49 protein-coding genes and 3 pseudogenes (2 of these 52 cut by a window edge) are annotated in these 57,671 nt (G+C 65.1%); 23 read left to right on the top strand and 29 right to left on the bottom strand.

The window, feature by feature from the left end; translation table 11 throughout:
* Positions 1-85, top strand: the end of a protein-coding gene (locus WS95_RS09170; RefSeq protein ID WP_059823392.1) for a hypothetical protein. Its footprint begins 728 nt before the window's first position; the window shows 85 of its 813 coding nt (coding positions 729-813); the start codon falls outside the window, past its left edge; its stop codon occupies positions 83-85.
* A gap of 17 nt (positions 86-102) precedes the next feature.
* Here WS95_RS09170 and WS95_RS09165 read toward each other — a convergent pair whose 3' ends face one another.
* The 6 genes from WS95_RS09165 to WS95_RS09140 all read right to left on the bottom strand — a co-directional run bounded on the left by WS95_RS09165 (position 103) and on the right by WS95_RS09140 (position 8,034).
* Positions 103-1,371, bottom strand: coding sequence for a lipoprotein-releasing ABC transporter permease subunit (locus tag WS95_RS09165; RefSeq protein ID WP_082746875.1), 1,269 nt, complete (start codon positions 1,369-1,371; stop codon positions 103-105).
* A gap of 385 nt (positions 1,372-1,756) precedes the next feature.
* Positions 1,757-3,163 carry a methyl-accepting chemotaxis protein gene (locus WS95_RS09160; protein ID WP_059823388.1) on the bottom strand — a complete coding sequence of 469 codons (1,407 nt, stop codon included), beginning with the start codon at positions 3,161-3,163 and terminating at the stop codon, positions 1,757-1,759.
* A gap of 238 nt (positions 3,164-3,401) precedes the next feature.
* On the bottom strand, positions 3,402-4,472 hold the full coding sequence (locus WS95_RS09155) for a porin (protein WP_059823386.1): 1,071 nt from the start codon (positions 4,470-4,472) through the stop codon (positions 3,402-3,404).
* Positions 4,473-4,603: 131 nt separating this feature from the next.
* Positions 4,604-4,918, bottom strand: a complete 315-nt coding sequence (locus WS95_RS09150) for a high-potential iron-sulfur protein (RefSeq protein WP_034204213.1) — start codon at positions 4,916-4,918, stop codon at positions 4,604-4,606.
* Positions 4,919-5,015: 97 nt separating this feature from the next.
* A complete protein-coding gene (locus tag WS95_RS09145) occupies positions 5,016-6,221 on the bottom strand; it encodes a c-type cytochrome (protein WP_059823384.1) in 1,206 nt (401 codons plus the stop codon).
* A gap of 91 nt (positions 6,222-6,312) precedes the next feature.
* A complete protein-coding gene (locus tag WS95_RS09140) occupies positions 6,313-8,034 on the bottom strand; it encodes a methanol/ethanol family PQQ-dependent dehydrogenase (protein WP_059823382.1) in 1,722 nt (573 codons plus the stop codon).
* 430 nt (positions 8,035-8,464) lie between these two features.
* Between WS95_RS09140 and WS95_RS09135 the strand changes: the two genes are divergently transcribed.
* Positions 8,465-10,795: a TonB-dependent receptor gene (locus WS95_RS09135; RefSeq protein ID WP_059823380.1), complete on the top strand. Its 2,331-nt coding sequence runs from the start codon at positions 8,465-8,467 to the stop codon at positions 10,793-10,795.
* Positions 10,796-10,849: 54 nt separating this feature from the next.
* Here WS95_RS09135 and WS95_RS09130 read toward each other — a convergent pair whose 3' ends face one another.
* Positions 10,850-11,875: an alpha/beta fold hydrolase gene (locus WS95_RS09130; RefSeq protein WP_059823378.1), complete on the bottom strand. Its 1,026-nt coding sequence runs from the start codon at positions 11,873-11,875 to the stop codon at positions 10,850-10,852.
* A gap of 310 nt (positions 11,876-12,185) precedes the next feature.
* On the opposite strand from WS95_RS09130, the gene WS95_RS09125 reads away from it, so the two are divergent.
* The 6 genes from WS95_RS09125 (at position 12,186) to pqqE (ending at position 17,732) form a co-directional block, all read left to right on the top strand.
* On the top strand, positions 12,186-14,216 hold the full coding sequence (locus WS95_RS09125) for a sigma-54-dependent Fis family transcriptional regulator (protein WP_059781177.1): 2,031 nt from the start codon (positions 12,186-12,188) through the stop codon (positions 14,214-14,216).
* 315 nt (positions 14,217-14,531) lie between these two features.
* The gene (pqqA, locus tag WS95_RS09120; RefSeq protein WP_006485436.1) at positions 14,532-14,606 is read left to right on the top strand and encodes a pyrroloquinoline quinone precursor peptide PqqA; all 75 of its coding nucleotides are present in this window, start codon (positions 14,532-14,534) and stop codon (positions 14,604-14,606) included.
* A 61-nt stretch (positions 14,607-14,667) separates the two neighbouring features.
* Positions 14,668-15,591, top strand: a complete 924-nt coding sequence (pqqB, locus tag WS95_RS09115; protein WP_034204219.1) for a pyrroloquinoline quinone biosynthesis protein PqqB — start codon at positions 14,668-14,670, stop codon at positions 15,589-15,591.
* A 2-nt stretch (positions 15,592-15,593) separates the two neighbouring features.
* On the top strand, positions 15,594-16,313 hold the full coding sequence (gene pqqC, locus WS95_RS09110) for a pyrroloquinoline-quinone synthase PqqC (protein WP_034204220.1): 720 nt from the start codon (positions 15,594-15,596) through the stop codon (positions 16,311-16,313).
* Positions 16,310-16,591: a pyrroloquinoline quinone biosynthesis peptide chaperone PqqD gene (gene pqqD / locus WS95_RS09105; RefSeq protein ID WP_006480620.1), complete on the top strand. Its 282-nt coding sequence runs from the start codon at positions 16,310-16,312 to the stop codon at positions 16,589-16,591. The genes pqqC and pqqD overlap by 4 nt, the downstream gene beginning before the upstream one ends.
* A 1-nt stretch (position 16,592) precedes the next feature.
* On the top strand, positions 16,593-17,732 hold the full coding sequence (gene pqqE / locus WS95_RS09100; RefSeq protein ID WP_059823376.1) for a pyrroloquinoline quinone biosynthesis protein PqqE: 1,140 nt from the start codon (positions 16,593-16,595) through the stop codon (positions 17,730-17,732).
* A gap of 338 nt (positions 17,733-18,070) precedes the next feature.
* Here pqqE and WS95_RS09095 read toward each other — a convergent pair whose 3' ends face one another.
* A complete protein-coding gene (locus WS95_RS09095) occupies positions 18,071-18,409 on the bottom strand; it encodes a helix-turn-helix domain-containing protein (protein WP_059823375.1) in 339 nt (112 codons plus the stop codon).
* 78 nt (positions 18,410-18,487) lie between these two features.
* On the opposite strand from WS95_RS09095, the gene WS95_RS09090 reads away from it, so the two are divergent.
* Together WS95_RS09090 and WS95_RS09085 are read left to right on the top strand one after the other, a co-directional pair.
* A complete protein-coding gene (locus WS95_RS09090; protein WP_059823373.1) occupies positions 18,488-19,387 on the top strand; it encodes a hypothetical protein in 900 nt (299 codons plus the stop codon).
* 207 nt (positions 19,388-19,594) lie between these two features.
* Positions 19,595-19,825 (top strand): hypothetical protein, encoded by a 231-nt coding sequence (locus WS95_RS09085; protein WP_034204224.1) that lies wholly within the window; start codon positions 19,595-19,597, stop codon positions 19,823-19,825.
* Positions 19,826-19,978: 153 nt separating this feature from the next.
* Here WS95_RS09085 and WS95_RS09080 read toward each other — a convergent pair whose 3' ends face one another.
* The 4 genes from WS95_RS09080 to WS95_RS09065 form a co-directional block, all read right to left on the bottom strand.
* A complete protein-coding gene (locus WS95_RS09080) occupies positions 19,979-20,845 on the bottom strand; it encodes an alpha/beta hydrolase (RefSeq protein WP_179950178.1) in 867 nt (288 codons plus the stop codon).
* 108 nt (positions 20,846-20,953) lie between these two features.
* Positions 20,954-21,694 (bottom strand): alpha/beta fold hydrolase, encoded by a 741-nt coding sequence (locus tag WS95_RS09075; RefSeq protein ID WP_059823372.1) that lies wholly within the window; start codon positions 21,692-21,694, stop codon positions 20,954-20,956.
* Complete coding sequence (locus WS95_RS09070) at positions 21,691-22,497, bottom strand: DinB family protein (protein ID WP_059823370.1); 807 nt, start codon at positions 22,495-22,497, stop codon at positions 21,691-21,693. The genes WS95_RS09075 and WS95_RS09070 overlap by 4 nt, the downstream gene beginning before the upstream one ends.
* A gap of 76 nt (positions 22,498-22,573) precedes the next feature.
* Positions 22,574-22,963 carry a YciI family protein gene (locus WS95_RS09065; RefSeq protein WP_034206113.1) on the bottom strand — a complete coding sequence of 130 codons (390 nt, stop codon included), beginning with the start codon at positions 22,961-22,963 and terminating at the stop codon, positions 22,574-22,576.
* Positions 22,964-23,191: 228 nt separating this feature from the next.
* Here WS95_RS09065 and WS95_RS09060 point away from each other — a divergent pair, with 228 nt between their 5' ends.
* A complete protein-coding gene (locus tag WS95_RS09060; protein ID WP_034204228.1) occupies positions 23,192-23,422 on the top strand; it encodes a hypothetical protein in 231 nt (76 codons plus the stop codon).
* Between the two features lie 162 nt (positions 23,423-23,584).
* Here WS95_RS09060 and WS95_RS09055 read toward each other — a convergent pair whose 3' ends face one another.
* The 3 genes from WS95_RS09055 to WS95_RS09045 all read right to left on the bottom strand — a co-directional run bounded on the left by WS95_RS09055 (position 23,585) and on the right by WS95_RS09045 (position 26,891).
* Positions 23,585-25,009 carry an MFS transporter gene (locus WS95_RS09055; protein ID WP_059823369.1) on the bottom strand — a complete coding sequence of 475 codons (1,425 nt, stop codon included), beginning with the start codon at positions 25,007-25,009 and terminating at the stop codon, positions 23,585-23,587.
* A gap of 161 nt (positions 25,010-25,170) precedes the next feature.
* Entirely contained in the window at positions 25,171-25,941 is a 771-nt protein-coding gene (locus WS95_RS09050) for an ABC transporter permease (RefSeq protein ID WP_059823367.1), read from the bottom strand.
* Positions 25,942-25,946: 5 nt separating this feature from the next.
* Entirely contained in the window at positions 25,947-26,891 is a 945-nt protein-coding gene (locus tag WS95_RS09045) for an ABC transporter ATP-binding protein (RefSeq protein ID WP_059823366.1), read from the bottom strand.
* A 421-nt stretch (positions 26,892-27,312) separates the two neighbouring features.
* Between WS95_RS09045 and WS95_RS09040 the strand changes: the two genes are divergently transcribed.
* The 6 genes from WS95_RS09040 (at position 27,313) to WS95_RS09015 (ending at position 34,032) form a co-directional block, all read left to right on the top strand.
* Positions 27,313-27,609, top strand: a complete 297-nt coding sequence (locus WS95_RS09040) for a cupin domain-containing protein (RefSeq protein ID WP_059823365.1) — start codon at positions 27,313-27,315, stop codon at positions 27,607-27,609.
* A 628-nt stretch (positions 27,610-28,237) separates the two neighbouring features.
* Complete coding sequence (locus WS95_RS09035; protein ID WP_059823363.1) at positions 28,238-29,851, top strand: DUF2957 domain-containing protein; 1,614 nt, start codon at positions 28,238-28,240, stop codon at positions 29,849-29,851.
* 71 nt (positions 29,852-29,922) lie between these two features.
* The gene (locus WS95_RS09030) at positions 29,923-31,176 is read left to right on the top strand and encodes a DUF2957 domain-containing protein (RefSeq protein ID WP_059823361.1); all 1,254 of its coding nucleotides are present in this window, start codon (positions 29,923-29,925) and stop codon (positions 31,174-31,176) included.
* Between the two features lie 73 nt (positions 31,177-31,249).
* The gene (locus tag WS95_RS09025; RefSeq protein ID WP_059781197.1) at positions 31,250-32,074 is read left to right on the top strand and encodes an OmpW/AlkL family protein; all 825 of its coding nucleotides are present in this window, start codon (positions 31,250-31,252) and stop codon (positions 32,072-32,074) included.
* Between the two features lie 121 nt (positions 32,075-32,195).
* Entirely contained in the window at positions 32,196-32,699 is a 504-nt protein-coding gene (locus tag WS95_RS09020; protein ID WP_059823359.1) for a hypothetical protein, read from the top strand.
* Between the two features lie 241 nt (positions 32,700-32,940).
* On the top strand, positions 32,941-34,032 hold the full coding sequence (locus WS95_RS09015) for a hypothetical protein (protein ID WP_059823357.1): 1,092 nt from the start codon (positions 32,941-32,943) through the stop codon (positions 34,030-34,032).
* 293 nt (positions 34,033-34,325) lie between these two features.
* Here the strand turns inward: WS95_RS09015 and WS95_RS32975 are convergent, their stop codons facing one another.
* From WS95_RS32975 to WS95_RS36015, 5 genes and pseudogenes are all read right to left on the bottom strand, one after another.
* Positions 34,326-34,628, bottom strand: coding sequence for an H-NS histone family protein (locus tag WS95_RS32975; protein ID WP_082720335.1), 303 nt, complete (start codon positions 34,626-34,628; stop codon positions 34,326-34,328).
* Between the two features lie 788 nt (positions 34,629-35,416).
* Positions 35,417-39,439, bottom strand: a pseudogene (locus WS95_RS32970) (YadA family autotransporter adhesin); the annotation flags it as partial.
* Between the two features lie 411 nt (positions 39,440-39,850).
* Positions 39,851-39,907, bottom strand: a pseudogene (locus WS95_RS36095) (ESPR-type extended signal peptide-containing protein); the annotation flags it as partial.
* A 196-nt stretch (positions 39,908-40,103) separates the two neighbouring features.
* Positions 40,104-40,397: an H-NS histone family protein gene (locus tag WS95_RS09000; RefSeq protein WP_059823354.1), complete on the bottom strand. Its 294-nt coding sequence runs from the start codon at positions 40,395-40,397 to the stop codon at positions 40,104-40,106.
* A gap of 224 nt (positions 40,398-40,621) precedes the next feature.
* A complete protein-coding gene (locus WS95_RS36015; protein ID WP_082725064.1) occupies positions 40,622-41,122 on the bottom strand; it encodes a multicopper oxidase domain-containing protein in 501 nt (166 codons plus the stop codon).
* A gap of 240 nt (positions 41,123-41,362) precedes the next feature.
* Between WS95_RS36015 and WS95_RS08995 the strand changes: the two genes are divergently transcribed.
* From WS95_RS08995 to WS95_RS08985, 3 genes are all read left to right on the top strand, one after another.
* Entirely contained in the window at positions 41,363-42,034 is a 672-nt protein-coding gene (locus tag WS95_RS08995; RefSeq protein WP_059780822.1) for a heavy metal response regulator transcription factor, read from the top strand.
* The gene (locus WS95_RS08990; RefSeq protein WP_059823352.1) at positions 42,031-43,422 is read left to right on the top strand and encodes a heavy metal sensor histidine kinase; all 1,392 of its coding nucleotides are present in this window, start codon (positions 42,031-42,033) and stop codon (positions 43,420-43,422) included. The genes WS95_RS08995 and WS95_RS08990 overlap by 4 nt, the downstream gene beginning before the upstream one ends.
* A gap of 123 nt (positions 43,423-43,545) precedes the next feature.
* Entirely contained in the window at positions 43,546-44,319 is a 774-nt protein-coding gene (locus tag WS95_RS08985) for an SDR family oxidoreductase (protein WP_059823563.1), read from the top strand.
* Between the two features lie 303 nt (positions 44,320-44,622).
* On the opposite strand, the gene WS95_RS08980 is transcribed toward WS95_RS08985, so the two are convergent.
* The 6 genes from WS95_RS08980 to WS95_RS08955 form a co-directional block, all read right to left on the bottom strand.
* Positions 44,623-44,889, bottom strand: a complete 267-nt coding sequence (locus tag WS95_RS08980) for a hypothetical protein (protein WP_155294360.1) — start codon at positions 44,887-44,889, stop codon at positions 44,623-44,625.
* A 106-nt stretch (positions 44,890-44,995) separates the two neighbouring features.
* Entirely contained in the window at positions 44,996-45,547 is a 552-nt protein-coding gene (locus tag WS95_RS08975) for a fimbrial protein (protein ID WP_059823351.1), read from the bottom strand.
* Positions 45,548-45,603: 56 nt separating this feature from the next.
* Positions 45,604-46,653 carry a fimbrial protein gene (locus WS95_RS32960; RefSeq protein WP_082746873.1) on the bottom strand — a complete coding sequence of 350 codons (1,050 nt, stop codon included), beginning with the start codon at positions 46,651-46,653 and terminating at the stop codon, positions 45,604-45,606.
* Positions 46,654-46,738: 85 nt separating this feature from the next.
* Complete coding sequence (locus WS95_RS08965) at positions 46,739-49,300, bottom strand: fimbria/pilus outer membrane usher protein (RefSeq protein WP_159086664.1); 2,562 nt, start codon at positions 49,298-49,300, stop codon at positions 46,739-46,741.
* A 162-nt stretch (positions 49,301-49,462) separates the two neighbouring features.
* On the bottom strand, positions 49,463-50,209 hold the full coding sequence (locus tag WS95_RS08960) for a fimbria/pilus periplasmic chaperone (protein ID WP_063890154.1): 747 nt from the start codon (positions 50,207-50,209) through the stop codon (positions 49,463-49,465).
* 79 nt (positions 50,210-50,288) lie between these two features.
* Positions 50,289-50,864, bottom strand: coding sequence for a fimbrial protein (locus WS95_RS08955; protein WP_034204244.1), 576 nt, complete (start codon positions 50,862-50,864; stop codon positions 50,289-50,291).
* A 539-nt stretch (positions 50,865-51,403) separates the two neighbouring features.
* Here WS95_RS08955 and WS95_RS35655 point away from each other — a divergent pair.
* A pseudogene (locus tag WS95_RS35655) lies at positions 51,404-51,583 on the top strand (transposase); the annotation flags it as partial.
* Positions 51,584-51,772: 189 nt separating this feature from the next.
* Here the strand turns inward: WS95_RS35655 and betA are convergent.
* Genes betA through betI form a run of 3 tightly spaced genes read right to left on the bottom strand, consistent with a single transcriptional unit; the run spans position 51,773 to position 55,574 of the window.
* A complete protein-coding gene (betA, locus tag WS95_RS08950; protein WP_059780828.1) occupies positions 51,773-53,473 on the bottom strand; it encodes a choline dehydrogenase in 1,701 nt (566 codons plus the stop codon).
* Between the two features lie 14 nt (positions 53,474-53,487).
* A complete protein-coding gene (gene betB / locus WS95_RS08945; RefSeq protein ID WP_034204246.1) occupies positions 53,488-54,957 on the bottom strand; it encodes a betaine-aldehyde dehydrogenase in 1,470 nt (489 codons plus the stop codon).
* Positions 54,958-54,989: 32 nt separating this feature from the next.
* A complete protein-coding gene (gene betI / locus WS95_RS08940) occupies positions 54,990-55,574 on the bottom strand; it encodes a transcriptional regulator BetI (RefSeq protein ID WP_021160333.1) in 585 nt (194 codons plus the stop codon).
* A gap of 721 nt (positions 55,575-56,295) precedes the next feature.
* On the opposite strand from betI, the gene WS95_RS08935 reads away from it, so the two are divergent.
* Positions 56,296-57,198 carry an alpha/beta fold hydrolase gene (locus WS95_RS08935; protein WP_059823347.1) on the top strand — a complete coding sequence of 301 codons (903 nt, stop codon included), beginning with the start codon at positions 56,296-56,298 and terminating at the stop codon, positions 57,196-57,198.
* 67 nt (positions 57,199-57,265) lie between these two features.
* Positions 57,266-57,671: the 5' portion of a methyltransferase family protein gene (locus WS95_RS08930; protein ID WP_034204248.1), read on the top strand. The gene runs 164 nt beyond the window's last position; 406 of the gene's 570 nt are visible here — the first part of the coding sequence; its start codon is at positions 57,266-57,268; its stop codon lies off the right edge, out of view.

The raw sequence follows: 57,671 nt of genomic DNA, 5'->3' as shown, positions 1-57,671 counted from the left end.
GGAGCTCGTCAACGTCGGCTTCGACGTGCTCGCCGACTACGCACCGGACGGCGGCAACAGCGTCGGCTTCCACGAGATCGCGTAATGCCGCGCCGCTCGCGCCTACTCGTCGCGCAGCGCCTCGGCCGGCCGCACCCGCGCGGCGCGCCAGCTCGGGTACAGGGTCGCGACGCACGACATCAGGAACGCGGCCGACGCGATCTCGATCACGTCGATCGCCGACAGCTTCGACGGCAGCGCGCTGAGGAAATACACGGACGGCGTCAGGAAGCGGATGCCGAGCCATTGCTCGATCGCCGGCAGCACCACCGGGATGCTCACCGCGATCGCACAGCCGAGCGCGACGCCCGCCAGCGTGCCGGCGAGGCCGATCGTCATCCCCTGGATCGCGAAGATCTTCATGATCGAGCGGGGCGGCGCGCCGAGCGTGCGCAGGATCGCGATGTCGCCCTGCTTCTGCGTGACCGTCATCACGAGCGACGACACGAGGTTGAACGCGGCGACCGCGACGATCAGCATCAGGATCAGCGACAGCATCCGTTTCTGCAGCCGCTCGGCTTCGAACCACGTGCGGTTCTGCCGTGTCCAGTCGCGGATGTACAGGTTGCCCGACAGCGTGCGCGACAGCGCGAGCGCGATCTCCGGCGCGCGCTGCAGATCGTCGACGCGCAGCCGGATGCCGGTCGGCGCGCTCACGTTGGCCAGTTGCTGCGCGTCGCGGATGTGGATGTACGCGAGCGCGCTGTCGTACTGGTAGTGGCCCGATTCGAACGTGCCGACCACGTTGAACTGGCAGAACCGCGGCAGCGCGTCGCCCGGGCGCGCGGTGTTGCCCGGTGCGAAGAACGTGACGCGGTCGCCGATCTTCGCGTGCAGCGCGTCGGCGAGCGCGGCGCCGAGCACGATGCCCATCTCGCCCGGCACGAGCGCGTCGAGGCGCCCCGTCTTCAGCTTGCGCGCGATCTCGGACACGCGCGGCTCGAGCACGGGATCGATGCCGCGCAGCGCGACGCCCGTCACGTTGCCCGCGTTCGTCAGCAGCGCCTGCGCGTCGACATAGGGCGCGACGGCACGCACCGCGCCGTTCTGCAACGATTCGTGCGCGGTCAGCCGCCAGTCGGGCATCGAGCCGGACGGCGAGAAGATTTCCACGTGCGCGAGCACCGCCAGCATCCGGTCGCGCACCTCGGTGCGAAAGCCGTTCATCACCGACAGCACGACGATCAGCGCGGCCACGCCAAGCGCGATGCCGGCCATCGCGGCGCCGGCGATGAACGACACGAAGCCGTCGCCGGCCGAGCGCCGGCCGCCGCGCGCGTAGCGCAGCCCGATCTGCCATTCGAACGGGAGTTTCAAACGGTTTCCTTTCATTTCGATTCGATCCTGCCGAGCCGCGCATTCTAGCGAACGCGGCGCGAGCGCGTGCAGAGGGCGGATGGCGGTCGGAAACCCGTGAATATCCGTCCGACCGGGCGGGCGTCGGCGTGGCGCGCCGGCTCGCCGATATTTCCATCGTTTCGGTTCTGGTCGGTAATGGCGCCCAGCATCCGGTCGGCCGTCGAACGTGCCCGTGTACTGGAAGATCGGCACGTCGTGGTCGTTCCGCGATGCATGGACGGCCGACGTGCTCGGCCCGTACGTACTGGCAGCCGCGCACGGCCGTCAGTTATACGGTGCGGGGCGTCGACGATCACGGGCGTAGCGACCAGCGGCCGCTGGGGTGGGGCTGAAGCAGTAGGCGCGGCCCGGCGCCGATTCAGACGCTGTAGCCGATCCGCAGCACACCCCATGGCCGGCCGCCGACGACGATCGGCGCGGACACGTCCTTCATCAGCACGAACTGGCCGTTGCCCATGTCGCGCCGATAGGTCTGCAACAGGAACGGCTTGTTATGCGATACCGACATGCGCGCCGTGCGGTCCGTGTAGATCCGGCGGTTCCGGCAATTCGCCGCGTTCCAGGCGGCGTCCGCGCGCTGGGGCAGCGAAAACTTCCGGTTGTGGGTCGGCAGGTAGCACTGGCGGTCGAAGCTCGCGCAATAGACGACGCGGTCGTCCATGTCGAGCACCGGCTCCTGGATGGCGGGCAGCACGCGATCGGTGAACGCCGTGAAGCGCGTCATGAACTGCTGCGGGTCGGTGCCGGGAATCGGTTCGTAGTGCGTATCGAAGAGCGCGTCGAGCGCGATATCGCCGCGGGCGACCGCGTCCTCGAACAACTTGCCGATCGCGGCGGCCGTGCGCCGCGCGGTGTCGATCAGGCGCGTGTCGGGCGATTCGATGCCGGTCGCGGCCGTGAGCTCGATCAGCGTCTCGGAAACGGAGAGCAGATTGCCGAGCCGGTCCTTGGCCTGCGAGAAGTTGTCGGCCGAGGTCTCGACGCCGGACGCCATCTCGCCCACTTGCTCGTCGAGACGGTGGCACTGCGTCTCGATCTCGTCCGTCAGCGACGCGATCTGTTCGGCTTCGCCGGCGAGCTCGGTGATCGCGTGGCCGGTCGCGTGCACGACCTCGCCGATCGTACGCGTGCCCTCGCGCACGCGATGCGCGCGGGCGGCGTTGTCGGTGCCTTCCGCGATCAGGTGTTCGGTCTGTTCGGCGAGCAGCGCGAGGGTCGTCTCGATCTGGGCCGTCGCCTGCCCGGTCTTCGCGGACAGGTTCTTGACCTCGGCCGCGACGACCGCGAAGCTGCGTCCCGATTCGCCGGCGCGCGCGGCCTCGATCGCGGCGTTCAGCGCGAGCAGGTGAGTCTGGCGCGCGATGACGGAGATTTCCTCGGACACGGCCCGCACGTGATCGAGCGCGTCGCGCAGCGCGCCCATCTGGTCGCCGATCGTGGTGACGCCCTCGACGAGCCCGTGAATGTCGGCGAGCGATGCCTCGATCGTTTGCTGCGACTGCCGGACCGCATTCGACGCATTGGCGCTGACGTCGCGCACCTGCTGCGCGGCCTCGGCGATCCGGTGGTTGCCGCGCAGCGTGAGCGCGGCCGATTCGCGCAGCGTATGGCACACCTGCGCCTGCCGGGCGACGCGGGCCGCGACTTCCTCGACGTGGCCCGACACGTCGCAGATCTCGATGCCGAGCCTGCCGGCCTGTTCGGCGATGTCGCCGACGAGCGCGCGCGACGAACGGCGGCCGCGGCCGATTCCGAAGAGGTTCACGTTGGTGGGTCTCCTTGAGGGCATGCGCGCCGTGTTCCCGGCGGAGGTTGCGCGTGCGTTCCTGACTTGACGGCCGCACGGCCGCGGACTTGAGGTCGGGTAAACATCGAGATCGGCATGCCGGATGGGCGGACCGTTGCCGGGTGGGATGCGTTCGCGTCACGTTTCCGTGGCGCCGCCGCCGCGACGCGGAGCCGGGCGGGCGGCGCGCGGCGACCGCCCGTGCGCAGGCGCTGCGTCAGAACACGTGGTGGATGCCGGCGTTGACGCCGACCGTCGTGCCCGGCAACCCGTACAACGCGCCGCCCGTGATGCCGAGGCCCGTATTCATCGCACCGTGGTTGTTGACCACGCCAACCTGCGCGTACAGGCCCGTTCGTTTCGACAGGCTGTAGTCGGCGCCGATCGCGGCAAGCAGCGAATGATTGTGCGAATCGTTGCGGTCGGTCGTGTACCACGCGCCGGTGTTCAGGTCGAGGGCCGGCGTGACGCGATAGTCGAGGCCGGCGCTGTACACGTCGTTGCTGAACGAGCCGGCGACCTTGTAGCGCGTGAACGACGCCTTGCCGGTCACCGGCCCGAACGTATAGGCGGTGCCGATCGTGCGGCCGACGAACGCGACCGTGCTCGGCACCGGCGTCGGCGACGTGCCGCCGTTGCCGTCGTAGAGCGCCGCGTTGAGCATGAAGCCGCCGTTCGTATAGGTGAGGCTGCCGGAGTACTGGCGTCCTGCCAGGAAGTCGCCGGCCTTTCCGCCGAAACCGAACATCGCGCTGGCCGTCAGCCCGGCGATCGTGGGGCTCGTGTACGAAATCGCGTTCGGGTTGAAGAGGCCCGTGACGAGCACGTTGTCGACATACGGCACGAGCGCGGCGCCGAAGTGCGAGACGTTGCGCGGATCCGATCCGAGTATCGCGAGCACGAACGGCGAGAACTGCAGGCCGACCTTCGTTTCGCCGAAGCCGCCGTCGATTCCGACCCACGCCTGGCGGCCGAAGAAGTTGCCGTTCGAATGGCCGAACGCGCCGTCCGTGACGTTGAAGCCGCTTTCCAGCTTGAATCTCGCGTGCAGCCCGCCGCCGAGATCCTCGATGCCCGTGATGCCGAAGTTGGTCGGCGTCATGCCCGTATCGGTCAGCGCGAACTGGCGGCCGGCGTTGCCGCCGGTTGCCGAATCGAGCGATCGGTTCGTATAGAGCAACGCGGCGTCGAGGTCGCCGTACAGCGTGACGCTGCTCTGCGCGAAACCGTTCGGGCTTGCCGCCGCGCCGAGCAGCGCCGCGCAAATCGTCCATGTCCTGCTCTTCATCGTCTGTCTCCGTTTTTTTGAGTGTTGTAATACGTATGACTAATTAAAATGTCGATGGCGAAAGCGATGCGGGCCGCCTGCATGCCGCGCCGTCGGGGAACGCGCCTTCGCGCTCGCGAGCGGGTCCGGCGTCAAGCGAGCTTGGCGTAGACGTTGCACCAGCCTTCCGCGGCAACCGTCTTGCCCGCGAACATCGGGCACGTACCGAAGGATTCGCCCGCGGCGGCCTTGTAGAAGCGGCAGTTCGAACAGGTCTGTCCGGCCTGATACTTCGGGAACTTGCCGGTATCGACGGCCGTGGCCTTTGCGCGGTAGCCGAGCGTCTTCGCTGCGGCGTCGTTCTCGTCGACGGGCGGGGCGGCCGCGAATGCGCGCGTGCCGGCCGCGAGCGCGGCGCACAGGCCGGCGGCCTGCACGATGAAGGTTCTGCGATGGCGGGAGATCATGATGTTATCCTGAATGAAATGACGAGAAAAAGTCCGACCCGCGCGCCGGGCATGCTGCCGGGCGCGAAGGTCGACCGAAACGAAAGCGGGCGGGAAGTTACTTGCGCGGGCCGGCGACGAGCGGCGCCTTCGACGCGTTGGCGATATCGGCGGTCAGCTTGGTCTTCGACGCGTCGTAGCCGTTCGAGTACAGCAGGAACGCCATCAGGTCCTCGTATTCCTGGGCGGTCATCTTGCCGGGGCGATCGGCCGGCATGTTGCTCGACATGTACAGGAAGATGCCGCCGACCGTGATGTGCGACTTGCCCTCGGGCGCGAACGATTCCCCGCTCAGCGCGGGGGCGGTATTGCCCTCGAGCTGGTCGCCGTGGCATTTCGCGCATGCATCGGTATAGAGCTTCTTGCCGTGTTGCACCTGCGCCTGGTCGAACGGCGGGACGCCGCTGCCTTCGCTCGTCGAAACCTTGATGAAGCCGCTTTTTGCCGGCCGCCGAGCGGCCGCGATCGCGCCATCGAGAAACCGGCCGGGCACGGGCGTGGCGGCCGCTTGCGCGATGTCGTCGGGAAGCGTCCAGCCGCGCGTGAGCGACGCGAGACGGCCGTTGCCGCTCATCCGCGACAGCGTGGCGTCGACGCGCCGTTGCAGCGCGTCCTTGCCCGGCCCGAATGCGAACGACAGTTGCCAGTCCGAGTACGGCGACGACGTCGCCGCCACCTTGAACCGTTGCCGCGGGTGCGCATGCTCGTAGGCGACGACGCTCGGATACCAGACGATCGCGCGCTGCGCGCGGCCCGCGGCGAGCGCGCCGATCGTCCTTTCACTCGTGTTTTCGAGGTCGAAGCGGGCGTTCGCCTGCTGCGCGGCGATCAGTTGCGACGGGCTGCCGTACGTGGCTGCGATCGTTTCCTTCGCGCCGGTCGGCGCTTGCGCGTCGCGCAGCGACACGCTGACGTAGCCGGAGCGCAGATAGCCGCGCGAGAACGTCATTTTGGATTCCGATGCATCGGCGATCGCCGAACGCGGGAAGCCCGCGATCACGTCGCAGTCGCGTTCGAGCGATTTGGTCAGCTCGCTCGCGGAGATGCCGTCGTCGTCGCCGTTGTCGTCGACGCCGCGGCTGTTGAAGGTCGCGGCGATGCCCGCGGTGCGGAACACTTCGCGCGCAACCGAGCGGTCGAGCGCCGTGGTGGGGCTGCCGGGCAACGTGCAGACGCGCACGTCGGCCGACGCGGCTGCCGGTGTCAGCGCCACGCCCACGGCGAGCAGACTGGCGACGGTAACGGAAGTGAGGCGAGTATTCATGGTCGTGTATCCGGTTCAAGCGTGTGGGGCGTCGCGCCCGCATCGGGCGCATGCGGGCGCGACTCGAGGGCGATTCGGGCGTGGCGCCGGTTCAGTCGAGCGCGAACACGTAGAGCGTGCCGCCGCGCGGAACGTCCTTCGCGATGTCGGCCATCGGGCCGCCCCAGATCGGGTTCGCGCCGCCGTAGCCGGCGAGCACGGCGACATACTCCTTGCCGTCGACCTCGTACACCGACGGCTGCGAAATGATGCCGCTCGCCAGTTGCGGGCTTTCCCACAGCACCTTGCCGGTCGCCGTATCGAACGCGTACAGGTGGCCGTCGAGCGAGCCGCTGAACGCGAGGCCGCTCGCCGTGGTCGCGACGCCGCCGTTCCACGGCTTCTTCGACCAGTGGCTCCACAGCTTCTTGCCGGTGTTCACGTCGATGGCCGTCAGTTCTCCGTAGCCTTCGCTGCCCGGCTCGGGCTTGATCTCGAAGCCTTCGCCGAGATACGGCAGGCCTTCCATGTAGCTGACCGACTTGCCGGTCAGGCTCATGCACGCGTGCAGCGCGGGCACGACCGCGATGTTGCGCTGCTGGTCGTACGAGATCGACCACCAGTTCTTGCCGCCGAGGAAGCTCGGGCACGTTTCGATCGTCGTGCCGGCCTTCGGAAACTTCGACGCGTCCTGGATCGGCTTGCCGTCGGCCGTGTAGCCGGTGACCGACAACGCCTTCACGAACGGCGTCGCGTAGATCAGCTTGCCGGTCGTGCGGTCGATCGCGTGGAAGAAGCCGTTGCGGTCGGCATGGATGATCGCGTCGTAGTCCTTGCCCTTGTACTTGATGTCCGCGAGGACGGCCGCGTTCACGCCGTCGTAGTCCCACGTGTCGTTGTTCGTGTACTGGTAGTGCCACTTCAGGTTGCCGCTCTTCGCATCGAGCGCGAGCAGCGAGTCGGAATACAGGTTGTCGCCGGGACGCAGCGCCGCGAGCCATGGGCCGGGGTTGCCGACACCCCAGTACAGCGTGCGCGACGCGGCGTCGTACGTGCCGGTGAGCCATGCTGCGCCGCCGCCATGGCTCTGCATGCCGTCGGGCCAGGTTTCCGCGCCCTTTTCGCCGGCGGCGGGGATCGTGTAGCGTTTCCAGATCTGCGAGCCGTCCTCCGGATTCAGCGCGGCGATGTAGCCGCGAATGCCGTATTCGCCGCCGGACGTGCCGACGACGATCGCGCCGTCGATCGCGAGCGGCGCCAGCGAGAACGCGTAGCCGAGGCCCGGCTCGAACATCTGCTTCTTCCACACGAGATTGCCGTTCTGCGCGTCGAGCGCCGCGATTTCGCCGTTCAGCATCGCGATGTAGACGTTCTTGCCGTACAGCGCGACGCCGCGGTTGACGACGTCGCAGCACGCGGTCTTGAACGATGCGGCGCCGAGCTTCGGCTCGTATTTCCACAGCTGCTTGCCGGTCTTCGCATCGAACGCGTAGACGTTGTCCTTCGGCGTCGTCACGAACAGGTAGTTGCCGTTGACGATCGGCGTGGCCTCGAAGCCCTGCTTCAGGTCGGCGGGGAATTTGTACGCCCACACCTGCTTGAGATCCTTCGCGTTCGACGTGTCGATCTGCTTGAGCGGCGAATGCGAGCGGCCGTCGTAGGTGCGGTAGTAGGTCAGCCAGCCCGGGTCGCCGTGTGCATCGGTCAGGCGCTGGTAGGTCACGGCCGGGTAGTCCGCGGCCGCTTCGACGAGGCCGGGGTTCAGCGCGACGGCGGCTGCCACCGCGATGCCGATCGTCGCCAGCCGGCGCGCTGAAGCCGAGAGTTTCTTCATGGTTGTCTCCTGGGTCATTGTGGTCGCACCGCCGCGAACGATTCGTCGCGCCGGCACGGTTGGGGTTCCGGGCCGAGTGCACTGCCCGTCACGCAAGTCGCATGCCATCGCGGCCGGAAGCCGGCGCGGCGCGGCACACCGGCGCATCGCAGGTGGGGCGTCGAGCGACGCATCGCGCCATCGGCCCGGCGAAGGTGTTGCATTCAGGTACACCGTCGTGCGCGAAGTGTTGCCAAACATGACAGGTGACGCAGTTCGCGGAACAGCGGGCCGTCAGTCGCGCGCATGCCGGTCCGACGCGATGTGCGGGGCAGTGCGCGCCGCTCTTGCTCGGGGCGCTGGCACGGTTCTCGCACGCCGGCTTCGCGACACCCGTCGCCGCGCGGTGCATCGCACGGGCCGGCGTAATGCAAGTGCGGAGACAACGGAAATGATCAGGAGACCAAAGGCAGCCGGGCGCGACGGCGCGACGCGGCGTGGCCGGCGTGTGCGATGCGTCGGCACGACCGTCGGCGCGCTGGCGCTGTTCGGCCTGCCGCCCGGCAGCGTGCGCGCGCAGCAGCAGGCGGATGGCGCCGCGGTCGCGCTGTCCGCCTCGACCGTCGTGCTGCCCGCGGTGGTCGTCGTCGGCACGACGCCGCTGCTCGGGATCGGCATGCCGCTGTCGAAGGTGCCGGCGAACGTGCAGACGGTGCGGGCGGCCGAGCTCGACGTGCAGCACCGCGCGACGCTCGCCGATTTCTTCGCCGCGAACCTGCAGAGCGTGACGATCTCGGACGCGCAGGGCAACCCGTACCAGACGGACGTCAACTATCGCGGCTTTACTGCGTCGCCGCTGCTCGGCACGCCGCAGGGCTTGTCGGTGTTCGTCGACGGCGTGCGCGTGAACGAGCCGTTCGGCGACGTCGTGAACTGGGACATCCTGCCCATGCAGGCGATCGACCGCGTGCAGCTGATTCCGGGCTCCAACCCGGTGTACGGCCGCAATACGCTCGGGGGTGCGCTCGCGATCGCGACGAAGAACGGCCGCTCGAACCTGGGCGGCGAAGCGGAGGTGTCGGGCGGCGCGTGGGGCCGCAAGACCGCGGGCATCGAGCAGGGCGGGACGATCGGCCCGAACCTCGACTACTACGCGAGCGCGAACATCGCGAACGAAGGCGGCTGGGCCGACCACAACGCGAGCCGCGTGAGGCAGGCGTTCGGCAAGCTGCGCTACACCGATGCGGGCACGACGCTGTCGATCGCCGCAGGCGGCGCGGACAACACGCTGTCCGGCACCCAGACGATCCCGCGCTCGTTCCTCGGCAACCCGAAGCAGGCGTATACGTATCCGGACCGCAACCGCAACGGCGCCGGCTACCTGACGCTGTCGGGCGACCGCTTTTTCGGCGAGCACGTCGAGTTGAGCGGCAATGCGTACTACCGGCACCTGCGCAACGCCAATACGAGCAGCAACAACAATACGGACTACGGATCGGTAGACGAGGACGGGACGGTCGACACGGTGCAGGGCCGCAACGCACAATCGACGATCGTCACCGACAGCTACGGCGGCAGCGTGCAGCTCACGCTGCTCGGCAAGCTCGGCGGGATGGAGAATCAACTGGTCGCGGGCGTGTCGGCCGATATCGCGAACTCGAGCTACGTCGCGTCGTCGCAGGACGCGTCTTTCACCGACGCGCGCGCGGCGATCGGCATCGGCGATTTCGTCCGGCAGACCCGCGCGAAGACGCGCAACGCGAATGTCGGCGCGTACCTGAGCGATGCGTTGTCGCTGACGCCGCACTGGACGCTGACGCTGTCGGGCCGCTACGACTGGTCGAACGCACGGATCGGCGACGAGAGCGGCGTGCAGCCGCTGCTCGACGGCAACCATGTGTTCTCCCGCTTCAACCCGGCCGTTGGGGTCGACTGGAACCCGGACGCGGGTTTCACCGCGTATGCGGCCTACAACGAAGGCATGCGTTCGCCGACCGCGATCGAGCTTGCATGCGCGGATCCGGCCGCACCGTGTTCGCTGCCGAACGATTTCATCGCCGACCCGGCGCTCAAGCCCGTGATCTCGAAGACGTTCGAAGCCGGCGTGCGCGGCCGCATCGGCGCGGCGACGACCTGGAGCGCCGCCGCCTACCGCACGACGCTGACCGACGACATTCAATTCATCAGCAGCCCGGTCAGCGCGCAGGGCTATTTCCGCAACGTCGGCGACACGCGGCGGCAGGGTGTCGAGCTCACCGGCCGCACGCGGTTCGGTCCGCTCGGTGTCGGGCTGTCGTACAGCCATGTCGACGCGACCTACCGGTCGTCGTGGACCGAACACAGCCCCGCGAACTCGGCGGCCGACGCGAACGGCAACGTGACGGTCAAGCCGGGCGACCGCGTGCCCGGCATTCCGGCGCATACGGTGAAGCTGCGGCTCGACTACGCGGCGACGCGCGCGTGGGACGTCGGCGCGAACGTCACGTGGCGCAGCGACGTGTACGCGCGCGGCGACGAGAACAACGCCGACGCGAACGGCCGGATCGCGGGCTACGTGCTGGTCGATCTCGACATGCGTTACCGGGCCACGAAGCGGTTCGAGGTGTTCGCGAGCGTGACGAACCTGTTCGACAAGCGCTACGCAAGCTTCGGCGCGCTCGGCCAGAATTTCTTCAACGGGCCGAACCACACGTTCGACGGCGCCCATCCGGTGAACGAGCAGTTCGTCGGGCCGGGCGCGCCGCGCGGCGCGTGGGTCGGCGTGCGCTATGCATGGGATTGAGCGGTGCGCGGCCGCGTGCGTGATCGCGTCACGACGCGAATGGGCGCGGAGTCGTCACGCGAACGGCGCCGTCGCGAACATCGCATGCACGGCGCGTGCGACGCTGCGCGCCAACGCAGGCTCGCTTGCCAGATGCCCGGCATTCACGCATTCGATCTCCGCGTCGGGAGCGGCTCGCGCGAGCCGCACGACGTTGTCGACCGGGCAAACGTGATCGCGCATCCCGTGCGCGGCGAACAGCGGCACGCCGGCTTGTGCGGCCCGTCGCGCGAGTGCGAGCACGCGGCGCTCGCCGAGCCAGCAATCGTGTTGCAGGTAGTGCGCCTGGATCCGGTATTTGTCGATCAGCCGGCCGACGGTCTGGTCCGAGCGGATCGCGCGCACGGGCGAGCGGCGCGTGCGTGCCGATGCGAGGACGGCGTTTTCGTACGCGCGCCACGCGAGCGCCACGGCGCGCTGCCCGCCCGCGCCCGCGCCGTGGCGCAGCCGCTGCGCGCAGCGCGACAGCAGGCGATCCGGCCGGCCGCCGCCGGCCGCTGCATGCAGGCGTCGCCATTCGCGCGGCGCACGCGAACGGGAAGTCGTGAAGAGCCCGCGGACTTCGCGGGGCGACGTCAGGAACAGGCCGCGCAGCACGACGCCCGTCACCCGCTCCGGATGCGTGCCCGCATACGCGAGTGCGAGCGCGGCGCCCCACGATCCGCCGACGACGCCCCAGCGTGCAACGCCGAGCTGCTTGCGCACCGCCTCCAGATCCGCGATCAACTGCGCGGTGTTGTTGTGGCGCGTGCCGCCGCGTGGCGCGGATGCGCCCGCGCCGCGCTGGTCGACGAGCACGACGCGCACGCAGGCGAGATCGAACAGCCTCAGGATACCGGCGTGGCTGCCGCTGCCGGGCCCGCCGTGCAGCACGACGACCGGATGGCCGTGCGCGGCGCCGGCCACGGCGAATGCGATCGAATGCGCGTCGCGGTGCAGGCGTCGGCGCACGGGCGCGGGCGCCGACATCGGCGACACCGGCGTATCGGGCAAGGCCCGCGGCGCGGGCGACGGCGTGGACGGAATCGGGCGATGCGTCATGTCGATAGGGTTCCGGCGGAATCGGAGGCGGCAACCGTCACTCGGTCGCGCACGGCGACCGGATAGGTCCTGCGATGAAGCCAGAAACGCGCCAGCTAAGAAGCTCCGGATTCGCACGGGTAGTCGCGCGTCGGGAAATCGCGGTATCACGAAAGCTTGGCGCGTCGCGCGACGCGACACGCGCCGCGCCCGTGCGATTTATTACATCCTGCTTTCAATTCGTATCCGGGGCGCCGGCGTGGCCCGATGCTTGCTTGCAATGACGGCAAAGAGTCCGGCAGTTGACCGGAAGGATCCCCCGGAGGAGACAATGCGCGACGACGTAGAGCAGGCGGCCGGATCGCGGGCCGCGCATCCCGCTGGCTGGCCCGCACCGTCGATCCAGAAGGCCCACGAGCGCTCGGAGACGTTCGGCCTGCAGGTATCGGCACGGCCGGACTACGACGTGCTGTCGAACGCCGCGCTGGTGCTCAAGCGCGAGCAGAGCCGGGTGCTGTGCGTGCATGCGATGCCGGTGATGGAGACGCTGCACGAGCAGATCGTCAACACGCAGAGCATGATCGTGCTGACCGATGCGGAAGGCCTGATCCTGCATTCGATCGGCGACGACGATTTCCTGCGCCGCGCGGAAAAGGTCGCGCTGCGCCCGGGCGCGAACTGGGCGGAGAACCGGCAGGGCACCAACGCGATCGGCACGGCGCTGGCCGAGCTGTGCCCGATGGTCGTCCATGGCGACCAGCACTTCCTGGCCGCGAACCGCTTCCTGACCTGTTCGAGCGTGCCGATTCTCGACCCGTACGGCGACGCGATCGGCGTGCTCGACGTGACGGGCGACCACCGCAGCTATCACCAGCACACGATGGCGCTCGCGAAGATGTCGGTGCAGATGATCGAGAATCACCTGTTTACGACGACCTTCCAGGAAACGCTGCAGGTGTCGTTCCATGGCCGCCCCGAGTTCCTCGGCACGCTGATGGAGGGGATCGTCGCGTTCACCGCGGATGGGCGCTTCCTGTCGGCCAATCGCAGCGCGCAGTTCCAGCTCGGCATGCCGCTCGCCGCGCTGCGCGCGCACACGCTGTCGTCGCTGTTCGACATCACCAGTGCGCAACTGATCGACCGCATGCGCGCGAGCACCGACCGGCACCTGATGCTGAATCTCGGCAACGGCGCGGTGGTCTGCGCGCGCGTGCACTTCCGCCGCGCGACGCTCGCCGAAGGCAGCCGGCCGACCGACGTCCACGACGCGGGGGCGCCGGCCGCACGCTCGAACGCGGTGCCCGCGCCGGCGGCGGGCACGTCGGCCGGTTTGTCGCGGCTCCACTACCTCGACACCGGCGATGCGCAGGTCGCATGCGTGATCGCGAAGGTGCGCAAGGTGATCGGCAAGGACATCCCGATCCTGATCACCGGCGAGACCGGCACCGGCAAGGAACTGCTCGCGCAGGCGATCCACAACGACTCGCCGCGGCGCGACGCGCCGTTCGTCGCGGTCAACTGCGCATCGATTCCGGAAACGCTGATCGAGTCCGAGCTGTTCGGCTACGAGGAGGGCGCGTTCACCGGCGCGCGCCGCAAGGGGGCGCTCGGCAAGCTGCTGCAGGCGAACGGCGGCACGCTGTTCCTCGACGAGATCGGCGACATGCCGTATCCGCTGCAGGTGCGGCTGCTGCGCGTGCTGCAGGAGCGCCTCGTGAACCCGCTCGGGTCGACGAAGACGATCGCCGTGGATATCTCGATCATCTGCGCGACCCACCGCGATCTGCGCGAGATGATCGCGCAGAACCGCTTTCGCGAGGATCTGTACTACCGGCTCAACGGCCTCGTGGTGCGCCTGCCGCCGCTGCGGGACCGCACCGATCTCGCGGTCGTCGTGCAGAAGATGCTGCAACGCGAGGCGTTCGCAGGCCCGGGCCGGCCGCCGTTGTCCGTCGCGCCGGACGTGATGGCGCTGTTCGTGCGCTGCACGTGGCCGGGCAATTTCCGCCAGCTCGGCAACCTGTTGCGCACCGCGGCGGCGATGGTCGACGACGACGGCGAAATCCGGCGCGAGCACCTGCCGGACGATTTCTTCGACGACCTGCGGCGCACCGACGCGCAGGCCGCGCAGCCCGCGCCCGAGGCGCTCGCCGCGGCGGGCGCCGGGGCCTGCCTCGCGGACGCGTCGCTGCGCGCCGACGCGCGCCTCCAGGATGTCGCCGCGTCCGCGATCGCCGCCGCGCTCGCGCGTCATGGCGGCAACGTATCCGCCGCGGCGCGCGCGCTCGGCGTGTCGCGCAACACGATCTACCGGAAGATGCCGGCCGCCGACGCGGGGCGCCATCCGGCCGGCGACGACTGACGCGCGGCCGTCGCGCGGTGCGCGACCTGTCACAGCCGGTGTGTCAAGTTGCAACACCGGTGTTCAACGATTCAACACTCCTGACCACTCGCGGACATCGCGCCGCCGGGGTGGCGGACCGCATTCGCGCGAATCGTGTCGGCTATTCGTAAGGATCGCGTCCCGATGCCCGGGCGACGGCCGTCTACCGTCGCCGCGCCGCCGCAGCGTGGCTTCGGCACGCTCCTTGCTGAAGAGGAACCGGCCGCTCGATTGCCGCGGTCGTTCGACTCATCCGGCAACACATCGACTCATCAACTCGACAGGAGACACACCATGCAGTGGACGACACCGTCTTACACCGACCTGCGCTTCGGCTTCGAAATCACGATGTACATCGCCAACCGCTGATCGCCGTGCGTGCCGCCCGTTTCGCCGTGGTCGGCGCGGGCGGCCTCGGGAACTGACGCCCATGAAGATCAAGATACTCGGCTCGGGAGCCGGCGGCGGCCTGCCGCAATGGAACTGCAATTGCGCGAACTGCCGCCGTGCGCGCGGCGGAAGCGGTCACGTGCTGCCGCGCACGCAGTCGTCGATCGCGGTCAGCGAAGACGGCGTCGACTGGGTTCTCGTCAACGCGTCGCCCGACATTCTTTCCCAGTTGCGCGCGGATCCGGACCTGCAACCGGCGCGCGCGATCCGCGACAGCGGCATCGCCGCCGTCGTGCTGTGCGACGCGCAGATCGATCACGTGACGGGCCTGCTGATGCTGCGCGAGCGCTCGACGCCGCTGCCGCTCTACGCGAGCGCGCCGGTGCTGGACGACCTGTCGACCGGCTTGCCGCTCGTGCCGCTGCTCGGTCATTACTGCGGCGTCGCCGCGCATACGATCGTGCCCGGCGAGCCGTTCGCGGTGCCGGCGGCGGGCGGGATCCGTTTCACCGCGATCGCCGTCGACAGCAAGCCGCCGCCGTATTCGCCGCGGCGTGCGGCGGCCGCGCCCGGCGACAACATCGCGCTGTCGATCGAAGACGTCGCGAGCGGGCGGCGTGCGTTCTATGCGCCGGGGCTCGCGTCGGTCACCGACGACGTGCGCGCAGCAATGGACGGCGCCGATCTCGTGCTGGTGGACGGCACGTTCTGGACCGGGACCGAGATGATCGACCTCGGCCTGTCGGGCAAGCACGCGGCCGACATGGGGCATCTCGCGCAGTGCGCGGAAGCCGGGCGGCCCGGCATGATCGACTGGCTCGACCTGCTGCCCGCGCGAACGCGCAAGGTGCTCACGCACATCAACAACACGAACCCGATTCTCGATCCGCATTCCGTCGAACACGCGCACCTGCGCGCGCACGGCATCGACGTCGCGCACGACGGCATGCAATTCCAGGTCTGACGATGAACGCACCGATCCCCGCTACGGCGTTGCACGCGACGCCCTGGACCGCGACCGAATTCGAGGCGCGCCTGCGCGCGCTCGAATCGCGCTATCACATCCATCATCCGTTCAACCGGCGGCTCAACAGCGGCGCCTGTTCGCCCGCGCAGATCCGCGGCTGGGTCGCGAACCGCTTCTACTACCAGATCTGCATCCCGCTCAAGGATGCGGCGATCCTGTCGAACTGCACCGATCGCGATACGCGGCGCCGCTGGATCCAGCGGCTGATCGACCACGACGGGCAGGGCGACGACGAAGGCGGCATCGAGGCGTGGGTGCGGCTCGGCGAGGCGTGCGGCCTCACGCGTGCCGAACTGTGGTCGCTCGAACACGTGCTGCCCGGCGTGCGTTTCGCGGTGGATGCGTACGTGAATTTCGCGCGCCGCGCGCCGTGGCAGGAAGCCGTGTGCTCGTCGCTGACCGAGATGTTCGCACCGCAGATCCATCTCGACCGGCTCGCGGGCTGGCCGTCGCATTACCCGTGGATCGAGCCGGCCGGGCTGCATTACTTCCGCAGCCGCGTGCCGCTCGCGCAGCGCGACGTCGAGCATGGGCTCGCGGTCACGTTGCAGCATTTCACGACACCGGACGCCCAGCAGCGCGCGCTCGGCATTCTGCAATTCAAGCTCGACATCCTGTGGTCGATGCTCGACGCCGTCGAAAAGGCCTACCCCCAATGAACGCGATCGAAGCCGCCAGCGGCGTGCCGCTGCGCCCCTGCCTCAGGGGCATGTACCGCCTGCAATGGGAGGCGGCCCAGGATGCGTACGTGCTCCTCTATCCGGAGGGGATGGTCAAGCTCAATCCGAGCGCGGGCGAGATTCTCGCGCGCTGCGACGGTACGCGCGAACTGGACGACATCATCGGCGAGCTCGAGCGCCTGTTCATGCAATCGGATCTCGCGACCGACGTCTACCGTTTCCTCGATCATGCGCGACTGCGCGGCTGGCTGGACTGACATGACGCCCGACACGCCCCGTCCGTCCGCGCCGCTGTGGCTGCTCGCGGAACTCACGTATCGCTGCCCGCTGCACTGCGCGTTCTGCTACAACCCGGTCGATTTCGCGACGCACGGCGCGGAACTCGACACCGACACGTGGCGCACGGTCATCGGCGATGCGCGCGCGCTCGGCGCCCCGCAAATCGGCTTCTCGGGCGGCGAGCCGCTGCAGCGCGGCGACCTCGAGACGCTCGTCGCGCATGCGCGCGGCCTTGGCTTCTATACGAACCTGATCACGTCGGGCATCGGGCTGAACGTCGCGCGCATCGAACGGCTCAAGGCCGCCGGGCTCGACCACATCCAGTTGTCGCTGCAGGATTCGACGCGCGAGCTGAACGACTTCCTGACCAGCACGCGCACGTTCGGGCTGAAGCGCGACGTGGCGCGGCTGATCAAGGCGCACGGCTACCCGATGGTGCTCAACTGCGTGCTGCATCGCTACAACCTGCCGCACGTGGGGCAGATCATCGAGATGGCGCTCGATCTCGGCGCCGATTACCTGGAACTGGCAAACACGCAGTATTACGGCTGGGCGATGCTCAATCGCGACCAACTGATGCCGACCGTCGAGCAGGTGCGCGAGGCCGAGGAAACGGTCAACCGCTATCGCAAGCTGATCGGCGAGCGCTGCAAGATCCTGTTCGTCGTGCCCGACTATTTCGAGCGCCGCCCGAAGGCCTGCATGAACGGCTGGGGCTCGGTGTTCCTCGGCGTCGCGCCGGACGGCACCGCGCTGCCGTGTCATGCCGCGCGGTCGCTGCCGGGGCTCGCGCTGCCGAACGTGCGCGACCGGTCGCTGCGGGAAATCTGGTACGACAGCGATGCGTTCAACGCGTTTCGCGGCGAAGACTGGATGAGCGAGCCGTGCCGTACGTGCGACGAGCGTCATGCGGATCATGGCGGTTGCCGGTGCCAGGCTTACCTGCTGACCGGCGACCCGAAAGAGGCCGATCCGGTGTGCGCGAAGTCCGCGCATCACGACCGGATCGAACAGGCCGTGCAGTTCGCGCGGCGTCGCGCGCCGCGCGACGAACGGCCGCTGGTATTTCGCAGCAGGGAGAATTCGCTCGCGCAATGCGGCGCGGCGTGCGACGGCTGACGGGGTACGGCCACGGACAGTGACAGGGCGAGCGACACAGCGCCACGCGACGGATATCGGGATGATTGCTACGCAGTCCTCTTCATACCCTTGGCGACGCGCGATTTGCGCGTGCGAGGACGGCTGAAGGCCGGACGGGGGACCGATGCGGCAGGCCGGATGGTCGCCGTGCGTGTCGCGACCGGCAGCGGCTGTCCGCGCCTCGATGCCGGGGCGCGCGATGCGGTGCCGGCGAGCCGCTGCGCGACGCACGCGGCACAAACGGTGCGCCGTCGCCGATTCGGGCGCGCGCACCGATCACGTTCAATCTCGACGAATGACCGGGCACGTCGGCGACATCACCCGTCGTCGGCCTTCGCCTGCAAATCCTTCAGCCCTTGAATCACGACCAGCAGCGCCCGGCCGTGCTCGTCCGAGCCGTCCCACGCGTCGACGATCGCGTCGCGCAGCAGCTCGTTGTACCGGCGGCGCGACGGCTCCGTATCGACACCATAGAAACTGCATAGCTTGTTGAATGGCCCGCTGCGGCGCAGCCGGCGCCCGTTCGACAGCCGAAGGCGCGATACGGTTGGCTGGCTGACCCCGGAAAGTCGCGCGATTTCGCTGGACGAGCGTGTATCCGCCATCAAGCGGCGCAACAGGTCTTGAACGGGAAAATCTTGGTCCGGGGCTTCCATGCGATGCATTATACCTATACAGTTACGGCTGTTGAATGGGCTTGCTGTCGACAGCGAGGCTGTATCCCGAGAAAGTTGATGACACTGAAACACCTCCCACCCACGTTCTGCTGGACCAAGATCGGTACCGAGTCCGGCGAGGAACTGCCTACCGTCGTGCTCCGCAAGGAATGGGAGCGCCGGCTCGGGGGCGGGCGCTTTCTGTGGGGCATCAACCAGCCGCTCGGCAGCAGCGCGCAAGTCGCCGCGCATCGCACGGGCTCGCTGCTCGCGCTGTTTTCGCCGGTCGCGTCGCGCCCGCGCGCGGGCGAGCGCAAGGACGCGTTGCTGTGGAATGCGTGGATCGACGCAAGCGGGCAGGTGCGGCCTTTGCCGCCGCACACGTTCATCGCCAGCCGTTCGACGTTGCCGTCGGGCCGGCGCCGCGAGCAGCACTACGCGCTCGTGTGCGCATCGTCCACCGCGCTGACGGTCGGCACGCAGTTGCGCGTGTTTCCCGACCACCTGCGCAGCGTGAGCACCGGCAGGCCGCTGGGCGCCGCGCAGGGCGCGGCCGTGGTCGATTGCATCGGGCGTGCGAAGGAGCAGACGGGCAAGAGCTATCCGCTCGCGCTGTCGGTGGAGCTCGAAGCGCCGTATTTCGTGCGGCTCGCGCAGCCGTGCGTGCTGAAGGCGCGCGATCTCGCGGAAGTGAACAAGGCCACGCGCGCAGGCGATTTCGATCGCTTCGTCGAGCTGGTCGCGCGCTTGCGCGGCCGTTCGCCGACGGACGCCGTGCGCGGCGTCACGCGCGATCTGTTCGATGTGCCGCCGATCGAAACGGCGGCCGCGTATGTGGCGCCCGCGCATGTCGCGCGCATGCGCAACCGGCCGGCTGCCGAGCATCCGCGCGATCTCACCGGCGATCTGTTCGACCTGTCGCCGGGCGAGGCGGCCGCATTCGCCGGGCTCGCCCATCCGCGCATCGGGCGCGCGTGACGCCACGCGCGAAATCGTTCGCGCAAGAATTTGTTGCAATCTCGCCGTAGCGGATCGGCGAACGCGGAGCGACAATCGGCACGAAGCGCGCGGCGCCGCGGCCGGTACGTCGCCACGCGACGGGGCGTGGTTCACGCCGCCGACATGCGTACAACGCACACTGAGCGTCGGCGTGCTTCACACTGCAATCCTGAGGGAGGAGTGTCGATGTCGACCCACATCTGTTCGCGGGAAGCGCGAGCCGCACAACGCTTCGTCGAAGCGACGCGCAACGTGGATCAGGCGTTTCGCGCGGTGCGCGGCGAAAGCGACGACGACGGCTCGTCGGCCGAATACGCACGCGCGATGTCGCGGCTCGATCGCGCGCTCGACGAGCTGGCGCGTGCACAGGAATTCTTCGATCGCATCGTCGGCGCGAGCGCCGCGCAGGACAACTGACGGTTCCGGCGTTGCGCTTTGTCGCGCGTCGAGCGACGCGCATTCATCTTCTTGCCGGGCACGCATGCCCGGCATGCCGGTTCGTCATCCCGTTTCGATTTCCGGCGTCGGGCAGGCGTCGGCGCGGATCGCCGCCGTAACGGGAGCTGTGCGTCAGCCCGCGCGCGTCGTGCCCGGCGCGGCACGGGACGCGTAGCCTCGATGCTGGAACGACGTCGCGAAGAACCGCATCTGGTAGCGGATCGCATTCGCCCAGTAATCCCACGTATGGCCGCCCGGCCGCTCCGCATAATCGTGCGGCACGCCGAGCGCGACGAGCCGTTCATGCAGCGTGCGGTTCGAGCCGACGAATGCATCGTCGCGGCCGCAATCGATCGTCAGGTCGAGATGTGCGCGCACGAACGCCCGCGCGCTTTCGACGATCACGTTGCGATTCCAGAACGACGGATGGCGATCGGGATCGCCGAACACGTGGGCGATCCCCGGCTCGTCCGTGCAGCAGCGCGGATCGACCGCGCCGCTGATGCTGCCGACCGCGCCGAACGTGTCGGGCCGGTCGAGCGCGATGCGCAGTGCGCCGAAGCCGCCCATGCTGAGCCCGGTGATCGCGCGCGCGTGCTGGGCCGCGATCGTGCGGAAATGCAGGTCGACATAGGACACGACTTCGTCGCCGACGAAGGTCTCGTAGCGGCTGCCCGAATCGAACGGGCTGTCGATGTACCAGCTTTCGTGTCCGCCGTCGGGCATCACGAGGATCACGCGATAGCGGTCGGCCAGCGCGGCGATGTGCGTGTTCGACGTCCAGTCGGTATGGTCGCCGCCCGAGCCGTGCAGCAGATAGACGACGGGGTAACGTTCGCCGTGGTTGTCGCGCGCGTAATCGTCGGGCAGCACGATGGTGGCCTTCAGCGTCTCGCTCATCGCGGCGCTCGGGATCGCGACGACCCGCGCATGGAAGGCGAAAGCAGGGCTCGTGACGGCGAGCAGCAGAAGCAGCCAGAAGGTACGTGCCAGGCGCATCGATCCTTGCATGTGTCGACCCAGTCCGGCCGGAGGCCGGGAAAACCCTGTTCCGGCGACTCTAGCAACCGCGCCTTTCAACCATATTTCGGCGAATCCTACGGGTTGTCAGGCGGACGGCTTGCATACGATGCGCGCGAGGGCGGCGCGCAACGCATCGGGCTGCTCGGCCGCGATCAGGTGCCCGCTGTCGGCGATCGTGTCGAAGCCGGCGCAGCGTGCGAGCGCGTGTGCGGGCACGTGCCAGCCGGCGCGCGAGCGTTCGCCGGCGATCAGCCAGACGGGGTGACGCTCGAACACCTGCGCGAGCGCAGGCAGATAGCCCGCGGCGCCGGTCGTCTCGATCACCGAGCGGCCCATCGCCCGCAGCGTCGATGCCGGCTGATGCGCGAGCCAGCGGCGTGCATCGTCGAGCTGGCGCGGCGACGGTGCGTCGATCGCGCCGCGCAGCCAGTCGAGCGGCGCCGCGCGCAGCCCGTCGAGCATCGCATCGGCTTCGCCGGGCGTCATGCGGCCGACCGATGCCGACCAGAACGCATCGTCGAGCGTGAAATTGCCTTCGACGTTGACGATGCGCCGCACGCGTTCGGGGTGCGCCCGCGCGAACAGCATCGCGATCGCGCCGCCGACCGAATGGCCGACGACATCGACCGGCTGCATGCCGAAGGACGCATCGACGGTTTGCCGCACGTGCTCGACCTGCGCGGCAAGCGAGATCGCGTCGGGCGGCGTGGCGCGATGCGCGCCGTAGCCGAGCAGGTCGGGGCAGAGATGCGGGCCGTTCCATCCGCGCACGTCGAACGTGCCGATGAAACCGTGAATGAAGACGACGGGCGTGGACGGGATCATGCGGCGTGCATCGAAGGAAGCGGTGGCAATTCGAGTTCGGCGAGCAGTTCGTCGAGTTCGAGCGCGTGCGTGCGGTCGTGGTCGAGCAGCTCGCGCACGAGTTCGTCGAGCGACATGCGGCGGATGCCGTCGCGCAGCCCGCAGCGGGCGAGTTGCGACGGTTCCAGCGCGGCCGCGGTGGCGCACAGCGCGGCGCGGCCGCGGCCGAACGCCGCCACCGCGAGCTCGAGCGGCTGCGCGAGATAGTCGCGTTGCGCGGCGAGCGCGGTGCCGTCGACGGATTCGATCACGGGCAGCTCGGCCGTGCGCACGGCGTCGATGCGCGCGGCGAACACCGCATCGAGATCGCGCAGGTGGCATGCGTGTTCGACGAGCGAGAAGCCGGTGCCGGCCGGGCGGCGCACGGCCAGCGCCGCCGGCACATGCGCCGCATAGGCGGCGAGCCGGGCCGGCATGCGCGCCAGCGCGGCGACGACGTCGGCGAACGGTAGCCGCTGCGGGTACGCGCTGAATACCGCGCCATAGCTGAACGGCGCACCGCCGAGCCGCCCGCGCGCCTGCACGACTTCATGGCCGTGGCGGCGCATGACGTCGGCGACCATCGCGCCGCAGAACTGGCGGGCCGTCGTGTCGGCTTCGACTTCGGGGAAGGTGCGCGCGATCTCGTCCTGGATCGCGCCGATCGCGGCGACGCCGACACGCGACAGCGCCGCGAACTCGAGATAGCGCTCGGGCCGATCGATCAACGCTTCGAGCTGGGCGCCGAGCGCGGTCGAGCGGAAACGGTCGAAACGGGAATGCATGACGGAGCCCTGTCGAGTAACGTGTCAAAACGATACGTTACTCGACAGGGCTCCGTCAATGGGTACGTTTTTGCGCTTAAGGCTTCTGCAGCCCGGGGGTGAATGCGGGGCTGAAATCCTCGGCCTCGAACAGCGGGCGGATCTCGATATCGGAGTCGCCGGGCATCGGGTTCGGGCAGCGCTTCACCCATTCGACGGCTTCCTCCATCGATTTCACCCGCCACACCCAGTAGCCGGCGACGAGTTCCTTCGTTTCGGCGAACGGGCCGTCGATCACCGTGCGGCTCTTGCCGGAAAAGTGCACGCGCTTGCCGTGGCTGCTCGGGCGCAACCCGTCGGCCGCGAGCAGGATGCCGGCTTTCATCAGTTCCTCGTTGAACTGGCCCATCGCGCCCAGCATGTCGGGGTCGGGCATTCGGCCGGATTCGGAATCGGCGGTGGCTTTGACTATGACCATGACGCGCATTGTCGTATCTCCTCGAACGTGAATAGTGAATAGGGCGCTTGCCGGCGGTGCGACGGCAAAACGATCGGTTACGACGATACGACGCGCGACGGCGACGCGAATCGACATCGTGGGCGAAAAATTGTTCACGCGCGATCGAAGCGGTGGGGAGCGCCGCGCGGCCGCTGTCACGGAGTGCATCGGCAAAACTGGTATGCTGGCCCGCATCACGTGTACGTGGAGGGTGCCATGGCTGCCAAGGAAGTCTCGAAGAAGAAGTACCTGAAAATCCTGAACAAACGCCTGCGTGCGGAGCCGGCGGCCCCGGCCGGCGCGTCGTTCGTCTTTTTCCCGCTGGGCGCGAAGGCGAAGCATGCGACGGGCGTCGTGTCCGGCGACGCGCGCAGCAAGCGTGAACTGGCCGTGATGGCCGCGATCCAGCGCAAGGCGGCCGAAGAATTCATCGTCGCCGACGCCTGACCGGCCGCGGCCGCGCCGCTGCCGGATGACCGCCGCCGCGCGTTACGCGGCGGCGGCTTCGCAATGGGCGATCGCGCCGGCGAGCACGCGCGATTCATGCAGCCCGCCGGGCGGCACCGAACGCTCGCCTGCCCGAAACGGCGCAAAAACCGACCGCCGCGATCAGGACGCCTCGTCCGCCGCCGCCGCCGGATACCGGCCGCCGCCGCCCGTCTCGTCGCCTGCCGCCAGTTGCTCCAGCGCGAGCCCCTTCGTCTCGATCCCGAGCGTCCAGACGGCGATGGCCGCCGCGACGAACGACAGCGCACCGAGCGTGAACACGCCGCCCTGACCGAACACCGGCAACACGACGCCGACCACGTAAGGCCCGATCAGCGAGCCGATCCGGCCGATCGCCGACGCGAAGCCCGAACCCGTCGCGCGTGCGCCGGTGCCGTACAGCTCGGGCGTGTACGTGTACAGCGCCGCCCACATCCCGAACAGGAAGAACTGCATCGCGAGGCCCGTGACGATCAGCAGCGTCGTGCTGCCGCCGTACAGCGCGCTCTGGCCGTACGCGTACGCCATCGCGCCGCCGCCGATCAGCGAGGCGATGCAGGTCGGCTTGCGGCCCCAGCGTTCGACGAGCCACGCGGCGCACAGGAAGCCCGGCACGCCGCCGAGCGAGATCAGCACCGTGTAGAACACCGATTTCGTGACTTCGAAGCCGGCCTGCTGCAGCAGTGCGCCGAGCCACGACGTGAGGCCGTAGAAGCCGAGCAGCGCGAAGAACCACAGCAGCCATACCATCACCGTGCGGCGGCGGTACACGCCACTCCAGATCTCGCGCCATGCGCCGCGGCCACGGGCGACGGCCGGCTCCGCGAGCCGCGACGGCGGCGGCAGCGTCGCGACGCCGGCCGAGCGCATCACCTTTGCCTCGATCGACTGCATCACCGCGTCGGCTTGCGCGTGCCGGCCCGCATGTTCGAGCCAGCGCGGCGATTCCGGCACGATACGGCGCACGACGAGCACGAACACGGCCGGAATCGCGAGCAGCGCGAACACGGTGCGCCAGCCGAATTGCGGCAGCACGAAATACGCGACGATGCCGGCCGTGATGAAGCCGAGCGGCCAGAAGCCGTCCATCAGCGCGATCAGGCGGCCGCGCTTCTCGGTCGGCACGAATTCGGACAGCAGCGTCTGCGCGACCGGAAACTCCATGCCCATCCCGATGCCGAGCAGCACGCGGTAGACGATCAGCGCGTCGACGCTCTGTGCGGTCGAGCACAGGTACGACGCGGCGCCCCACAGCACCATGCTCCACTGGAAAACGGGCCGGCGGCCGAAGCGGTCGGCGAGCAGGCCGGCGACGGCCGCGCCGAGCACCATCCCGAAGAAGCTCGCGCTCGCGACGAGGCCGGCGGCCGCGGTCGACAGCCCGAACTCCTTGCGGATCGAGCCGAGCACGAACGTCATCGTGCCGAGGTCGACCGAATCGAAGAAGAACGCGATCGCGATGATGAAGAAGATGCGCTTGTGATAGCCGGAGAACGGCAGGCGTTCGAGCCGGGCGGCGGCGGAGGCGGGAGCGGTGGCGGCGGGCATGGCGTCCTCTGAAATGAAAAAGGGGCCGCGCAGCGCATGCTCCAGGGCCCCGATGCTTCGTATTCAGTAGACGCGACCACAAACTGCCGCATCAGAGGAAAAGCGCCGCCTGCTTGCCCAAATGCGTCATCGGCGGGCGGCGCGCGTGACGCAGGTCGTCGTCAATTCTTCAGTTTGTAGCCGGTGCGGAACATCCACGCGACGATCGCGAGCAGGATCACGAGGAACAGCGCGGTCGCGGCGAGACTGATCCACACGTGCACGTCGGCGAGCCCGTAGAACGACCAGCGGAAGCCGCTGATCAGGTAGACGATCGGATTGAACAGCGTGATCACGCGCCACGCGGGCGGCAGCATGTCGACCGAATAGAAGCTGCCGCCGAGGAACGTGAGCGGCGTGATGATCAGCAGCGGCACGAGCTGCAGTTTCTCGAAGCTGTCGGCCCAGATGCCGATCACGAAGCCGAACAGGCTGAACGTGACGGCCGTCAGCACCAGGAACAGCACCATCCAGAACGGATGCAGGATGTGCAGCGGCACGAACAGGCCGGCCGTGGCGAGGATGATCACGCCGAGCAGGATCGACTTCGACGCGGCCGCGCCGACGTACGCGATCACGATTTCCCAGTACGACACGGGTGCGGACAGGATCTCGTAGATCGTCCCGGTGAAGCGCGGGAAGTAGATGCCGAACGACGCGTTCGAGATGCTCTGCGACAGCAGCGACAGCATCACGAGGCCCGGCACGATGAACGACCCGTAGCCGATGCCGTTCACGTCGCTGATGCGCGAGCCGATCGCCGAGCCGAACACGACGAAATACAGCGACGTCGAGATCACCGGCGCGATGATGCTCTGCATCAGCGTACGGCGCGTGCGGGCCATTTCTGCGCGATAGATCGCGCGGATGCCGTGAAAATTCCAGTTCGCCATGTGCGTTAGGCCCCTTGTGCGCCGTTGCGGCGATTGTCGATCAGGCTGACGAAAATATCCTCGAGCGAACTCTGCGTCGTGTGCAGGTCGCGAAAGCCGATGCCGGCCGAGCCGAGCGCGTTGATCAGCTTCGCGATGCTCGCATCGTCACGCTGCGAGTCGTACGTGTAGACGAGCGCGGCGCCGTCCTCCGCGCGTTCGAGGCCGAACGGCGCGAGCGCGGGCGGCACGTCCGCGAGCGGCTGCTCGAGCTGCACGGTGAGCTGTTTCTTGCCGAGCTTGCGCATCAGTTCGCGCTTTTCCTCGACGAGCACGAGTTCGCCGCCGAGGATGATGCCGATCCGGTCGGCCATCTCTTCGGCCTCCTCGATGTAGTGCGTGGTCAGCAGGATCGTCACGCCGCTTTCGCGCAGCGAATCGACGAGCTTCCACATGTCGCGGCGCAGCTCGACGTCGACGCCGGCCGTCGGTTCGTCGAGGAACAGGATGCGCGGCTCGTGCGACAGCGCCTTCGCGATCATCACGCGGCGCTTCATGCCGCCCGACAGCGTCATCAGCTTGTTGTCGCGCTTGTCCCACAGCGACAGCGCCTTCAGCGTCTTCTCGATGTAGGCGGGATCGGGCGCCTTGCCGAACAGGCCGCGGCTGAACGACACGGTGGCCCAGACGGTTTCGAACGCGTCGGTGGTCAGCTCCTGCGGCACGAGGCCGATCATTTCGCGGGCCGCGCGGTATTGATCGCGGATGTCGTGGCCGCCGACCGTCACGCGGCCTTCGGTCGGCGTGACGATGCCGCAGATCGAGCCGATCAGCGTCGTCTTGCCGGCGCCGTTCGGCCCGAGCAGCGCGAAGATCTCGCCGGGGCGGATGTCGAGGGTCACGTGCTTCAGCGCCTGGAAGCCGGACGAGTAAGTCTTGGAGAGGTCTGAGACGGAAAGGATCGGTTGCATGCTCACGGATGGCACGGCCGCCCGGCGCGACGGCGGGCGCCGCGCGTGCCCGGCGCCGCCGCCGCTGCGAAGCGGCCGGGACCGGGGACGGCATGGCGAACGGGCGTCATGTCGAACGGTATTGTGGTGCGGGATCGCGGGACCGCCATATTAGCAATCGGCAGATCGAAATGCATTTCGGTGGAAAGGCCGCGTCGTGCCGGTGCCGGATTTGCGTGAATGGCGGCGATATCGACTCATGATTCGGTGTTTTATTCGAGCGAAGCGAACAATGCGGAGAGTTTTCCGCGAACCGGCCGCGACCGCGCGCCCGCTCGGCGGCCCGGCCGACTGTGCTGCCTGCCGGCCCGCGCGCCGTACCGGGACGGCACGCGTGGCGCTCGCGATAATGCGTTCCTTTCACGGTGATACGGAGCGGCGCATGTCCTTGATCGATTTCAAATCCGTGGCGGATGCACAGGCTGCCGCCTGGAAATCCACGATCGTCGGCGAAGTCGGGCCGGCCCGGATCAAGGTGCTGCGCATGGATGCGCAGCCTTACGAAGCGGAAGTGCATGACTACGACGAGGGGCTGCTGGTGCTCGACGGCACGCTGATGCTGGAAGTCGACGCGGAAACGGTCGCGGTCGGGGCCGGGCAGATGTACCTCGCGCGCGCCGGCACGCGCCATGCGGTGCTGCCCGGCAGCCACGGCACACTCGCGATCATCGACGTCTGAGGTTGCGGCGCAGCATGCGTGCGGGCCGCCGAAGGCCGGCCGGCCTGGCTCGGCGCAGATCGGCGGTGGCCGTTCAAACGCGTGTTCCACGGCCCGGTATTTGTCTGAGCAAATAAAATGAAGGCCGTTTGAAAAACTGTCAAATACCGTGCACGCGCTAGGATCGCGCGGTTTCATCCGTTTGGAACTCTGCATCCATTTACTTGTGGGAAGCGTCCGATCATAGTCTCGACAAACGACGCATCACGATAACGAATCAAGCGTACGTATGGAGACCACGCCATGAGACGCCTATCCGCAGGGCCAGCGGGACTGCCGTTTTCCGATATTTCGCTGAATGCAGGCGCGACGCAGGTCGCGCGGCTGCATCGTCACGTCGCCGTGTAGCGGCGAGCCATAGCGGCGAGCCATAGCGGCAAGCCACTTTCCGTTTCGATCGTTCCGACGGCGCCGTGCCGCATGACGGCGCCGCGGGAGCGCGCTCGTCTGCTGCATGTGCCCGACCGGCATCGCGGCCGCCTTGCGTGCATCGTCATGCGCCGCGCCTTTCGGGCGGCGGCGCGATACCAACCGGCGGGCCATGCAGCCCGGCCGGACGAGACTTGTCGTACCTGAAAAGGAGGGGTAGATGATTTGCATTCCTGAATGGCGGAAGGCGATCCTGGCGTGCGCGGTGCTGGCGCTGCCGTTCGTCGCCGGTTGCGGCGGCGGCGACGATCCGGGGCCGATCACCGTGCCGCAGTGCTCGGGCAGCGCATGCGGGCCGAGCGGCGCGGAAACGACGCCGCCCGTCGTGACGAAGCTGTGCCCCGACGCGCTCGATTACACGACGACGTATACGGGCGGCGCCGGCAGCGGCGAGTACGTGAAGGTGAAATTCGATACGACGAAGCTCACCTATCAGATGCAGTTCATCGAATCGTCGGTGCCGACCTCGGCAGGGCAGGTCAACACTACGCGCGCGGGCCTGACGATCAGCGGCGCGTTTCATCATCCGACCAATCTTCCGACGGCCGAGCAGAATCGCTGTGCGTTCGTGCTCGACAGCGGCGCGACGAGCGACGGCGCGTATTCGGTGACGATCAATCGCGCGGATCCGCCGATGCTGTTCGTCGGCAACGGCGTGGTGGGCGGCGGCATTCCGGGCGCGACGATCGCGTTCAAGGGCCTCGAGCCGATTCCGGGTCTGGTGCTCGGGGTCGTGCCGTCGCGCACGTTCGATTTTTATCCGTTCATCGGCTTCGTCGAAACGGAAACCGACTTCACGAAGGTCGCAGGCAACTACAACGAGGTCGGCATTCACCTGTCGCCGGTCGGCTCCAACTATCAGAATTTTCTCGGACCAGTCGGCTGGCAGCCCGACGTCATCAACTGGAACCAGACGCTCAACGCAGACGGATCGTGCACGATCACGCAGGGCAGCGACTACTCGTGTCAGACCACCGGAACGCCGTGGACATTGCGCAAGAACGCGGACGGATCGGCCGACAACGTCTTCGTGAGCAATGCGAAGGCCAGCGCGCTCGGCTCGGTCGTCTATCCGTTTGCCGGACAGGGGTCGGCCATCGTGATCCTGGCTCCCAGCCAGGCGAAGGGGATCATGATCGTCGGCAAGCTGAATGGCGTGCTGGTGCCGGTGGTGATTCGTGTCGGTTACACGCACGTCGACGAGAGCAACGTCCTTGCGTCGGTTGCCGATGCCGAAGTCGGTATCTCGATGCTCTCGTCGACCAAGGCGATCGCGGCGAATTCGCTGAAAGGCGGGTACATCGGCGCAACCAGCGCGTCGGCGTGCGGTATCGTGACCTCCGATGGCCCGACCGGTGCCATTGCGACAGGCGGCCCGAGCTTCGACATCACTATTCCGCATCCGGACTTGCCGGGTACCTTCAACGGCGGTTTCTTCCTGCCCGAAGCCGGCACCTGCAACGACGGCACCGCCGTGTCGACGATCGCCGCGAACTATACGTCCACGCTGTTCCAGGGCAATACCGCGGCGTTCATCGATCCGCAGACGTCGTCGGTCACCTCGCAGTTCTCGCTCGACTATACGCAGGCCACGCCCGGCAAGATCAAGGTCACGGCCACGCAGGGCTTCAACGCGAAGGGTGCGACCGGCGACGTCGCGATCTTCAGCAAGGGCGACACGGGCTGGCTCGTGACGGCCGGCAACGTCTACGCGATGGTCGTCGACAACAACAAGGTCAATCCGTTCTTCACGGTCGGCGCGTTCGTCCAGTAACCCTGCATTGAACACGTAACACCGGCGGCGCGTGCGTCGCCGCCGGCGAATCGAATTTCAAGAGGATTCCTATGAATGTGAAAAATTGGATGGCCGCAGTGTCGCTCGCGCCCGTGCTGGCCGCATGCGGCGGCGACGGCGACCCGCCGCCCGCGCCGGCGGTGCGGCTGTGCCCGCAGACGATCGACTACAACACGGTGTTCATCGGCGGCTCCGGGTCGGGCGAGCTCGTGAAGGTGCAGCTCGACACGACGAAGATGACGTACCGGATGACCTACCTCGCGTCGCCGGTGCCGACCGCGACGGGCACCGTGCAGCCGACCCGCGACACGGCGCCCGCCAACGTGGTCGACGGCACGCTGGCCGACGAAACGGGGCTGCCGACGGTGAAGCTGAACCAGTGCACGTTCCGGATGCAGAACGCAAGCCTCGACCCGAGCCGACCCGCACGGCTGTTCCTCGGCGAGGGCGTGCTGGGCGGCGCGATCCCCGGCGCGACGATCCAGTTCGACGGCGTGATCGGCGTCGGCAAGATCCCGAAGACGACGTTCCCGTACTACCCGTTCATCAGCTTCTCGTCGCTCGAAACCGACCTGACGAAGATCGCCGGCACGTACAACCAGCTCGGCTATCACCAGGTGCCGTCGCAGAACTTCCAGCCGGTGGCGCTCGACCAGAAGGTGACGATCGACGCGGACGGCAGCTATACGGAAACCGACAACTTCGGCAAGAAGAACGGCGGGCAGCCGCTTGCATCGAGCGCGACCGTGAACCAGCCGTTCACGCTGCGTCCCGATGCGCCGGCATTCCAGTCGCTCAACTACCAGCCGCAGATTCCGCCGACGCTCGCCGCGCTGAATCCGGCGAAGGCCGGCAAGGGGATCCTGATCGTCGGCAAGCTGCGCAACCAGCTCGTGCCGATCTTCATCCGTACCGGCGCCGCGAATGCGGACCTCACGCAAGGCCCGCCGAGCGCGGACGACGAATCGGGCATCTCGTTCCTGAGCCCGCAGACGGCGATCGTGCAGGGCTCGCAGGACGGCGAGTACACGGGCGTCGACAGCGCGTTCAACTACCGCGCGACCGCGCTCGTCGGCGCGCAGGCCACGCTGCTCGATCCGTTCAACGCGTCGCAGGCCGCACTCACGCGCGCGCTGAACCTCGACTACACGCAGAAGGTGCCGGGCGTCGTGACGACCGTGCATGCGGATGCGGCGTCGGGGCCGGCGACCGGCAAGTTCGTGTTCACCGGCGGCGTGTTCGGGTTCCTCGACATGGCCGATACGAGCAACCCGTACTTCACGGTGGGCGCGTTCGTGCAGTGACCGCGTGCGGATGGAGACACGGCGGCGCCGCGCGCGAATGCGCGGCGCCCGGACGGAATGAGGGGGAGACTTCATGAAGAAGCTGATTGTCGCGGGTGTCGTCGCAGGCGTATCGACGCTCGCATTGGCCCAGCAGGCGGGCGACAACGTCGCGACGCTGGGTTGGCTGCACATTATGCCGCAGGATTCGACCAACGGGCTGACGACGAATCTCGCGAACATGCCGATCAACGGACCGTTGCGCCTGCCCGGTTCGTTCACGTCGCCGGGCACGAGCCTGACGGTCAACAACGCCGATACGGTCGGCCTCACGCTCACGCACTTCTTCACCGACCACATCGCGGTGACGTCGGTGCTCGGCGTGCCGCCCGAGTTCACGCTCACCGGGCACGGCGTGATCAGGCCGCCGGGTCCGGCCGGCGCGCTCGGCAACGTCGACATGGACAAGTCGGCGAACCAGCCGGCCGTGAAGAACGCGCGGCAGTGGAGCCCGACGATCATTCTGCAGTACTACTTCAATTCGTCGACGGCGAAGTTCCGCCCGTTCGTCGGGATCGGCGTGGCCTACAGCTGGTTCAGCAACATCGAACTGAACGGCAACTTCGCGAAGGACATCAACGAGAACCTCGGCAGCGTGCTCGCCGCCGGCGCCGGCAAGCCGGGGGCGACGTCGGTGGAGGGCAAGGCGTCGTCGTCGTTCACGCCGGTCTACAACATCGGCGCGAGCTATGCGATCGACAAGCACTGGGGGCTCACGGCGACGCTGACGTACATGCCGCTGAAGACCTACTCGTCGCTGGTGATCAAGGCGGCCGACGGGTCGACGCTCGCGACCACGCGCACGAAGTTGAAGGCCGACCCGCTGATCACGTTCGTCGGGATTTCCTACAAGTTCTGAGCCGACCGGCGCGTATGACGCGTGCCGGCGGCTTCCTGCGACCGGCCGGCCGGCTCGTTCCGGCCGGAAGGTTGCGTTCCTGGCGGCGTGCCGCCATTCGTGAAGAGAGGGGGCAGTTCAAATGAGCATTCGCACAATCGTATCGCTTGTTGCTGCAGTGGCTTTCACCGCGGTCTCGGCCGCGCCTGCTTTCGCCGTCACCGTTTCGCGCGCCGATGGCCAGCCGATGAATCCGAACGGCGAGCCGTTCTCGGCGACGGGGCTGACGATCCTTGCCAAGGGATCGATCAACGCAAACTGCAACGCGACCTTCAACGGCACGATCACGTCGACCGGTATCGTCAACATCACGTCGACGACGTTCTCGGGCGGCGCGACGTGCGGCCTGATCAGCGGCAGCGCGAGCAGCACGTCGCCGTGGACGGGGCAAGCCGACAGCACGACGCAACTGTCGATCAACAACGTGAAGGTGAACGTCACGTTGCTCGGCACCTGCGGGCCGAGCAAGGTCGTGACGGCGTGGAGCGATGCGAACTCGTCGCTGACGTTCAACAACGCCGCGCTGACGCCGGACTGTACGGTGGGCGGTACCGTCCTGACGTCGCCGAAGTTCCACGTGCAGTAAGCGTCGCGCGAGCGGAGCCGGGCGTCCGCCATGGACGAAGACCGTGCAACGATGCACGGCGGGCGATCCGGTTTCGCGATGCATTCGCGTCGTCGCGCGTATCGGCGTGACGACCGGCTGGCCGCCTGCTTCGCGATCCGATGCGGGCGGCCATGCAGGGGCCGGCGAGACGCACCGTGCCACCTGCGTCGATGGACATAGAACGATCATTTCGATTTGCCAGAACCATTCCGGACCACCCATGCTCACCGACCCAGCGAAGTATGGCGATGCCCGCGGCGCGACGCCCGACCGGCTGCGCACGGCCGCGTGGCTGCAGTACCTGATCGACTACCTGAACGAAGCGACTTGCGTGGCGACGCGCGACATCTGCGCGCCGGCCGCTACGCCGACGCACGCGGCACGCGTGCGCGCCGGCGCGAATCTGTCGCATGAAGCGATCGGTGTCCTGCACGAACTCGCGCCGTGGATTGCGACGGACGGTGGCGGTTGCGCATGCGATGCGACCGATGTGTGCATGCACGTTCCCGACGCACGGCAGCTCGCGCGTGCGGAACGATACTGCCCGGGATCGCGCGCGGCATTCGATGCGGCGCATGGCTTCATCGATGCGTGGGCCTTCGACGATCCGAACGACGGCTGGGCCGCGCTCGAGCGGATTGCCGACGGTGTCGCGCCCGACAGCGACGAGGTCGACACGGACGAAATGCGGGAGCGGCTCGCGAACGGTGAAGTGCCGCCGCTGGCGAAGAACCTGAGAGAACGACGCGCCACCGCCGCGGCGGCCTGCGTGGAGCCGTCGGCCCGGCCGGGGGCCGTCATCGACGCGATCGTGCTGCGCGTCTGCGGGCCGCGCGACGATGCGGCGCGCATCGACGAGATGGCCGCGCTCGCGATGTTCTGCGCGGAGCTTGCAGCCGGCAAGGAGATTTCCTTCGCCGCGTACGGCGGTCAGCACAATCTGGTGGCACGGGCGATCCGCGAACGACGCACCGATCTCGCGTCGGTGGCCGGGCTGCTCGCGGCGGTGTCCGTGTGCCGGCTCGACCGGCTCGTCGGCGCGGGCAGCTTCTGGGCGTATTACCTGCTCGCGGGCATCGTGATCGCGGCGCCGGGCTTGGTGCGCGAGTTCGCGCGGCGTTTTCATGGAGACGCGTGGCAAGCCTGGCTCGACGAAGCGCTCGCGTGGCCGGCGGTCAACCGCTTCGGGATGAAGGAGGATGTCGCGTTCGATCGGCTACGCGGCGCGATGAGCCTGACGTCGCGATCGAATCCGATCGTGCGCGCGAAACGTGTGCGGGCCGCTACGCGGGTACGGTTTTCCGGAGACTGAATGAATATGGCATCGCACGCCATACCTTCGGTCGATGCGGCGATCGTGCCGCTCGACCGCCTTCACTTCGCGGATCTCGAAGCCGGCGCTTGCAGATTCGACAACTGGTTGCAGTCAGCCAGCGGCGGATACGTCACCTGTCGGGCCCCGGCGCCGGCTTGGGCGACGAAGTGCGGTTCCTGCCGACGCTCCCGCCGGTCGACAAGGCGACGGTCGCGAGTGTTTGGCCGCGATTCGGTGAAGGGCGCGCTCGCGCCGACACGGTGACGAACGCAAGTTCGATCGACGGCGTCTCAGCGTTCCGGCTCGTTTGTCGGCGTGCCGCTATCGAGTTCGAACTTCCTGCGATCCTTGCCGCGAATCCAGTGAGGTTCTCTTCCACGCCCGCTCCACGTTGCTCCGCTGACCGGATCGAAGTAGCGTGGACGAGCCTTGCGCTTCCGGATGTCCGGGAACAGTTCGTCCAGGGTGAATTGAAATTCCACGACCGCCTTCAGGATCTCCGCCAACACTTTCTTTCGACAGGAAAATTTATTCTCATTGACCTTTTCCTTTGGCGCGGATTTTCTCGCCGGGCAATCTGAAGGCTCGTTCATCTTGGTCTCGTGTGGCGAATTGATATTGAAATTGGGTATGGAGGAACGTCATGACCGGATCGGAAGTCGTCGAGCCGAATTCGACTATTCCTCGATTATCCGTACTGGCAGGTTTCGATACTTCAACGCTTGTCGAAAGTGTGATTCTATAAGTTCAAATATGTAATCTTGTGTTGATTTTTTATGAACTGGCGAACTTCCAGTGGGATGTGTGAAATTATATCGACGGATTGTTTGTGGCTGGTTCTTTAAATAAATATCTTTACATGATTTGCAGTTGTCGTTTTGTTTAATTGATTTATTTTCCAATCCTGAGTGTCGTGGATTTTCACGATATTGGTGCATAGACGAGTTGGGCGATGACCACGCCTGGAGGCGATGTATCGCGGGCGCGGGCGGAACGAGGAACAAATCGGGGCCGTTCCGGAGAACGAATGCCGCTCGGAACGAGGGGGGGCGGGCTGATCGTCACGCGGTGTATCGACGCGATGTCGACCGAATGACACGCGTAACACCGGGAGCGTCGTGTGCGAGTCGGCGCGCACGAGCGGCTCGTCTGGCGGCCGGTTACAGGCTGCGGAAGACGAGTGCGGATGCCGCGACAAGGGATGTCTGCAAGGCGTCGGTCGGTGCAAGCCACGCTCATGCGAGCGGGAGACGCGACGCAAGGGATCGCGATCGGCGTGACGGCGGCATACTGTGCGCCGGTCCGTTTCCGCCTCCGTCATGCAATGACGCCCCGAGCGGCAGTCGCAACTGCGACGCCCGGGGCGCTGTGTACCTACCGCTTACCACTGATAGGAGACGCCTCCACCGTAAGTACTGCCATTGCTGCTGATCCCGACACCGAGCTTTGCCTTCAGGTTGTCGCTGAAGCGGACGGACACGCCGATTGCCGACGCCGAGTACCCTTGGTAGCTGCCGCCACCGATCCCGACCGCGATCGTTTTGCCCGGGTCGACTTCCGGAATCATCGTCAACGCGGTTGCCGCGGCGACGCCTGAGTACGCACGACGGGCCACCTCGTTGACGGTGGATTGGACGCCCCACAGTTGATTCATGTTCGCGGCGTCCGTGCCGTCGATGCCAGGCGCCACGTTCGTCAGCCGACGTTCATTGCCCGGGGATCCGAAAGACACTGTGTTCGGCGCGGAGGCCACCGAGCCCGTGCCGATCGCAACGGAGTTCGGGGCGCTTGCCATGCTGCCCTGGCCTACCGCGGTCGTATTGGCTCCCGAAGCCGTCGATCCTTGCCCCAGTGCCGTCGAATTGTCGCCCGTTGCGGCTGCGGCTTGGCCGTCGGCCTTCGAGTTTTTCCCCGAAGCGATTGCCCCTTGGCCCACGGCGGTCGAGTTTTGTCCCGACGCCATTGCGTCTTTGCCCACTGCGGTCGAATTCGTGCCCGACGCGGTCGCACTATGGCCGACCGCCGTCGAATTCGCGGATGCCGACGATCCTGAACCGATTGCGGTGCTGCCGTCCGTCGTCTGCGTTTTGATCGAGATCAGCGGCGCGACCGCGGTCGAAAGGGACGACAGGCTGGCGTTGGTCGTCGAAAGGCCGGTCGACAGCGATGCGACGTTGCTGGTTGTCGAACTCAGTCCTGTCGACAACGACGTAATGCTGCTGCTCGTCGAACTGAGCCCGGTCGACAGCGAACTGATCGCGGTCGAGGTCGACGTGGACAGCGACGCCACGTTGCTGTTGGTCGAGCTCAGACCGGCGGACAGCGCGTCGACTGCCAGGTTCGTCGCGTTGAGCTGGCTGCCGTTGATCGCGTCCGTGCTGGTGGCATTGACCTGACCGGCAGCGACGTTCGTGATCTGGCGCTCATGACCCGGTGAACCGATACTCAGCACTCCGACCGGTTTGGTTCCGTAGACCGGATACGTGATGCCGCCGACCGTGACGGTCGACACGCCGACCGCGTTGCCCGTGACCGAGCCCGCGCCGAGCGCGATCGAGTTGGCGACGTTCGCGGTGGCGTTCGAGCCGAGGGCGAGCGCGTTGGCCGCGCTGGCCGTGGACTGGTTGCCCAGCGCAATCGTGTTGTCTGCGGTGGCCTGGTTCGACGTGCCGAGGGCGAGTGCGCTCGTGCCGGTTGCGGTGTTCGCGTTGCCGAGCGCCACTGCGCCGTTGCCGGTCGCCGTGTCGTTCGCACCCATCGCTACCGCGCCGTCGCCGCTCGCCGTGTTGCCGGAGCCGACCGAGACTGCCTTGCCGCTCGTTGCCGACGCATTCTGGCCGATGGCGACCGCGCCGTCCGCAGAAGCGTTGGCGCTGTCGCCGACGGCGACGCTGCTGATGCCCGTTGCGGAGGCGCCGACACCTGCGGCGAGTGCGTTGGGTGCCGTTGCGCCCTTGTTGTCGTAGTTGCCCTGCTGCGTGCCGTTGTCGTTGACGCTGTAGTAGTGCGTCTTCGCGGCATCGATCGCGGCCGACGTCGACGTCGACATCGATGTCAGCAAGCTGTTGGTGGAGCTCAGGCCGGTGGACAGCGACGAGACATTGCTGTTGGTCGAGCTCAGGCTGGTGGACAGCGACGAGACGTTGCTGTTGGTGGAGCTCAGACCGGTCGACAACGACGAGACGTTGCTGTTGGTTGAGCTCAGGCCGGAGGACAGCGACGAAACGTTGCTGTTAGTGGAGCTCAGACTGGTCGACAGCGACGAAACATTGCTGTTGGTGGAGCTCAGACCGGTCGACAGCGATGAAACATTGCTGTTCGTCGAGCTCAAACCGGTGGACAGCGACGAAACATTGCTGTTGGTCGAGCTCAGTCCGGTCGACAACGACGAGACGTTGCTGTTGGTGGAACTCAGGCCGGTCGACAGCGACGAGACGTTGCTGTTGGTTGAGCTCAGGCCGGTGGACAGCGACGAAACATTGCTGTTGGTCGAGCTCAGACCGGTCGACAACGACGAGACGTTGCTGTTGGTCGAGCTCAGTCCGGTCGACAACGACGAGACGTTGCTGTTGGTGGAACTCAGGCCGGTCGACAGCGACGAGACATTGCTGTTGGTGGAGCTCAGTCCGGTCGACAACGACGAGACGTTACTGTTGGTCGAGCTCAGACCGGTCGACAATGACGAGACATTGCTGTTGGTCGAGCTCAGGCCCGTCGACAGCGACGAGACGTTGCTGTTCGTGGAGCTCAGTCCGGAGGACAGCGACGAAACATTGCTGTTGGTCGAGCTCAGTCCGGAGGACAGCGACGAAACATTGCTGTTGGTCGAGCTCAGTCCGGAGGATAGCGACGAGACATTGCTGTTGGTCGAGCTCAGGCCGGTCGACAACGACGAGACGTTGCTGTTGGTGGAACTCAGTCCGGTCGACAGCGACGAGACATTGCTGTTGGTGGAGCTCAGGCCGGTCGACAACGACGAGACGTTGCTGTTGGTGGAACTCAGACCGGTCGACAGCGACGAGACGTTGCTGTTGGTAGAGCTCAGTCCGGAGGATAGCGACGAGACATTGCTGTTGGTCGAGCTCAGGCCGGTCGACAGTGACGAAACATTACTGTTGGTAGAGCTCAGACCGGTCGACAACGACGAGACGTTGCTGTTGGTGGAACTCAGACCGGTCGACAGCGACGAGACGTTGCTGTTGGTGGAGCTCAGTCCGGTCGACAGCGATGAAACATTGCTGTTGGTCGAGCTCAGGCCCGTCGACAGCGACGAGACGTTGCTGTTGGTCGAGCTCAGACTGGAGGACAGCGACGAAACGTTGCTGTTAGTGGAGCTCAGACCGGTCGACAGTGACGAAACATTACTGTTGGTCGAGCTCAGACCGGTCGATAGCGACGAAACATTGCTGTTGGTCGAGCTCAAACCGGTCGACAGTGACGAAACATTGCTGTTGGTCGAGCTCAGACCGGTCGACAGCGATGAGACGTTGCTGTTGGTGGAGCTCAGACCCGTCGACAATGACGAGACGTTGCTGTTGGTGGAGCTCAGACCCGTCGACAATGACGAGACGTTGCTGTTAGTCGAGCTCAGGCCGGTCGACAGCGACGAAACATTGCTGTTGGTGGAGATCAGGCTTGTCGACAGCGACGAGACGTTGCTGTTGGTGGAACTCAGGCCGGTCGACAGCGACGAAACATTGCTGTTGGTGGAGCTTAGCCCCGACGACAACGACGAGACATTGCTGTTAGTGGAGCTCAAACCGGTCGACAACGACGAGACGTTGCTGTTAGTCGAGCTCAGACCGGTCGATAGCGACGAGACATTGCTGTTGGTCGAGCTCAGACCGCTCGACAACGACGAGACGTTGCTGTTGATGGAACTAAGTCCGGTCGACAGCGACGAGACATTGCTGTTGGTGGAGTTCAGACCGGTGGACAGCGACGAAACATTGCTGCTGGTCGAGCTCAGGCCCGTCGACAACGACGAGACGTTACTATTGGCGGAGCTCAGACCGGAGGACAGCGAAGTAATTGAACTAGTTGTAGTGCTGGCAAGCGAGTAAAGTTGACTGCCGTTGATTGCGTCTGTACTTGTCGCTGTGATTCTCCCCGCGGCGACATTAGTAATCTGGCGCTCGGATCCGCCCTTACCGACACTGACGACGCTCGTCGGATTGGTGCCAGCGAAACCGCCATAGGTCGTGGATCCAATTGTTACGCTAGCGGTCGGATTTGTCGCGCCTGTAACCGATCCCGACCCAAGGGCAACATCGCCGGAATTAGCCGATGCCGAGGCATTGGTGCCGAGCGCTATGCCAGAGCTAACCGACGCCGTGGCATTGGCGCCGATCGCGATAGATGAACTCGGGCCAGCGCTCGCCCCATTCCCGATCTGAATACGCCCCGCATTTACCTGGAAAAGCGAATTGTTGCCGGTATCCCCGGTACTGTCGCCGATAATTGTATGGGTGAGTCCGTTTAAGTCGGTATACCCATAAAAGTAGTTTCGGATCGTCGTTCCGGTTCCGAATCCACTTAACAAAACGCCCTCGGGAAGGCCCTGGGTTTGGTTATCGCTGTTGGCGATGAGCTGGTAAGCCGCTATGTACGAATTGCTGTTGAAGCTGTTGGTTTGAATTAATCCTGAAATCACCGTCGGAATTTGCTGGGCAAATACGCTCGGGGAGAATGCGGAAAGAAGCAGTAGTGGGACGATGCCCAGTCTGCCGGCCCGAACCGCGTGATGAAATTCCCTGCTCAGCTGCGGTGCTTCCTTGGTCGAAGCGGTCTTGCCTCGCTGTTTTGCCCCTTCCGACACGACCACCCATCCGGATGAGACGTGGGACCATATGATCTTGTATATCTTGTTCATGTTAACGATGCGTTGAATATTGATTGTAAGAAATCGACAAATAAATCTCGTCGATGCAAAAAGCAATCAACTTCGGCGTATGCCGAAGTTGATTGTTCATCTCGCTATGGTTTGTATTGGCTGTCTCTGCGCTATGAAGGCGCTTCTGGCGGTGCCTTCACGTATTTTTATTAATATGGAGATTGGCAAGCCTTCTTCACTTCATTTGTAGCGAATCGCTTTCCAGTTCGAACATCCGGCGATCCTTGCCGCGAATCCAGTGTGGCTCTTTTCCTCTGCCGCTCCAGATTGCACCAGACTTGGGATCGAAATAGCGCGGTCGAACCTTGCGTTTTTCGCTGCGCGGGAACACCTCTTCCGGGACGAACTTGAACTCTTCAATAGCGATCATGATTTCCGACAATACTTTTTTACGACAGAGAAATCGCTCTTCGTTGATCTGCGCCTCGAGCGAGGCCTTTCTGTTCAAGAAATTGGAGAATTCAGTCATTTTGACCTCACTCGGCAACTTAACGTAACGAGCATCGTTGCGCTTCCGATGGGGCGGGCTTGGCAACTTTGTATTCGATGTTCGTGATATATCTTGTCTGGGCTATTAACCTGTCGCTTCTGGGTTGTGCTGCACGTTGAAAGTATAGCGACGGTCTGGTGTGTTTTTTTTGGCTTATGTTTTTGATATTTACATTGTTGACCATTCTCCGTTTTATTAATGTATTAAATTGACTTTGGCGAGGATTCCGCACGCCCAGCGCGGCGACGGCGAGCAGGACGAGCGAGGCGCATGCCGACGAGCACAATCCACACGCGCTCTCCGAAACGCAGGCGCCGCGGCTGCACGTCGGCCAACTTCAAACCGTCGAAAGACCACACGAATTTCTCCATATGGCCAATGAGGCGCAATTCGATCGTGCGCGTCGGCGCACGGCCAACGGGGTCCGGAAATGCACCCCGTAAATCCGCGTGCGTCAGCACGGGCCGACCGTTGCCGCGTAAGCCGTGCCAGTGGATCGACGCCGGTTCGTTCGTCCGGCTGGCGACGCGCAGCGCGACGGTGCCGCCTTCGCGCCCACGCACGAGCGGTCCCGGCAGCGTGCCGTTCACAGTCGTCGCCGTGCGCGAGCGCCCATACGTCTGGCCGCCACAGGCCGAACCCGCCTGCGAGGCAGACGGCGCCAATGCGGGTGACGAGGTGCGTCTGCCGAAATCTGGATGCATGACCTGAATGAAGTCCGGTTGTCCTGGCGCGCGATCACCGACGGCTGATTTCCCGAGAACGCCGCCCGTCGAGCTTGGGACGAGATTAGCGACGAAGCGACATCAGCTAAATTGCTGCCAGATGACAATCCGTTCATGTTCGTTGTCTGGAAAATTGCCGTCTTTGGCGCTATCTTTTCGATGTGCAGCGCCCGCGCCGCATAAATATCGGTCAACCCCACCCGGGCCCGCCTCGAGACCATGCGCATCCTGATTGTCGAAGACGAAGAAAAAATGCGGTCGTACTTGCACAAGGGCCTGACGGAGGCGAGCTACGGCGTCGCCACGGCGAGCAACGGCGAGGACGGACTGTTCATGGCATTGAGCGAGGATTTCGATCTGGTGATCCTCGACGTGATGTTGCCCGTCGTCGACGGTTTCGAAGTGTTGCGCCGATTGCGGAAACAGAAACACACGCCAGTGCTGCTGCTCACCGCGCGCGACACGATCACCGACAAGGTGGAGGGGCTCGAGCTCGGCGCGGACGATTACCTGCCGAAGCCTTTCGACTACGCCGAACTGCTCGCGCGCATTCGTTCGCTATTGCGCCGGACGCGCCGGGACAATCGCACCGTGTTGAAGATCTCGAATCTCGAGGTCGACATCATCAAGCGACGTGTAACGCGTGGCGGCGCACGCATCGAATTGACCGCACAGGAATTTGCGCTGTTGCAGTTGCTGGTCGAACGCGCGGGCGAGATCCTGACGCGCGCGTTCATCACGTCGCAGGTATGGGACATGAATTTCGACAGCGACACGAACGTCGTCGACGTCGCGATCCGCCGGCTGCGTCTGAAGATCGACGATCAGGACCCGAAGCTGCTGCACACGGTGCGTGGCATGGGCTACGTGCTGGAAGATCGCTCCTCATGACGCGCTCGCAGTCCTATTCGCTGCTCGGTCGGCTGACCATGGCGTTCGCGCTGGCTGGCGTCGTCGTGCTGTTCCTGATCGGCACGTTTCTGTACCAGGCGCTGTCCACGCAGCTCCGACAACGCGACGACGGCGAGATTTCCGACAAACTGAAGCAGATCGGACAAATCTTGCACGAGTCCCGGACGCTCGATGGCGTCCGGCAGGCTGGGCCGTTGTTTCACGAAGCGTTGCAGGCGCATTCGGGCTTGTTCGTCGCCGTGTTCGGCGTCAACGGCGAGTCGGTCATCCAGCATTCGGAGGCGGCGGGCGTCGCGCTGGACGCGCGCATCGCCAGCGAGCATGAACCCAACCGGGCGTACGCGTGTGCGCCGCCCGGCATCGGTCCGGCCGAATGCATGCATGGCCCGGTGCTGCTGGCGGACGGCAATACCGTGACGGTCGCGATCGTGCGAAGCGCGGGCGACCGGACCTCACTCATGCATGCCTATTTGATCCATGTCGTGGTTGCGGCCGCAGTCGGTGCGCTGTCGATCGCCGCGCTCGGTTATGCGATCATGCGCAGCGGGCTGCATCCGGTCCGCGAAATCGGCCGGCACGCGACGCGCATCGAGGCGAGCCGACTCGACGAACGGCTGAGCATGGACCATGCCCCGGAGGAGCTCGCCGAAATTACCCGATCGATCAACCGAATGCTGGATCGCCTGCAGCTTGCATTCGATCAATTGTCGCGTTTCTCGTCGGATGTCGCGCATGACATGCGCACGCCGCTCGCGAACATCATCGGCGCATCGCAAGTGATTTTGTCACGCGAACGGGAACGTGCCGAATACGAAACGCTGATCGAATCCAATCTGGAGGAGTGCAAACGGCTCAAGAGAATGCTCGACAACATGCTGTTTCTCGCGCGCTCCGATCATGCGACGCAGCATGTCACGCTCGAACGCTTCGATGTCGGCGAGGCGCTCGCGAAGATCGTCATGTACTACAACGAGGTCGCGAGCGACCGGAATATCCGGATCGCTTTCGATGGCGCCGGTACCGTCGTCGCGGATGAAATGCTGTTCCAGCGCGCGGTCGCGAACTTGCTGTCGAATGCGATCGAGCACGCGCGGCCCGGTACGATCGTTCGTATCGCCATTGCCCGGCAGGGAGGATCGATGTCGATCGGTGTCCGAAACGAGGGAGAGGATATTCCGGCCGAACATGCGGCCCGCCTGTTCGAGCGCTTCTATCGAGCCGATCCGTCGCGCTACGGCTCGTCGAAGAATTCCGGTCTCGGTCTGGCCATCGTCAAATCGATCATGGAACTGCATCGTGGCACGGTCGGTGTCGTCAGCGCCGACGGAGAGACCGTCTTCACGCTCACATTCCCGACGCCGAATTGAAGCTATTAAGTTCGCGTGTTCGCGACTGTTAAATTTGGTTGGCACCGCCACGCGGAGGCGATTTTTGCACTAATGTCGATGCTCGGTTCGATGGTCGGAAAGGTCATTCATATCGGAGGAGCGGTGGGCAATCACGACATCAAGGGCAAGGTCGTCCTGATCGCAGGCGGCGCAAAGAATCTCGGCGGTCTGATCGCGCGAGACCTGGCGAGCCATGGCGCGAAGGCGATAGCGATTCACTACAACAGCGCGAGTTCGAAGGCGGAAGCCGACGCGACGGTCGCGGCTATCGAGGCGGCAGGGTGCGAAGCAGCCGCTTTCCACGCGGATCTGACGAGCGCGGGTGCGATGGAAGCGCTGTTTCTGGACACGATCGCGACGTTCGGGCGTCCGGACGTCGCGATCAATACGGTCGGCAAGGTGTTGAAAAAGCCGTTCACGGAGATCAGCGAGGCCGAGTATGACGAAATGGCCGCAGTGAACTCGAAGTCCGCGTTCTTTTTCCTGCGCGAGGCGGGCAGACACGTCAACGACAATGGCAAGATCGTCACGCTGGTCACTTCTCTGCTCGGCGCGTTCACGCCGTTCTACGCGGCCTACGCGGGAACCAAGGCGCCAGTCGAGCACTTCACGCGTGCGGCGGCGAAGGAGTTCGGCGCGCGCGGCATCTCCGTGACGGCGGTCGGGCCGGGCCCGATGGACACACCATTCTTCTATCCGGCCGAAGGGGCCGACGCGGTCGCCTATCACAAGACTGCCGCCGCGCTGTCGCCGTTCAGCAGGACGGGCCTCACCGACATCGAGGATGTCGTGCCGTTCATCCGTCATCTCGTGACCGACGGCTGGTGGATTACCGGTCAGACGATTCTGATCAACGGTGGTTATACGACGAAGTAGCGCACGTCGGGAAGGCGATTCATATCCATTTCCCACAGCTGGCGGCGATCGTGGCGTGGTCAAAGCGGAATTGCCAAGCCACGGCTGGATCGGCATTGCCGCTGCGGGATGCGCTTTACCGGAATCGCAGCACGTCAGATGTTTCGCATGACAGAGCAATCATGATGCATCGAACCGAAATGAGGCGCTGCGCATTGAGCGAACGTTCCGCTGCCGGCGGCGCGTGAGAAGGAAGGTCGGCCGGTGGGGCGTCGCCGGTCCGATGGACGGGCTACAGCGGAATAATGCCGTATGCAACAAACGTCAATTCGCGCGCCATATGCAGTACAGCTTATATGCTTCGTCGAGCGTATTGGCCCATGCCAGGATCGCCGTTTCCACGTCGTCCGTGGCCGGCTGCGGCGTGAGCGGACACATCGTCCACGAATGATGACGCCGGTACGAGTCGATCGAGTACGGTAGCCAGGTCCGATCCGAGCGTGCCTCGATCGTATAGGCGATGGTGGGCGTCACGACCCGCCAGATCGAGACGATTTCCGCAGAGGCGGTACGAGGCGGCACGACGCTCATGTTGCGGGCGGGCGCGGTTATCCGGATCTGACGAGACGGCCGCGTCCGCCTCTGCTCTTCCTGGGACGAACCTGACGATCGCTGCTCCGGCAGCGCGGGAAGGGAATCACTCAAAATTCAGGATATATGTCACCGAGGTATTGAAGGTCCCCGCAACTACCGGAAGCGACGTAGCAACATATCCGGCAAAGTATACGAGGGTAGCGGAGCCGTCCACGATGTTGAACGACTGCGAGTTTTGCGCACCGCGGGCGCCTGCAAGATTGATCTTCGAGAAATCGCTGTTCATGATCGACAGCTGGACATTCTTCGCCGTTCCCGTGTTGATGAGCTGACCCGTGTTCTGATCGACGGTCGGACCCGGTTCGAAATAGACCGATACGCGTCCGGATGGCGGCGTGCAATCGCTCAACGTGATCTTGTACGGGCGCGTCATGGTGGGCGGATCGCCGACATAGCGAAATGATGCAACCGGGAGCGTACCCACCTTGACGTCGAAGGAGGAATTTTCGGCTTCCGCGCCATTGATCTTGCAAGTCGCTCCTTCAACCTGCCCTTGAAAGTTCACCAGTCCATCTTCCGCGCGCGCTGCGGGCAGCAAGTGGAAAGCGGTGGGGATGGCGACCGCGAACGGCACGACGAACAGCAAGCGACGCATCGATATTCTCCCCATATGAAATCGAATGACTCTGCGGCAGCGACGGATGTTCATGATCATTGATAGGACAACGTATAAGTCATGATTCCGTTCGCGGTCCCCGGAACGACCCTGGCTTCGGTCTGAACGTAGCGTGCGCGCAATTTGACGTCGACCCGTCCGATATCCGATTGGCGCCCAAGACTTGCGACGAGTTGCTGATTGATCGCGCCGGATTCCGGGCCGAATGCGATCGGGGAGGAGATCCCGGTTGCGCCGTCGGGCAGGATCTGGATTCCGATGCCGCGCGCGGTCGAATCGCGGGTGAGCGGCAGGGTGTTGCCGGTGTTGGCGGGATTCGCGTTGTCGGTAAACGTCATGTAGACATTGCGCGTGACGCCGGTGCAATCGATGGGAATCGAGAAATTCACCGGATCGCTCGTCGTGCCGGGGCCTTTGAATTTCCGCTGCGGCACGCTGCCCAACGGTACTCGAATCGACGATGACATGACTTTGCACGACGCATATTGAACGACGATGTTGCCGGAAAGATTGAATCGCCTGAATACGACCCCGCCGGCAGCAACCTCTCCAATTTGAGCACTGAAAACTGTTCCAGGCTGAATTTCGCCCGTTTTGATAATTTCCAGCGTGAATGTTCCACCGTAGGCGATCCATGTAAATGGTCCAAGAAAATTCCACGGATCAGACGTTAGCGTGGCGCCTTTATCCAAATCCTCGTAATACGTTTGCCCACGGGAATTTCCATTTGCCCATGCCGGGCCGTCGACGACTGTTTTGATTCTGATGCCGATTCCGGGGGCATTTGTCTGATAAATATAGTTGCCAAGGCTCGTGAGATTTCCGCTGTGGTTGACGGTCATCGGTACTTGAGGTGCACTGCATTGAACGACGTTCGACCATCTCGTCGGAAGAAAGACCGTGATCGTGTCGAGAACGGTGCCGACAGTGGCGTTACGATCCGGGTTGATCGTCTTCCCCGGGAAATTTATTACATTCGTACTGAATCCGGGCAGACCCCAGCAGAATGCTGCGTTTGCGATGGATGGCGACCACAGTACCGCTACCAGAGGTATCAAACAAAAATAATTGATCAAACGCTTCATTGCTTACCTCGCCATCCGTGTTCATGAAATATATTTCGGTCTCTGGTGTGTTCTTCGTGACTGGACGCGCACGTTGCGTAACGTGCTATTTGTTGGAAGCGTCGGGTGAACCGACGATATGCGCCGCCTCGGTCACGTGTTCCGTCCTGGATGCTTTCGCCGTGCAAATCGAGTCGAGCGACGTGTAGACCAACTGCTTGCGGTCTCGCGGCGGCAGGCTGTAGGAAAATTCGCATGTCTCGTCCGGCGCGTTGCCCCACTTCACGGTGAGCCGGCCGTTGTCGGTCGCACCTTGCAAGAAGAACTTTCCGCCTTGGCCGATGATTCCGATGTCGCTGCCTTTTTCGTCCTGTACCGCCGCACCGAACGGCGGCGACTTCCCATTCGGCAGGTGGACCGTGACCAACGCCGTGCGGCCGCTCACCGTCTTGAAGTGCAGCATCACGACCGAGTTCGCTCTCGGCGCGATCTGTTGAGCGGTCGTATCCAGCTGGACGTCCAGCGGCAAGCCGCGTGGATCGAGTGAAACGGTATTCAGGCTGTACGGCGTGAGGAAAGGCACGATTGCGTATCCGTGCCCGTCGACCGCCACGCCGGGCGCATTCTCGACGCGCGCGCCGGCGGCATCCGGCGCGTCGACCACGCCTACGGTGTCGCCCATGCTCGGCGCCAGCGTCACACCGCCCGGGTGCGCCACCACGGCGCCGGACAGGGTCGCCGTTGCCCGGCTATACCCGTTGCCGCGGCTGATGCTGCCGCCGATCGTCGTGTACGGGCTCGCATATTGCGCATTCGCGTCGGCGCTCGATCCGGGGCGGGCGCGCGTCGCGGTCAGCCCGTAGCTGAACTCGTTGTAGTCGCCCGCGCTGCCGTTGTACATGGCCTGCAGCGTCGAGCCCGCGTCATCGTCGCGCGTGAAGGTCGTGGTGAGGGTCGACGTATGCCCGTTACCGCCGAGCGGCACGGAAATGCTCGCGAAAATCTGGTTGCTCATGGCCGACGTCGTGCCCACCCGCTGCCGCGATACCGACACGGAGTAGCCGATGCTGCGGAACGAATTGCTATAGCCGGCGTTGTAGAACGTATCGTTGCCGCCACGCCCCCAATAATCCACGCGGTTGCCCGACATGAAGACGGTCCCCCAGCGTTGTCCGAACGATTGCGACAGCGATACCTGCAACCGCGAACGAGGCCGACCGGCCCACTGTATGTCGTTGCCGCGTTCGATCGCCTGTCGCGCAAGCATCGCGTCGCGGAACGTCCAGAATCCGCTGGACGAGTATCGAGATGCGGATGCGTTGACGAGCGTTTGAGTGACCGGCACGGACTTGCTGAAACTCACGCGGAAACTTTGTCCGCTGCTGTTGTTTGCCGGGCCGATCTCGGCGTGTGCATGGGTGACGTCGAAGGCGACCGCGCCGAAATCCGTGTTGACGGCCACGCCCACGAGCGCCGAGTAATAATTCTGCGCGACAATCGCGCCCGTATATCCCGTCAGCAGATTGGTGAACCCGCGCTGGACGGTCGACTGCAGCACCTTCACCTTCGATGTGATTTGCTGGTCGCGCAACTCGCCCGCGGAGGCCGTGACGCGATAGATTCCCGGACGCAGCAACTGCACGACCGACGCGTACGGCACGGCGAAACTTCGCTGGCTTCCGTCCGCCTCGGTGATCGTCACCAGCAGATTGCCGCCGTATCCCGTCGCATAGAGATCCTTGATCTCGAACGTACCGGGCGTCACGATCGTTTCGTAAAGCTTGATGCCGTTCTGCGTGACGGTCACACGGGCATTGGAGTTCGCGACGCCGCGAATGATCGGCGCATAGCCGCGCATCGATTCCGGCAGCATCTGATCGTCGGTGGCCAGTTGAATGCCGCGCACACCGAAACTGTCGAAGAACTGCCCGTCGGTATACGTGTCGCCGATCTTCACCTGGCTCCGCAGGGACGGCACGTCGTGCTGCAGGTACGTGACGATGCTTTGATACTCGCGCGTTCGCCCCGTCGACCACGACATCGAGCCGTTGTGCCTGACGTGCCAGCTGCCGATGTTGATTCCCGCGTTCAGTCCGAGGTAGCCCTGGGAGTCGGGCGACTCGCCTCCTGTCGAACGCGAACCCGTGAAGTTGTAGGCCAGTGTCGCCGACGGCACGCCGGCATCCCAAAGCTCCGGACTCACGTAGCCGTGCGGGTTCTGCTTCACCGCGATTTGCGGAACGGTGAGATCCAGCCTCAGGTCGGATGGGTCGAAATCGACGCTGGCGTCGCCCACCATGGATCTCAGGTCCAGGCATTCGTCGACGTTCGCGGAGGCGAATCGCGTGCGGTTCTCCGGCGACAGCACGTCGAAATTCAGGCCGATGCGCTCGCCGAGCTTGCGGTCGAAGCACAGTGCGGCGTTCGCGCCATTGCGAGCACCGAACTTCACCGCCTGACGGCCCACCCAGTTCCCGTTCACGATCACGTCGACCACATATTGACCGGGGACCACCGGATTGCCTTTCTCGAACCGGCTCACGTCGATCGAGCGTCCGTCCGGCCCCAGCAGGAACTGGCTGTCGAACTGGACGTCCTTCGTCGTCGTGTCGCCATTCGCACGAACCGGCTGCATCACGCTGGCTGCGCATAGCGTGAGCAACGCCACCAACGGTCTCGTGACGATGCGTTTGCTTCCGGAGTCGAGCGAATACGAATACATGATGATGGGAGAACTTGAATGACCCGCGAACATGATCGGGAGAGCGGCTTGGGGCGCCGCATGCGTCGTCGCTCGAGCAGCGAGCGACGGAGGGCACGACGCGCGTCGCTACTTGCTCTTTGGGAATGTCGCGTTGATTTCCGCGCCGTAGTCGTTGATATAGCGATACTTGACTTCGAACGGCCCGGCGGCGGGCGTGACGGCGGACTTCTTCAGGAGGAACGTCGTGTTCCCTCCTGGGTCGACCATGCCGCCCACGCTGTCCGAATACGACTTGCCGTCGATTCCGGCGTCGATGTTCACGATCGTCACGTGATAGGCAGAGGGATTGTCGACCCGCACTTTCATTTCGCCGCCTTCCGGCACGGGCGTCCATGTCAGCTGAGTGGCGGCTGCGTCGGGGTTATCCGGCAGCGCCTTTGGCCTGAAAAATATCTTGATGCGGTAGCGGAATGCCAATTGCATCAGGTTCTCGTTTTCCGTCGACACCTGCGCCTTGGGTGGAACTTCGAGTACGTTCAGCCAGAAGACGGACTCCTTGTCCTGCGGCAGCGGCTCTCCGGTGTAAATGAGGCGGAGCGTCTGACCTTTCCTGGGTTCCATGCGGAACAGCGGCGGCATCAACGTGAACGGCAGCTGGACGGCCCCAGGTTGCGCTTTGGGATCGCCTTTATCGAGCCACGTCTGCACCAGTGCGGGCGACGATCCTTCGTTGCTGAGCTTGATGGAGACCTCGCGCTCTCCGGCGGGGTAGATCACCCGTGTGCCCATGATCACGACACTGCCGTACGCCGTCGAAACGCACGTCAGCAACACCGCGACGGCGGAACGCGCTGCTGTCTTCCATGGGAACATGTCTGAGAATCCGATTCTGATGATTAGGAATGCGAAGGCCCCCTGACAAGGGGGCGGGGTTCATGCCGATGTGTTTCGATCAGCTGAAGTTCAGCGTGTACATGACTTGGGCTTGCACCGGGCCGGGCGTTGCCGCTCCGCCCGTTGCCACATACTGTGCGTAGAACTTCAGCGTGGCCGTCCCGTCCGCGCCGATCGCCACGACGTCGGCACCCTGAGTGCTAGGATCATTACCCAACGTGATCGGCTGGAACCCGCTGTTCAGCAAGCCCACTTCGACGTTGGTGGCATACGCTTTGCCGTTGGTAGCCGTGCCGGTATTGTTCTTGAGCCGACCGGTGTTGAAGTCGACCTGCGGGCCGGGTTCGAAGTAGACCGTCACGTTGCCCGATGCGGGCGTGCAATTGGTCAGCGCAATGGTCCACGGCGTACGCTCGGCGGTATCGCCATCCTTCTTGAGCGCCGACGTCGGCACCGATTTGAGCGTGACGGTGAAGTCGCTCTTGCCGGTGTTGTTGCCATTGATCGTGCAGGTCTGCGAGACGACTTCGCCGTTGAAATTGACCGTGCCGTCCGCCGCATGCGAAATGCCCGGCATGGCGATGGCCAATGCCACCGCACTCACCGATAACGGTCCAAGGATTTTTTTGCTCATCTGGAACTCCTTCGCTGGTTGAGGCACTGCGCCTCTGATTAGTATGCCGAGCCTGCCCACGCCAATAACGAGTCGAATATGCCGGATAAGTGGAGTTGCCTCGTCGAGTACGAGGTGATTTCGGGCGACCACGCATACGGCCAGGAAATCTTCCGTGCCGATTCCCCGTTTGCTGGATTCAATGGTCCCGTTCGGTCGCTATTGGCGTGAACAGGCTCGGATCTCGCAGAGTCACGTCAGCTGCTCAATTTGCTTCGTCGGAAGCAGATTGTTTTTTGGAAGAAAGCTGATCGGTGACAACGCACCAGCATTCTATCCAGTCTGATTTTTGCGAATACTTCTCGTGACAAAGATTGACAGAGTTATTTATGATTTATCGATTAACTGGCTAATATGGGTATTTAAAAAATATTAACCAGGGCGCTTCCCGTATTCCGCAGGCCACGAAAATCGACGCCGGCTCGAGTTATAGCGGTGACGATACCCTGGCCCTGATCCGAGAAATAGCCGGGTTCAAAAGTGGAGAAATCCGGCGCGATGTGTCCAGGCGGGACGAAGGCCATGCCACGAAGAGGAGCAAGTCTACGAAAGAGCAGATCGCATTCGCACTGACGCTAGCCGAGCTGGGTACGACGATCGAGGAGATCTGCCGCAAGCTCGGAACAAGCGACGCGACTTTCGACGACTGGAAGAAGAAATTCGGAGGGCTGGGACAGACGACGGGCGCTACTCAACCCAGCCGGAAATTTTGCTTCCGACCGGGACCGAATCTGGTTCAGAGTCGAACGCCGAGCATTTGGGGTCGGATATCGACAATCGCCAAATCCGGAAACGAAAAACGCTGCTGAAGGCAACCGTCAGCAGCGTTACACGAGGAGCGCAAAGACCGCGCAGAATACCCGCTTGCGTCAGACCGTTTCCGGTTGCCGCACGGCCTTCGCGACATTGCGCGCCGGTGCGCCGTTCGCGACGAAGTACGGCACGTCGACACGGGCGAGCGGCGTGCGGCGGCGGATCTTGTCGGCGATCTTCTCGGCGATCATGATCGTCGGCGCGTTCAGGTTGCCGGTCGTGATGATCGGCATGATCGACGCATCGACCACGCGCAGCCCGTCGAGCCCGTGCACGCGGCCTTCTTCGTCGACCACCGCCATGTCGTCGTAACCCATCTTGCACGAGCACGACGGATGGAACGCGGTTTCCGCGCGAGCGCGCACGAATGCGTCGAGCTCCTTGTCGGTCTTGCAGTCGGCGCCCGGATTCAGTTCGCGGCCGCGATAGCGATCGAGCGCCGGCTGCCGCATGATCTCGCGCGTCGCGCGAATCGCATCGCGGAACTCGCGCCAGTCGAGCGCTTCGGCCATGTAGTTGAACAGGATGCTCGGATGATCGTTCGGATCGCGCGAGCGCAGCTTCACGCGGCCGCGGCTCGGCGAGCGCATCGAGCCGACGTGCGCCTGGAAGCCGTGCATCTCGATCGCGTTCGAGCCGTTGTAGTTGATCGCCACCGGCAGGAAGTGATACTGGATGTTCGGCCACAGATCGTCGTCGCGCGTGCGGATGAAGCCGCCGGCCTCGAAGTGGTTGCTCGCGCCGAGGCCCGTGCCGTTCAGCATCCATTCGAGGCCGATCTTCGGCTGGTTCCACCACTTGAGCGCCGGATACAGCGACACCGGCTCCTTGCACTCGTACTGGATGTACATCTCCAGGTGGTCCTGCAGATTCTGGCCGACGCCGGGCAGGTCGAGCACGACGGGAATGTCGAGTTCCTTCAGCCATGCGCCGGGGCCGACGCCCGAGCGTTGCAGCAGTTGCGGCGACGCGATCGCGCCGCTGCACACGAGCACTTCGCGGCGGGCGTGCGCGGTCGCGCGTTCGCTGCCGCGCAGGTACGTGACGCCCGACGCGCGCTTGCCGTCGAACAGGATGCGGTCGGCGAGCGCGTGCGTGACGATCTCGAGATTCGGCCGCACCTTCGCCTGATCGAGGTAGCCGCGCGCGGTGCTCGCGCGGCGGCCCTTCGGCGTGACGGTGCGGTCCATCGGGCCGAAGCCTTCCTGCTGATACCCGTTCAGGTCGTCGGTGCGCGGATAGCCGGCCTGCACGCCCGCGTCGACCATTGCCTCGAACAGCGGGTTCACGCCCGGCTTGCTGGTGGTGACCGACACGGGGCCGCTGCCGCCGTGATAGTCGTTCGGACCGATGTCGCGCGTCTCGGCTTTCTTGAAGTACGGCAGGCAGTCGAGATACGTCCAGTTCTCGAGGCCCTTGTGCGTCGACCAATTGTCGTAGTCGAGCGCGTTGCCGCGGATGTAGCACATCCCGTTGATCAGCGACGAGCCGCCGAGCCCCTTGCCGCGGCCGCACTCCATCCGGCGGTTGTCCATGTGCGGCTCGGGGTCGGTCTCGTACGCCCAGTTGTAGCGGCGGCCCTGCAGCGGGTAGGCGAGCGCCGCCGGCATCTGCGTGCGGAAGTCGAAGCGGTAGTCGGGGCCGCCCGCTTCGAGCAGCAGCACCGTGACGTCCGGATCTTCCGTCAGCCGCGTGGCGAGCACGTTGCCCGCGGAACCCGCGCCGCAGATGATGTAGTCGTATTCGCGTGTCGTCATGACGGATCTCCTTTTCAGAACACCGGGTTGTAGCGGCCGAGCTCGACCTGCACCGACTTGATTCGAGTGTAGTGCTCGAGCGTCGTGATGCCGTTCTCGCGTCCGACACCGGATTGCTTGTATCCGCCAACCGGCATTTCGGCCGGCGATTCGCCCCAGGTATTGATCCAGCAGATGCCGGCTTCGAGGCGATGGATCGTACGGTGCGCGCGCGACAGGTTCTCGGTCACGACGCCGGCCGCGAGGCCGTAGTGCGTGTCGTTCGCGCGCGCGATCACTTCGTCCTCCGATTCGAAATCGAGGATGCTCATCACCGGCCCGAAGATTTCCTCGCGCACGATCTTCATGTCGTCGCGGCAATCGCCGAACACGGTCGGCGCGACGTACTGGCCGCTGCCGAAGTGGCCGTCGGTCAGGCGCGTGCCGCCCGCGAGCAGCTTCGCGCCTTCGGCCTTGCCGCTTTCGATGAAGCCGAGCACCTTGTCGAGCTGCGCGGCCGACACGAGCGGGCCGAAGTTGGTGTCGGCATCGGTCGGCTTGCCGACGCGGATGCGCTTCACGCGTTCGAGCACCTTCGTCGTGAAGGCGTCCTTGATCGAGCGGTGCACGAACACGCGCGTCCCGTTGGTGCAGACCTGGCCCGAGCTGAAGAAGTTGGCGGTCACCGCGATGTCGGCCGCGCGGTCGAGGTCCGCATCGTCGAACACGATCAGCGGCGACTTGCCGCCGAGCTCCATCGTCACTTCCTTCAGCGACGATGCGCCGGCGAGCGACATCACCTTCTTGCCGGTTTCGACGCCGCCGGTGAACGACACCTTCGCGATGTCCGGGTGGCCGGTGAGCAACGCGCCGACCGAGCCGTCGCCCTGCACGACGTTGAACACGCCGGCCGGCACGCCGGCTTCCGTATAGATTTCCGCGAGTTTCAGCGCGGTCAACGGCGTGACTTCGCTCGGCTTGAATACCATCGCGTTGCCGGCCGCGAGCGCGGGCGCGGTCTTCCAGCAGGCGATCTGGATCGGGTAGTTCCATGCGCCGATGCCCGCGCACACGCCGAGCGGCTCGCGGCGCGTATAGACGAACGATTCGGCGCGCAGCGGCACCTGCAGCCCTTCGATCGCGGTCGCGAGGCCCGCGTAGTACTCGATCACGTCCGCGCCGGTGACGATGTCGACCGCGAGCGTCTCGCCGATCGGCTTGCCGGTGTCGCGCGTCTCGATGGCCGCGAGTGCGTCGTTGCGCTCGCGCAGCAGGTCGACCGCGCGGCGCAGGATGCGCGAGCGCTGCATCGCGGTCATCGCCGCCCATTCGCGCTGGCCTTCCTGCGCGGACGCGACCGCGCGATCGACGTCGGCCGCGCTCGCCTGCTGCACCTGCGCGAGCAGCTCGCCGGTGGCCGGATCGAAGGTGTCGAAAGTCTTGCCGCTCGTGGCGTCGACGTAACCGCCGCCGATGTAGAGGCGCTGCAAACCGTATACGGACATGAGGATCTCCTTGAGGGCGACTGCGTGACGCGTCAGTCGGACGCGAGCAGCAGGTCGATGTAATCGTGGGCGAGCTTCAACGCGGCTCGGGTGTCGATCGGGCCGCCGGCGAGCGCGCCGCGCAGCCACAGGCCGTCGATCAGCGCGGCGAGGCCGCTGGCGGCTTCGCGCGCCTGGGTGCGCGGCAACGCCTTCGCGAACTCGGCGCACAGGTTCGAATGGAGGCGCCGCGTGTTCACGTGCTGCAGGCGCTTGAGCATCGGGTCGTGCATGCTCTGCGACCAGAACGCGAGCCACGTCTTCATCACGGGCGCGCTGACCTGCGTGTCGTCGAAGTTCGCGGCGACGATTGCGCGCAGCCGCGAACGCGGATCCTTGCGCGCGGCGACGCGGCGGCGCGTGGTGGCCGACCACAGGTCGCGCAGCACGTGCCGCATCGTCGCTTCGAGCAGGCCGTCCTTGTCGCCGAAGTAATGGCTGACGATGCCCGTCGAGATGTTCGCGCGTTGCGCGACCGATGCGAGCGTCGTGCCGGGCAGGCCCGCTTCGTCGATCGAGCGCAACGTGGCGTCGATCAACTGTGCGCGGCGGATTTCCCGCATTCCGACTTTCGGCATCGTGACTCCCTTCGCCCGGGTGGGCCGTCCATGGAAGTCGGCAGCTTAGCGGTTTTTTATTGAACGATCAATCAACAAAAAATCGGGGGCGAACGGAGGGACGTGTTCCAAACGGGAGGATTCGTCACGCCTGGAGCCCATGTGCAGGTGCGGAAAAACGAGCTGAAAGAAGGTTAACTAAGTTTGAATATGTTTAAAACGGTTCACGAAAATTCGACGTAATCGGAAGCACCGTTTCCCTGCCTGATTCCATTACGAAACGAAAGAATGTCGAAATCTGCAACATTATTCACGATGTGAAATCGTCAAACCGGATCGTGAAGGCGGCTGGCTTTCAAAAATCCGTTTCAATCGACCGAATGATATTGATTAAACCATTGAATATAAAAGAGAAGTTTGTGCTTTCGAGCTTCAAAAAGGGTGGCTCGCAAACGATTGCCAGCATCTCTTCCTGAATTCCTCATACCACGGAAATAGATAAATGAATTTGAATCCGACGTATTTCCGGTTCGAGTAGAGGGTATTTTTGGAACGACTTGAGTAAGTAATATCGACCGTATTAGTATGGCGCCGCACCACGAGGAATGAATGGCGCCGCGGGCAATTGCCGCGGTGCGTCGGCAATGAGCGCGTCGAACGACCGCGCGCGGGGTCGGCGTCAGCCATTGCGCACTTGCAGCATGCCGCGACGTCGAGACGCCGCATCCACCGGAGAACGACGATGCCGACCGAAAAACACGTGGTCCCGCTACCGAATGGCCTGAAGGTCTACGTCGAACGGAACGTGTTCGACCCGGCCTTCGACACGGCGATGCTCGTCAACGGCGCGCTCGCGACGACCGCGTCGTTCGGCCAGACCGTCCAGTATCTCGGCGAGCGGATGAACACGATCTGCTTCGACCTGCCGTATGCGGGGCAGTCGCGCCAGCACAATCCCGGCTGCTCCATCCTGACCAAGGACGACGAAGCCGCGATCCTCCAGTACTTGGTCGAGCGCTTCGCGCCGGCGTTCCTCGTGTCGGTGTCGTGGGGCGGCGTCGCGTCGCTGTTCGCGCTCGCGCGCGGCTGCCCGAGCGTGCGGCGCGCGGCGATTTGCTCGTTCTCGCCGTTCCTGAACGATGCGATGGTCGACTACGTGACGCGTGCGCGCGACCACATCGCGGCCGGCGAGAACCTGAAGGCCGCGCAGTTGCTGAACGACACAGTCGGCCGCTATCTGCCGCGCATCATGAAGCTGTACAACTACCGGTATCTCACGCGCCTGCCGCGCGACGAGCAGGACCAGGTCGCGTTCCACGTCGATCAGATCCTGTCGTTGCAGCCCGAGCGCTACTTCAGCGAGTTCTCGAACATCGGCTGCGAGCTGCTGTTCCTGAACGGCGAGCGCGACGAATACACGACGCCGGCTGACGTGCGTCAGCTCGGCGCGCATGTGGCGCGCGCGCGGTTCGCGACGGTGCCGGACGCCGGCCATTTCCTCGACATCGAAGGCCGGGCGCAGCGCGAATGCACCCGTGCCGCGCTGCTCGAATTTTTCTGTGGCGACGCGCCCGCCGCGAACGGCATCGCACGGGCTGCCGCGCACGCGTGCGTGCCCGCGCCGATGCCTGCGCTGTCGTCGTGACGTCGTCCGTCGTGCATCGGGCTCGTCCCGCGCATCCGAATTCCCATCCCAACGAGGCAGGCCAGCCGTGAATATCGTTCAGACCATCGCCATCGTCGTTCCGTGGGCCGCGTGGCTCGCGTACTGGATCGCCACGTCGCAGGGCGTCAAGGCGACCGTGCGCAAGGAAGCGTCGCGCTCGCGCACGCTGCAGTCGATTCCGCTGATCGTCGGCGGCGCGCTGATCATCCTGCCCGATCCGTCGTGGCAGGCGCTCGCGCCCGACTGGCACCGCTTCGGGCTGCAGGCGCAGTGCGGGCTCGCGGTGCTGGTGGCCGGCCTGTTGTTCTCGGTGTGGGCGCGGCTGCATCTGGGCACGAACTGGAGCGTATCGGTCACGCTGAAGGAAGATCACGAGCTCGTGCGAACGGGGCCGTATGCGCTCGTGCGTCACCCGATCTACACCGGCTGCCTGATCGCGCTGGTCGGCGCCG

The sequence above is a fragment of the Burkholderia sp. MSMB1826 genome (genome assembly GCF_001526325.1).
Taxonomy (GTDB): Bacteria; Pseudomonadota; Gammaproteobacteria; order Burkholderiales; family Burkholderiaceae; genus Burkholderia.
The sequence above is the reverse complement of the archived record's forward strand: the minus strand, read 5'-3'. Positions and strand labels throughout refer to the sequence as shown.

What these genes read in the sequence shown, in the direction of transcription:
- WS95_RS09165 (WP_082746875.1), bottom strand. Translation starts at nt 1,371, where the DNA reads ATGAAAGGAAACCGTTTGAAACTCCCGTTCGAATGGCAGATCGGGCTG.
- WS95_RS09155 (WP_059823386.1), bottom strand. Translation starts at nt 4,472, where the DNA reads ATGAAGAGCAGGACATGGACGATTTGCGCGGCGCTGCTCGGCGCGGCG.
- WS95_RS09150 (WP_034204213.1), bottom strand. Translation starts at nt 4,918, where the DNA reads ATGATCTCCCGCCATCGCAGAACCTTCATCGTGCAGGCCGCCGGCCTG.
- WS95_RS09145 (WP_059823384.1), bottom strand. Translation starts at nt 6,221, where the DNA reads ATGAATACTCGCCTCACTTCCGTTACCGTCGCCAGTCTGCTCGCCGTG.
- WS95_RS09140 (WP_059823382.1), bottom strand. Translation starts at nt 8,034, where the DNA reads ATGAAGAAACTCTCGGCTTCAGCGCGCCGGCTGGCGACGATCGGCATC.
- WS95_RS09135 (WP_059823380.1), top strand. Translation starts at nt 8,465, where the DNA reads ATGATCAGGAGACCAAAGGCAGCCGGGCGCGACGGCGCGACGCGGCGT.
- WS95_RS09130 (WP_059823378.1), bottom strand. Translation starts at nt 11,875, where the DNA reads ATGACGCATCGCCCGATTCCGTCCACGCCGTCGCCCGCGCCGCGGGCC.
- WS95_RS09125 (WP_059781177.1), top strand. Translation starts at nt 12,186, where the DNA reads ATGCGCGACGACGTAGAGCAGGCGGCCGGATCGCGGGCCGCGCATCCC.
- pqqB (WP_034204219.1), top strand. Translation starts at nt 14,668, where the DNA reads ATGAAGATCAAGATACTCGGCTCGGGAGCCGGCGGCGGCCTGCCGCAA.
- pqqC (WP_034204220.1), top strand. Translation starts at nt 15,594, where the DNA reads ATGAACGCACCGATCCCCGCTACGGCGTTGCACGCGACGCCCTGGACC.
- pqqD (WP_006480620.1), top strand. Translation starts at nt 16,310, where the DNA reads ATGAACGCGATCGAAGCCGCCAGCGGCGTGCCGCTGCGCCCCTGCCTC.
- pqqE (WP_059823376.1), top strand. Translation starts at nt 16,593, where the DNA reads ATGACGCCCGACACGCCCCGTCCGTCCGCGCCGCTGTGGCTGCTCGCG.
- WS95_RS09095 (WP_059823375.1), bottom strand. Translation starts at nt 18,409, where the DNA reads ATGGAAGCCCCGGACCAAGATTTTCCCGTTCAAGACCTGTTGCGCCGC.
- WS95_RS09090 (WP_059823373.1), top strand. Translation starts at nt 18,488, where the DNA reads ATGACACTGAAACACCTCCCACCCACGTTCTGCTGGACCAAGATCGGT.
- WS95_RS09085 (WP_034204224.1), top strand. Translation starts at nt 19,595, where the DNA reads ATGTCGACCCACATCTGTTCGCGGGAAGCGCGAGCCGCACAACGCTTC.
- WS95_RS09080 (WP_179950178.1), bottom strand. Translation starts at nt 20,845, where the DNA reads ATGCGCCTGGCACGTACCTTCTGGCTGCTTCTGCTGCTCGCCGTCACG.
- WS95_RS09075 (WP_059823372.1), bottom strand. Translation starts at nt 21,694, where the DNA reads ATGATCCCGTCCACGCCCGTCGTCTTCATTCACGGTTTCATCGGCACG.
- WS95_RS09070 (WP_059823370.1), bottom strand. Translation starts at nt 22,497, where the DNA reads ATGCATTCCCGTTTCGACCGTTTCCGCTCGACCGCGCTCGGCGCCCAG.
- WS95_RS09065 (WP_034206113.1), bottom strand. Translation starts at nt 22,963, where the DNA reads ATGCGCGTCATGGTCATAGTCAAAGCCACCGCCGATTCCGAATCCGGC.
- WS95_RS09060 (WP_034204228.1), top strand. Translation starts at nt 23,192, where the DNA reads ATGGCTGCCAAGGAAGTCTCGAAGAAGAAGTACCTGAAAATCCTGAAC.
- WS95_RS09055 (WP_059823369.1), bottom strand. Translation starts at nt 25,009, where the DNA reads ATGCCCGCCGCCACCGCTCCCGCCTCCGCCGCCGCCCGGCTCGAACGC.
- WS95_RS09050 (WP_059823367.1), bottom strand. Translation starts at nt 25,941, where the DNA reads ATGGCGAACTGGAATTTTCACGGCATCCGCGCGATCTATCGCGCAGAA.
- WS95_RS09045 (WP_059823366.1), bottom strand. Translation starts at nt 26,891, where the DNA reads ATGCAACCGATCCTTTCCGTCTCAGACCTCTCCAAGACTTACTCGTCC.
- WS95_RS09040 (WP_059823365.1), top strand. Translation starts at nt 27,313, where the DNA reads ATGTCCTTGATCGATTTCAAATCCGTGGCGGATGCACAGGCTGCCGCC.
- WS95_RS09035 (WP_059823363.1), top strand. Translation starts at nt 28,238, where the DNA reads ATGATTTGCATTCCTGAATGGCGGAAGGCGATCCTGGCGTGCGCGGTG.
- WS95_RS09030 (WP_059823361.1), top strand. Translation starts at nt 29,923, where the DNA reads ATGAATGTGAAAAATTGGATGGCCGCAGTGTCGCTCGCGCCCGTGCTG.
- WS95_RS09025 (WP_059781197.1), top strand. Translation starts at nt 31,250, where the DNA reads ATGAAGAAGCTGATTGTCGCGGGTGTCGTCGCAGGCGTATCGACGCTC.
- WS95_RS09020 (WP_059823359.1), top strand. Translation starts at nt 32,196, where the DNA reads ATGAGCATTCGCACAATCGTATCGCTTGTTGCTGCAGTGGCTTTCACC.
- WS95_RS09015 (WP_059823357.1), top strand. Translation starts at nt 32,941, where the DNA reads ATGCTCACCGACCCAGCGAAGTATGGCGATGCCCGCGGCGCGACGCCC.
- WS95_RS32975 (WP_082720335.1), bottom strand. Translation starts at nt 34,628, where the DNA reads ATGAACGAGCCTTCAGATTGCCCGGCGAGAAAATCCGCGCCAAAGGAA.
- WS95_RS09000 (WP_059823354.1), bottom strand. Translation starts at nt 40,397, where the DNA reads ATGACTGAATTCTCCAATTTCTTGAACAGAAAGGCCTCGCTCGAGGCG.
- WS95_RS36015 (WP_082725064.1), bottom strand. Translation starts at nt 41,122, where the DNA reads ATGCATCCAGATTTCGGCAGACGCACCTCGTCACCCGCATTGGCGCCG.
- WS95_RS08995 (WP_059780822.1), top strand. Translation starts at nt 41,363, where the DNA reads ATGCGCATCCTGATTGTCGAAGACGAAGAAAAAATGCGGTCGTACTTG.
- WS95_RS08990 (WP_059823352.1), top strand. Translation starts at nt 42,031, where the DNA reads ATGACGCGCTCGCAGTCCTATTCGCTGCTCGGTCGGCTGACCATGGCG.
- WS95_RS08980 (WP_155294360.1), bottom strand. Translation starts at nt 44,889, where the DNA reads ATGAGCGTCGTGCCGCCTCGTACCGCCTCTGCGGAAATCGTCTCGATC.
- WS95_RS08975 (WP_059823351.1), bottom strand. Translation starts at nt 45,547, where the DNA reads ATGCGTCGCTTGCTGTTCGTCGTGCCGTTCGCGGTCGCCATCCCCACC.
- WS95_RS32960 (WP_082746873.1), bottom strand. Translation starts at nt 46,653, where the DNA reads ATGAAGCGTTTGATCAATTATTTTTGTTTGATACCTCTGGTAGCGGTA.
- WS95_RS08960 (WP_063890154.1), bottom strand. Translation starts at nt 50,209, where the DNA reads ATGTTCCCATGGAAGACAGCAGCGCGTTCCGCCGTCGCGGTGTTGCTG.
- WS95_RS08955 (WP_034204244.1), bottom strand. Translation starts at nt 50,864, where the DNA reads ATGAGCAAAAAAATCCTTGGACCGTTATCGGTGAGTGCGGTGGCATTG.
- betA (WP_059780828.1), bottom strand. Translation starts at nt 53,473, where the DNA reads ATGACGACACGCGAATACGACTACATCATCTGCGGCGCGGGTTCCGCG.
- betB (WP_034204246.1), bottom strand. Translation starts at nt 54,957, where the DNA reads ATGTCCGTATACGGTTTGCAGCGCCTCTACATCGGCGGCGGTTACGTC.
- betI (WP_021160333.1), bottom strand. Translation starts at nt 55,574, where the DNA reads ATGCCGAAAGTCGGAATGCGGGAAATCCGCCGCGCACAGTTGATCGAC.
- WS95_RS08935 (WP_059823347.1), top strand. Translation starts at nt 56,296, where the DNA reads ATGCCGACCGAAAAACACGTGGTCCCGCTACCGAATGGCCTGAAGGTC.